Annotated in this window: 55 protein-coding genes (2 of these 55 only partly in view); 30 read left to right on the top strand and 25 right to left on the bottom strand. The window is 64.0% G+C overall.

Annotation, left to right across the window (positions count from 1 at the left end; genetic code table 11):
* The 5 genes from BLS13_RS09600 to BLS13_RS09580 all read right to left on the bottom strand — a co-directional run.
* Positions 1–1,571, bottom strand: the 5' portion of a protein-coding gene (locus BLS13_RS09600) for a TPM domain-containing protein (RefSeq protein WP_093451647.1). The gene continues 34 nt to the left of window position 1, outside the view; 1,571 of the gene's 1,605 nt are visible here — the first part of the coding sequence; its start codon is at positions 1,569–1,571; its stop codon lies beyond the left edge, outside the window.
* 9 nt (positions 1,572–1,580) lie between these two features.
* A complete protein-coding gene (locus tag BLS13_RS09595) occupies positions 1,581–2,423 on the bottom strand; it encodes a DUF3667 domain-containing protein (protein ID WP_093451646.1) in 843 nt (280 codons plus the stop codon).
* A gap of 108 nt (positions 2,424–2,531) precedes the next feature.
* A complete protein-coding gene (gene parE, locus BLS13_RS09590; protein ID WP_093451644.1) occupies positions 2,532–4,514 on the bottom strand; it encodes a DNA topoisomerase IV subunit B in 1,983 nt (660 codons plus the stop codon).
* Between the two features lie 184 nt (positions 4,515–4,698).
* Positions 4,699–5,001, bottom strand: a complete 303-nt coding sequence (locus tag BLS13_RS09585) for an I78 family peptidase inhibitor (RefSeq protein ID WP_093451643.1) — start codon at positions 4,999–5,001, stop codon at positions 4,699–4,701.
* A 5-nt stretch (positions 5,002–5,006) separates the two neighbouring features.
* Positions 5,007–5,684 carry a GcrA family cell cycle regulator gene (locus BLS13_RS09580; protein WP_093451729.1) on the bottom strand — a complete coding sequence of 226 codons (678 nt, stop codon included), beginning with the start codon at positions 5,682–5,684 and terminating at the stop codon, positions 5,007–5,009.
* 63 nt (positions 5,685–5,747) lie between these two features.
* Between BLS13_RS09580 and BLS13_RS09575 the strand changes: the two genes are divergently transcribed.
* Positions 5,748–6,575 carry an ABC transporter permease gene (locus tag BLS13_RS09575; protein WP_093451642.1) on the top strand — a complete coding sequence of 276 codons (828 nt, stop codon included), beginning with the start codon at positions 5,748–5,750 and terminating at the stop codon, positions 6,573–6,575.
* A 3-nt stretch (positions 6,576–6,578) separates the two neighbouring features.
* Here the strand turns inward: BLS13_RS09575 and BLS13_RS09570 are convergent, their stop codons facing one another.
* The gene (locus tag BLS13_RS09570) at positions 6,579–7,337 is read right to left on the bottom strand and encodes a class I SAM-dependent methyltransferase (protein WP_093451640.1); all 759 of its coding nucleotides are present in this window, start codon (positions 7,335–7,337) and stop codon (positions 6,579–6,581) included.
* A 165-nt stretch (positions 7,338–7,502) separates the two neighbouring features.
* Between BLS13_RS09570 and BLS13_RS09565 the strand changes: the two genes are divergently transcribed.
* Positions 7,503–8,405: a LysR substrate-binding domain-containing protein gene (locus BLS13_RS09565; RefSeq protein WP_093451639.1), complete on the top strand. Its 903-nt coding sequence runs from the start codon at positions 7,503–7,505 to the stop codon at positions 8,403–8,405.
* A 112-nt stretch (positions 8,406–8,517) separates the two neighbouring features.
* Here the strand turns inward: BLS13_RS09565 and BLS13_RS09560 are convergent, their stop codons facing one another.
* Positions 8,518–9,510, bottom strand: coding sequence for a hypothetical protein (locus tag BLS13_RS09560; RefSeq protein WP_093451638.1), 993 nt, complete (start codon positions 9,508–9,510; stop codon positions 8,518–8,520).
* Between the two features lie 201 nt (positions 9,511–9,711).
* Here BLS13_RS09560 and BLS13_RS09555 point away from each other — a divergent pair, with 201 nt between their 5' ends.
* From BLS13_RS09555 to BLS13_RS09540, 4 genes are all read left to right on the top strand, one after another.
* Entirely contained in the window at positions 9,712–10,902 is a 1,191-nt protein-coding gene (locus tag BLS13_RS09555) for an aspartate aminotransferase family protein (protein ID WP_093451636.1), read from the top strand.
* The gene (argF, locus tag BLS13_RS09550; protein WP_093451635.1) at positions 10,899–11,828 is read left to right on the top strand and encodes an ornithine carbamoyltransferase; all 930 of its coding nucleotides are present in this window, start codon (positions 10,899–10,901) and stop codon (positions 11,826–11,828) included. The genes BLS13_RS09555 and argF overlap by 4 nt, the downstream gene beginning before the upstream one ends.
* A gap of 199 nt (positions 11,829–12,027) precedes the next feature.
* On the top strand, positions 12,028–12,939 hold the full coding sequence (locus BLS13_RS09545) for an Hsp33 family molecular chaperone HslO (protein ID WP_176943519.1): 912 nt from the start codon (positions 12,028–12,030) through the stop codon (positions 12,937–12,939).
* A gap of 68 nt (positions 12,940–13,007) precedes the next feature.
* Positions 13,008–14,549 (top strand): helix-hairpin-helix domain-containing protein, encoded by a 1,542-nt coding sequence (locus tag BLS13_RS09540; RefSeq protein ID WP_143011921.1) that lies wholly within the window; start codon positions 13,008–13,010, stop codon positions 14,547–14,549.
* Between the two features lie 391 nt (positions 14,550–14,940).
* On the opposite strand, the gene BLS13_RS09535 is transcribed toward BLS13_RS09540, so the two are convergent.
* On the bottom strand, positions 14,941–15,771 hold the full coding sequence (locus BLS13_RS09535) for a 23S rRNA (adenine(2030)-N(6))-methyltransferase RlmJ (protein ID WP_093451631.1): 831 nt from the start codon (positions 15,769–15,771) through the stop codon (positions 14,941–14,943).
* 350 nt (positions 15,772–16,121) lie between these two features.
* Here BLS13_RS09535 and BLS13_RS09530 point away from each other — a divergent pair, with 350 nt between their 5' ends.
* Positions 16,122–17,651 carry an ArnT family glycosyltransferase gene (locus BLS13_RS09530; protein WP_093451630.1) on the top strand — a complete coding sequence of 510 codons (1,530 nt, stop codon included), beginning with the start codon at positions 16,122–16,124 and terminating at the stop codon, positions 17,649–17,651.
* A gap of 300 nt (positions 17,652–17,951) precedes the next feature.
* Here BLS13_RS09530 and ubiG read toward each other — a convergent pair whose 3' ends face one another.
* Positions 17,952–18,686: a bifunctional 2-polyprenyl-6-hydroxyphenol methylase/3-demethylubiquinol 3-O-methyltransferase UbiG gene (gene ubiG, locus BLS13_RS09525; protein ID WP_093451628.1), complete on the bottom strand. Its 735-nt coding sequence runs from the start codon at positions 18,684–18,686 to the stop codon at positions 17,952–17,954.
* 82 nt (positions 18,687–18,768) lie between these two features.
* On the opposite strand from ubiG, the gene BLS13_RS09520 reads away from it, so the two are divergent.
* Positions 18,769–20,025 carry an aspartate kinase gene (locus tag BLS13_RS09520; protein WP_093451627.1) on the top strand — a complete coding sequence of 419 codons (1,257 nt, stop codon included), beginning with the start codon at positions 18,769–18,771 and terminating at the stop codon, positions 20,023–20,025.
* Positions 20,026–20,054: 29 nt separating this feature from the next.
* Positions 20,055–21,035, top strand: a complete 981-nt coding sequence (locus tag BLS13_RS09515) for an NAD(P)H-dependent flavin oxidoreductase (protein WP_093451725.1) — start codon at positions 20,055–20,057, stop codon at positions 21,033–21,035.
* Here BLS13_RS09515 and BLS13_RS09510 read toward each other — a convergent pair.
* Both BLS13_RS09510 and BLS13_RS09505 read right to left on the bottom strand, forming a co-directional pair.
* On the bottom strand, positions 20,986–21,411 hold the full coding sequence (locus BLS13_RS09510; protein ID WP_371128197.1) for an endonuclease domain-containing protein: 426 nt from the start codon (positions 21,409–21,411) through the stop codon (positions 20,986–20,988). The two genes, BLS13_RS09515 and BLS13_RS09510, sit on opposite strands and share 50 nt — an antisense overlap.
* 103 nt (positions 21,412–21,514) lie before the next feature.
* Positions 21,515–22,798, bottom strand: coding sequence for a Xaa-Pro dipeptidase (locus BLS13_RS09505; RefSeq protein WP_093451624.1), 1,284 nt, complete (start codon positions 22,796–22,798; stop codon positions 21,515–21,517).
* Positions 22,799–22,906: 108 nt separating this feature from the next.
* Between BLS13_RS09505 and ptsP the strand changes: the two genes are divergently transcribed.
* From ptsP to ftsH, 5 genes are all read left to right on the top strand, one after another.
* Positions 22,907–25,186: a phosphoenolpyruvate--protein phosphotransferase gene (ptsP, locus tag BLS13_RS09500; RefSeq protein ID WP_093451623.1), complete on the top strand. Its 2,280-nt coding sequence runs from the start codon at positions 22,907–22,909 to the stop codon at positions 25,184–25,186.
* A gap of 124 nt (positions 25,187–25,310) precedes the next feature.
* Positions 25,311–26,294: a helix-turn-helix domain-containing protein gene (locus BLS13_RS09495; protein ID WP_093451622.1), complete on the top strand. Its 984-nt coding sequence runs from the start codon at positions 25,311–25,313 to the stop codon at positions 26,292–26,294.
* A 68-nt stretch (positions 26,295–26,362) separates the two neighbouring features.
* On the top strand, positions 26,363–27,331 hold the full coding sequence (locus BLS13_RS09490; RefSeq protein ID WP_176943518.1) for a tol-pal system YbgF family protein: 969 nt from the start codon (positions 26,363–26,365) through the stop codon (positions 27,329–27,331).
* A 239-nt stretch (positions 27,332–27,570) separates the two neighbouring features.
* A complete protein-coding gene (tilS, locus tag BLS13_RS09485; RefSeq protein WP_218123257.1) occupies positions 27,571–28,533 on the top strand; it encodes a tRNA lysidine(34) synthetase TilS in 963 nt (320 codons plus the stop codon).
* A gap of 79 nt (positions 28,534–28,612) precedes the next feature.
* Positions 28,613–30,556 carry an ATP-dependent zinc metalloprotease FtsH gene (gene ftsH / locus BLS13_RS09480; RefSeq protein WP_093451618.1) on the top strand — a complete coding sequence of 648 codons (1,944 nt, stop codon included), beginning with the start codon at positions 28,613–28,615 and terminating at the stop codon, positions 30,554–30,556.
* A gap of 245 nt (positions 30,557–30,801) precedes the next feature.
* Here the strand turns inward: ftsH and BLS13_RS09475 are convergent, their stop codons facing one another.
* The 4 genes from BLS13_RS09475 to glmU form a co-directional block, all read right to left on the bottom strand.
* Positions 30,802–31,179: a DUF1244 domain-containing protein gene (locus BLS13_RS09475; RefSeq protein ID WP_093451616.1), complete on the bottom strand. Its 378-nt coding sequence runs from the start codon at positions 31,177–31,179 to the stop codon at positions 30,802–30,804.
* Positions 31,176–32,999, bottom strand: coding sequence for a glutamine--fructose-6-phosphate transaminase (isomerizing) (gene glmS, locus BLS13_RS09470; RefSeq protein WP_093451614.1), 1,824 nt, complete (start codon positions 32,997–32,999; stop codon positions 31,176–31,178). Before glmS ends, BLS13_RS09475 begins: the two co-directional genes overlap by 4 nt.
* A 94-nt stretch (positions 33,000–33,093) precedes the next feature.
* Positions 33,094–33,528, bottom strand: a complete 435-nt coding sequence (locus BLS13_RS09465) for a hemerythrin domain-containing protein (RefSeq protein ID WP_093451612.1) — start codon at positions 33,526–33,528, stop codon at positions 33,094–33,096.
* A 97-nt stretch (positions 33,529–33,625) separates the two neighbouring features.
* Positions 33,626–34,984: a bifunctional UDP-N-acetylglucosamine diphosphorylase/glucosamine-1-phosphate N-acetyltransferase GlmU gene (gene glmU, locus BLS13_RS09460; RefSeq protein ID WP_093451611.1), complete on the bottom strand. Its 1,359-nt coding sequence runs from the start codon at positions 34,982–34,984 to the stop codon at positions 33,626–33,628.
* Positions 34,985–35,044: 60 nt separating this feature from the next.
* Between glmU and gph the strand changes: the two genes are divergently transcribed.
* Positions 35,045–35,719 carry a phosphoglycolate phosphatase gene (gene gph, locus BLS13_RS09455; protein WP_093451609.1) on the top strand — a complete coding sequence of 225 codons (675 nt, stop codon included), beginning with the start codon at positions 35,045–35,047 and terminating at the stop codon, positions 35,717–35,719.
* A gap of 196 nt (positions 35,720–35,915) precedes the next feature.
* On the opposite strand, the gene BLS13_RS09450 is transcribed toward gph, so the two are convergent.
* The 7 genes from BLS13_RS09450 to BLS13_RS09420 are packed head-to-tail and all read right to left on the bottom strand — an operon-like array spanning position 35,916 to position 39,816.
* Positions 35,916–36,386: an SRPBCC family protein gene (locus tag BLS13_RS09450; protein WP_093451608.1), complete on the bottom strand. Its 471-nt coding sequence runs from the start codon at positions 36,384–36,386 to the stop codon at positions 35,916–35,918.
* Complete coding sequence (locus BLS13_RS09445; protein WP_176943517.1) at positions 36,383–36,838, bottom strand: SRPBCC domain-containing protein; 456 nt, start codon at positions 36,836–36,838, stop codon at positions 36,383–36,385. The genes BLS13_RS09450 and BLS13_RS09445 overlap by 4 nt, the downstream gene beginning before the upstream one ends.
* Positions 36,822–37,151 (bottom strand): ArsR/SmtB family transcription factor, encoded by a 330-nt coding sequence (locus BLS13_RS09440; protein ID WP_093451605.1) that lies wholly within the window; start codon positions 37,149–37,151, stop codon positions 36,822–36,824. The genes BLS13_RS09445 and BLS13_RS09440 overlap by 17 nt, the downstream gene beginning before the upstream one ends.
* 34 nt (positions 37,152–37,185) lie before the next feature.
* A complete protein-coding gene (locus BLS13_RS09435) occupies positions 37,186–38,205 on the bottom strand; it encodes a nucleotidyltransferase domain-containing protein (protein ID WP_093451603.1) in 1,020 nt (339 codons plus the stop codon).
* Positions 38,205–39,071: an HprK-related kinase A gene (locus BLS13_RS09430; protein ID WP_093451601.1), complete on the bottom strand. Its 867-nt coding sequence runs from the start codon at positions 39,069–39,071 to the stop codon at positions 38,205–38,207. Before BLS13_RS09430 ends, BLS13_RS09435 begins: the two co-directional genes overlap by 1 nt.
* Positions 39,068–39,373, bottom strand: a complete 306-nt coding sequence (locus tag BLS13_RS09425; RefSeq protein ID WP_256325790.1) for an HPr-rel-A system PqqD family peptide chaperone — start codon at positions 39,371–39,373, stop codon at positions 39,068–39,070. The genes BLS13_RS09430 and BLS13_RS09425 overlap by 4 nt, the downstream gene beginning before the upstream one ends.
* Before the next feature lie 5 nt (positions 39,374–39,378).
* Complete coding sequence (locus BLS13_RS09420) at positions 39,379–39,816, bottom strand: hypothetical protein (protein WP_093451598.1); 438 nt, start codon at positions 39,814–39,816, stop codon at positions 39,379–39,381.
* A gap of 179 nt (positions 39,817–39,995) precedes the next feature.
* On the opposite strand from BLS13_RS09420, the gene BLS13_RS09415 reads away from it, so the two are divergent.
* The 8 genes from BLS13_RS09415 (at position 39,996) to BLS13_RS09380 (ending at position 48,514) form a co-directional block, all read left to right on the top strand.
* Entirely contained in the window at positions 39,996–41,204 is a 1,209-nt protein-coding gene (locus BLS13_RS09415; protein ID WP_256325789.1) for an ATP-binding protein, read from the top strand.
* Positions 41,205–41,279: 75 nt separating this feature from the next.
* Positions 41,280–42,338, top strand: coding sequence for a substrate-binding domain-containing protein (locus BLS13_RS09410; protein ID WP_093451596.1), 1,059 nt, complete (start codon positions 41,280–41,282; stop codon positions 42,336–42,338).
* A 147-nt stretch (positions 42,339–42,485) separates the two neighbouring features.
* Positions 42,486–43,874 (top strand): phosphate ABC transporter permease subunit PstC, encoded by a 1,389-nt coding sequence (gene pstC / locus BLS13_RS09405; protein WP_093451595.1) that lies wholly within the window; start codon positions 42,486–42,488, stop codon positions 43,872–43,874.
* The gene (gene pstA, locus BLS13_RS09400; RefSeq protein ID WP_093451593.1) at positions 43,867–45,144 is read left to right on the top strand and encodes a phosphate ABC transporter permease PstA; all 1,278 of its coding nucleotides are present in this window, start codon (positions 43,867–43,869) and stop codon (positions 45,142–45,144) included. Before pstC ends, pstA begins: the two co-directional genes overlap by 8 nt.
* A 14-nt stretch (positions 45,145–45,158) precedes the next feature.
* Positions 45,159–45,956: a phosphate ABC transporter ATP-binding protein PstB gene (gene pstB, locus BLS13_RS09395; RefSeq protein ID WP_093451722.1), complete on the top strand. Its 798-nt coding sequence runs from the start codon at positions 45,159–45,161 to the stop codon at positions 45,954–45,956.
* Between the two features lie 11 nt (positions 45,957–45,967).
* Positions 45,968–46,669 carry a phosphate signaling complex protein PhoU gene (phoU, locus tag BLS13_RS09390; RefSeq protein WP_037524136.1) on the top strand — a complete coding sequence of 234 codons (702 nt, stop codon included), beginning with the start codon at positions 45,968–45,970 and terminating at the stop codon, positions 46,667–46,669.
* A complete protein-coding gene (gene phoB, locus BLS13_RS09385; RefSeq protein WP_037524135.1) occupies positions 46,669–47,367 on the top strand; it encodes a phosphate regulon transcriptional regulator PhoB in 699 nt (232 codons plus the stop codon). Before phoU ends, phoB begins: the two co-directional genes overlap by 1 nt.
* Before the next feature lie 82 nt (positions 47,368–47,449).
* Complete coding sequence (locus BLS13_RS09380; RefSeq protein ID WP_093451592.1) at positions 47,450–48,514, top strand: hypothetical protein; 1,065 nt, start codon at positions 47,450–47,452, stop codon at positions 48,512–48,514.
* A 54-nt stretch (positions 48,515–48,568) separates the two neighbouring features.
* Here BLS13_RS09380 and BLS13_RS09375 read toward each other — a convergent pair whose 3' ends face one another.
* From BLS13_RS09375 to BLS13_RS09365, 3 genes are all read right to left on the bottom strand, one after another.
* Positions 48,569–49,339 (bottom strand): class I SAM-dependent methyltransferase, encoded by a 771-nt coding sequence (locus BLS13_RS09375; protein WP_093451590.1) that lies wholly within the window; start codon positions 49,337–49,339, stop codon positions 48,569–48,571.
* Positions 49,340–49,400: 61 nt separating this feature from the next.
* A complete protein-coding gene (locus BLS13_RS09370; RefSeq protein WP_093451720.1) occupies positions 49,401–50,699 on the bottom strand; it encodes an NRAMP family divalent metal transporter in 1,299 nt (432 codons plus the stop codon).
* A 107-nt stretch (positions 50,700–50,806) separates the two neighbouring features.
* Positions 50,807–52,072 (bottom strand): MFS transporter, encoded by a 1,266-nt coding sequence (locus BLS13_RS09365; RefSeq protein ID WP_093451588.1) that lies wholly within the window; start codon positions 52,070–52,072, stop codon positions 50,807–50,809.
* 173 nt (positions 52,073–52,245) lie between these two features.
* Here BLS13_RS09365 and pgsA point away from each other — a divergent pair, with 173 nt between their 5' ends.
* From pgsA to mazF, 7 genes are all read left to right on the top strand, one after another.
* The gene (pgsA, locus tag BLS13_RS09360) at positions 52,246–52,794 is read left to right on the top strand and encodes a CDP-diacylglycerol--glycerol-3-phosphate 3-phosphatidyltransferase (RefSeq protein ID WP_093451587.1); all 549 of its coding nucleotides are present in this window, start codon (positions 52,246–52,248) and stop codon (positions 52,792–52,794) included.
* A 12-nt stretch (positions 52,795–52,806) separates the two neighbouring features.
* Entirely contained in the window at positions 52,807–53,064 is a 258-nt protein-coding gene (gene moaD / locus BLS13_RS09355; RefSeq protein ID WP_093451719.1) for a molybdopterin converting factor subunit 1, read from the top strand.
* Positions 53,061–53,522 (top strand): molybdenum cofactor biosynthesis protein MoaE, encoded by a 462-nt coding sequence (locus BLS13_RS09350; protein WP_093451585.1) that lies wholly within the window; start codon positions 53,061–53,063, stop codon positions 53,520–53,522. Before moaD ends, BLS13_RS09350 begins: the two co-directional genes overlap by 4 nt.
* Positions 53,519–54,055, top strand: a complete 537-nt coding sequence (locus BLS13_RS09345) for a sigma-70 family RNA polymerase sigma factor (protein WP_093451584.1) — start codon at positions 53,519–53,521, stop codon at positions 54,053–54,055. The genes BLS13_RS09350 and BLS13_RS09345 overlap by 4 nt, the downstream gene beginning before the upstream one ends.
* Positions 54,048–54,743, top strand: a complete 696-nt coding sequence (locus BLS13_RS09340) for an anti-sigma factor (protein WP_093451582.1) — start codon at positions 54,048–54,050, stop codon at positions 54,741–54,743. The genes BLS13_RS09345 and BLS13_RS09340 overlap by 8 nt, the downstream gene beginning before the upstream one ends.
* A gap of 552 nt (positions 54,744–55,295) precedes the next feature.
* Positions 55,296–55,538 carry an AbrB/MazE/SpoVT family DNA-binding domain-containing protein gene (locus BLS13_RS09335; protein WP_256325787.1) on the top strand — a complete coding sequence of 81 codons (243 nt, stop codon included), beginning with the start codon at positions 55,296–55,298 and terminating at the stop codon, positions 55,536–55,538.
* Positions 55,532–55,769, top strand: partial view of an endoribonuclease MazF gene (gene mazF, locus BLS13_RS09330; protein WP_093451579.1) — the 5' portion only. The gene runs 104 nt beyond the window's last position; only the first 238 of its 342 coding nucleotides appear in the window; it begins with the start codon at positions 55,532–55,534; its stop codon lies beyond the right edge, outside the window. The genes BLS13_RS09335 and mazF overlap by 7 nt, the downstream gene beginning before the upstream one ends.

Raw genomic sequence — 55,769 nt, 5'->3', positions numbered from 1 at the left:
GATGCTTGCCGGTTGCGGTCGCCGGTTTGCTGGAGGCGCCCCACCACCGTATAATGTTGGCCTGCCCTGAGCTTGCCGGAAGGCATCAATCCCGCAATCCGCGGCGATACATAGAGGATCACCGGATAGCCATCGTCCGTCTTCATGCTGACGGCAGTATAGCCGAGTTCGCCGCCGAGGATACGGCTGTTGGCCGAGCCGATCCCGGTGGGCGGACCGAGGCTGGTGATGCGTCCGCTGACCCGCAGCAGGCTGCCCAGCGGCTGATCGGTTTCGGGATTGAACGGCCTTTTGGTCCGTAGCCGATCGGCCTCTACCTGGTGATAATGGTCGAGCAGCTGCCCCAGCGTTGGATATTGGATCGTCCATCGGGTGTGGCTGGCGTTCGACAGGGTGAAGGAGAAGATGTTGAAGAGGTTGTCGGTCCAGCCCTGGCACCCGTCGCCGTCATCGCAATAGTGCCAGGCGGTATCGATCCAGTTGAGCAGCTGGGTATCGGGCTTGGAAAATTCCGCCTCCTTGGCGAGACCGGGGCCGAAGGCGACAGCGGCTTGCCTCTGGCGGGGAGCAACGACCACGACTGCGCCGTTGCCGACGTCGAGCTTGCCGACACGCAATTGCCGCATCATCGCCCAGGCATATTCGCTGGCCGACATGCCGTGCAGATCGTTCACGACGAGAATTGAGAATTCGACGCCAACATCCTTGGCCAATGCATAGAGTTTCGCCTCCATCGCCCTGGTTCGCACGGGATCGAGCTTGCCGGTTTCATCGACCACGAAATGGCCATATTTGAAGGGGATCGACCCCGGTGCGGGCAATGCCCTGATCGCGCCGGAAGCCATATCCATGCCCGGGATTGCCGATGATGGGGTGACCGGTACTGCGCCGGCATCGCCGCAGTGGCTACCGCCCGACTGCTGGCAGGATTCGATCCAGCCCTGCCGGATCGCATCTGCGCGGTGCTGCTTGTCGGGGTGGGTAGGCGTGCCGTGATCGGCCCCAACGGTCAGGATCATCTGCGTCGCGGAACTGAGCGGCGCCCCCATCTTCTGGAGAATGAAGCCGCTGAACTTGTCAGCCTCCAGTTCAATTTCCGGGCGGCTTCCGCCGGGCGTAATTGTGTGACCGGACAGATGGTGGGCGATCTCATGCGCCATGATGCTGATCGGCCCCCACGGATTGCCGCCGACCTCGGCTTCGGCCGTCGACATGAATTTCGGGTTGAATGCTATGACCCGCCGGGGGACCCGATTCTGATCGAGAAGAATAACCGCCGCCGCATTGTCGACCGGCCCAGAGACGACGATGAAATTGGCAGGAAGGCCGGTAAAACCCATGATTCGATGCACGGCTGCCGAACATTCGTCAGGCGCGTTGCCTGCCAGCGAGGTGGCGTCGGCAGTGACAGGCTTGCCATCGTACGAGCAGGCCTGCAGTGTCGAGGCGATGGCTTCGACTTTGTCCGACCCCGATAAGGCGGTCGCGGCCTGATCGCTCTTCGAGTGGCAGCCCGGCAGCAGCAATAGCGCCAATGCCGTTGCGGCCGGAGCCATGGATGTCCATTGCATATCGCCTCCTCACCCTGACCGACTGACCAGCCACAGGATGGCCGACGCATAGATACGCAAGAGTATCCATGCCGATCCCGCATAGATAAGACAGGCCGAGGCCAGCCTGGGCCAATCCGACTTCAACGCCAGCAGAAAGAATTGTTTGTACGCAATGCCGACGATCAGGATTTTTATGGCAGGGACATAATATTGCGATGCCATCTTATGCCAACCGATGAATTCCGGATCGTTCCAGATCAATGTCGGCAGGAGATTGATTATGATCAGCCCGAGGATGATATTCTGGCAATAGAGCGCCAAGACTATGTGCTCGATGAAATTATAGCCGAGCCGTTGCCGGAATATGATCCACGATCCCAGGAAAATAGAGAAAATGCCGAGCGAGAAGCTCCAGTTCGCATAAGCGATCACCCGTTCGGCCATGCGATCGACGTCGCCATTGCGCCCGGAGAAGCCATATTGGATGAAATAGCGGTTGGCGGCGAGCATGAGCACCAGCACGGCCACAAGGGCGACCAGCAGCTTCAGCGGGTGCATATGCGAACGGCGCCGGCCGAGCACATATTCGCGGGCAATGCGGCCCGGCGAGACGATCAGACGGGCAAGCGTTCCAACCGACCGGAATTCGAACAGTCGAAGCCGATCCCAGCTTTCCCTGCCGATGTCGCGCCAGGCGAGCCGCTTCGCTGCCTTCTGGCCGCAGGCCCCGCAATAGGGAGTGGTGAGCGAATCGCCGCAATTGCGGCAGACCTGGCTGGCGAACCAGCGTTCGTCGACGGCCCCGTCCGGGATGACTGGTCCGGCTCTGGCGCCGAAGGCGACGTCGACCGCCCGACGGAAAATCAGCATTGGATCCCTCAGCTGGCTCTGGCGAACATTCCCTGAACGAAACACGGAACACGCGGCGGAGTTGCAATGCGGGGCCAGCTTTCTCGTTGAAGGGGTCGAAAGCCTTCGTCAGGCGTCGATCGCCTCATCATCGACCATCGCCGCATTGGCCTGGATGAACGCAAAGCGATGCTCGGGATTTTTGCCCATCAGCCGCTCGACCAGATCGCGCACGCTGGCACGCTCCTCATATTCCTGCGGCAAGGTGACGCGCAGCAGGGTGCGGGTCTTGGGGTCCATCGTGGTTTCGCGCAACTGCATCGGATTCATCTCGCCGAGGCCCTTGAAGCGCGCGACTTCGACCTTCTTGCCTTTGAACTCCTTGGCCTCGATTTCGGCGCGATGTTCGTCATCCATCGCATAGACGCTTTTGGTGCCGGCGGTCAGCCGGTAGAGCGGCGGGCGGGCGAGGTGGAGGTGGCCGCGGCGGACGATGTCTGGCATCTCCTGAAAGAAGAAGGTCATCAGCAGGGTCGCGATATGCGCGCCATCGACATCGGCGTCGGTCATGATCACGACCCGCTCGTAGCGCAGCAGATCCGCGTTGCATTTGTCGCGGGAGCCGCAGCCGAGCGCCTGGATCAGATCGGCGATCTCCAGATTGGCCGAAATCTTGGCGCTGTTCGCCGAGGCCACGTTGAGGATCTTGCCGCGGATCGGCAGGATTGCCTGCGTCTTGCGGTCGCGCGCCTGCTTGGCCGACCCGCCGGCGCTATCGCCTTCGACGATGAAGATCTCGGTGCCGGTCGGATCATCGTTCGAACAGTCGGTGAGCTTGCCGGGCAGGCGCAGCTTGCGGCCTGATGTGGCGGTCTTGCGCTTGATGTCGCGTTCGGCCTTGCGGCGCAGCCGTTCGTCCATGCGATCGAGCACGAAAGCGAGCAAAGCCTTGCCACGCTCGACATTGTCGCCAAGGAAATGATCGAAATGATCGCGCACCGCATTTTCGACGAGGCGCGCCGCGTCGGGCGAGGTCAACCGGTCCTTGGTCTGGCTCTGGAATTGCGGATCGCGGATGAACACCGACAGCATCTGTTCGGAACCAACGACGATATCGTCGGCGCTGACATCCTTCGCCTTCTTCTGCCCGACCAGTTCGGCGAAGGCGCGGATGCCCTTCACCAAAGCGGTGCGCAGGCCCTGCTCGTGGGTGCCGCCGTCCGGGGTCGGGATCGTGTTGCAATAATAGCTATACGATCCTTCCGACCATAAGGGCCATGCGACGGCCCATTCGACCGAGCCCTGCGCATCGGGAAAATCATGCTTGCCCATGAAGAAGCCGGTGGTCGCGCATTCGCGGGTGCCGATCTGTTCGGCAAGATGATCGGCGAGGCCGCCGGGAAACTGGAATACCGCATCGGCGGGCGTGTCGTCGGTGATGACGCTCGGATCGCAGCGCCAGCGTATCTCGACGCCGGCATAGAGATAGGCCTTTGATCGGGCGAGCCGCATCAGCCGGGAGGGCCGGAACTTCGCAGCCTCGCCGAAAATCTCGGTGTCGGGGGTGAAGGTGACGCTGGTGCCGCGCCGGTTGGGGGCCGCGCCCAGCTTTTCGAGCCCGGTGACAGCGAGGCCGCGCGAGAAGCGCTGGCGATACAGTTCCTTGTTGCGCGCGACCTCGATCACCGTGTCGCTGGACAAGGCATTGACCACCGAGACGCCGACGCCATGCAGGCCGCCGCTGGTGGTATAGGCCTTGTCGCTGAACTTGCCGCCCGAATGGAGCATGGTCATGATCACTTCGAGCGCCGACTTGCCCGGAAATTTGGGATGCGGGTCGACCGGCATGCCGCGGCCATTGTCGATGATGGTCAGCCGATTGCCGGCGGCGAGCGATACCTCGATCCGGGTGGCATGGCCGGCGACCGCTTCGTCCATCGCATTGTCGAGCACTTCGGCGGCAAGATGGTGGAACGCGCGCTCGTCGGTGCCGCCGATATACATGCCGGGGCGGCGGCGCACCGGTTCGAGCCCTTCGAGCACCTCGATGGATGAGGCGTCGTAATTTCCGGAACTGGTGGAAGGTGCGGAAGCGAAAAGGTCATCGGCCATGGGGAACGTATAGGGGGTGATGGGGCACGATGACAACATAATCACCCCTCCCTTTTAGGAGGGGATTGAGGGACGGGTCGCGAGTGAAGCGAGCGTCTGCGCTGGAGCCAAGTGCGCCTTCGGTGGCATCGAGCCACGTCGGTCGCTACCCACCCCGGTCCCCTCCCTTGGCAGGGCGGGGGAGCTAGCCGCAGGTCACCGCCACGATCTTGCCAGTGTCGTCCAGCTTCAAATTCAGCCGGTCGCCGCGAAAGTCCATCGTCACGGCCATGCCTGGCCTGATCACGCGCACCAGATCGGCATCGGCGGCCTTGCGCGCAGCCTCGATGACTTCATCGCCGACCTTCCCGACGAACGATTGCGCCGAGGCCGCGCTGCAGCTCGGTGCCAGATCGGCGGGTGGTGCCAAAGCGGTGCCGGGTTTGCCGAGCGGTTTCGCGCAGGCACTGCTGGCGAGCAGCAGGCCGATCAACGCGAGCCGACGCATGGCGGTCAGCGGACCCGCGGGCCGCCGAAGGGCAGAGGCGGCGGCGGACGGCGATCGCGGCGCGGGAGCTGCGCCTGGTACGCCACCGAGCAATGGTTGAGGCAATAGGGAAAGCCCGGATTGATCGGCTGGCCGCAGAAATGGAAATCGGGCTCGCCCGGATGGCCGAGCGGCCATTTGCAGATGCGATCGTTGAGATCGAGGAGGCTCGTCTTGTCGGCCATGTCCGCCGAGGGCTTGGCGGGCACCAGCCGGCGCGGCGGAGCCGGCGTGATCGGAGCGGACTGCTCGCCCGGGGTCTGGCGCTGGAAGCCGCCGGGTCCGATCGAGCGGATCATCGGCTGGGGCGGCGGTGGCGGTGCCGCGACGACGGGGGCGGGCGGTGGCGGGGTCGGCTCGACAGGAGCCGCCGTAACGACAGGTTTTGGCGGAACCGGCGCGGCCACGGGTACGGGGCGTTCGGCAACGGGCGCAGGGGCAGGGGGCGCGGCGGGCGCTGCGCTGGCTACCGCATGTTCGCCACCCTTGACCGGCGACGGGCGCGCTTCAAGCCCGAGGCGGTGCGCCTTGCCGATCACGGCATTGCGGCTGACGCCGCCCAGTTCGTCGGCGATCTGGCTCGCCGTCATGCCCTGACCCCAGAGCTGCTTGAGCTGATCGATCCGTTCGTCCGTCCAAGACATATTCATTCCTCGGCTTCGCCCGCATCTTGCGAGCGGGCCGGTGAGCCGATAGGCGAAGAGCCCATGAGCGACCAGCCCAAAAATATCATATACTCCGCCCCCGGCGTGCCGGTGATCCCGTTCATCAACTGGGGGGGAATGCGCGCCCTCTATGTGAAGGAGGTCAGGCGTTTCTTCAAGGTGCAACTGCAAACGATCTGGGCACCGGCGATCACGACCCTCCTTTATCTGGTGATTTTCACGGTCGCGATGGATCGTGGCAGCCATCTGGTGCTTGGCGTTCCGTTCGCGACCTTCGTGGCACCCGGCCTGATCATGATGGGCATGATGCAGAATGCTTTCGCCAATGGAAGCTTCTCGCTGCTGTCCGGCAAGATGCAGGGAACGATCATCGACTATCTGATGCCGCCGCTGTCGGCCGGCGAAGTCATTGGCGCGCTGATCGGTGCGGCGGTGACGCGCGCCGTGTGCGTCGGCTTTGCCGTCTGGCTGGTGATGCTGTTCTGGCCGGGCGTCGAGGTGATGCCCGTTCATCTGTGGGCGATCGTCTGGTTCGGGATCACGGGGTCGATGATGCTGGCCTTTCTGGGACTGCTGACCTCGATCTGGGCGGACAAGTTCGATCATGCCGCCGCGATCACCAATTTCGTGGTGGCGCCGCTTTCGCTGTTGTCGGGTACCTTCTATTCGGTGGAGAAGCTGCATGCCGGCTTCCGCGCGTTCAGCCATGCCAATCCGTTCTTCTACGTGATCTCGGGCTTCCGCTACGGCTTCCTGGGATCGGCGGATTCGCCGATCCTGATCGGATCGATCGTGCTGCTGGTGGTCAACGTCGTGCTTGCGGCGGTCAGCTACAAATTGTTCGCCGCCGGGTGGAAGATCAAGAGCTGAGGATCATGCCCGCGCCTCGAACAAGGCGACGTCGACCATGAAGCTGCCATCGTCCGCAATCTCGAAGCCGCGTTTCACGCCCTCCGATGCCGCGCGCTGAAGCGCCCGGATCGCGATAATATGGGGTTCCGGCGTGTGCATCCGGGCAACCCAGGACGCGAATTCCATCGCAAGCCGATGCGTTGCGACGGCGTCGATCGTGAAGCCCGCGCGGCCCAATGCCGCCTGCCATTCGTCGATCCGGTAATCGCGGACGTGACTGGTATCGCGCAACAGTTCGACGGCCTGCAAATGGGTGTCGAGCAGGGGATGCGCGGGCGCCACCACATCGCTGAAGACCGCGCGACCGCCGGGCTTCAGCACGCGCCGGGCCTCGCGCAGCCCGGCGTCGAGATCGTGCCAATGATGGGCGGTGAAGCGGCACAGCAGCAGATCGAAGCTGGCATGCGCAAAGGGCAGTGCTTCGGCGGCGGCCTGCCGGGTCGTCAGGTTGCCGATTCCGCGCCGCGTGGCCTCCGCTTCGACAGCATTGAGCATTTGCGGAGAGAGGTCGCAGGCGATCACTTCCGCCACATGCGGCGCGGCGCGATAAGCGACATGGCCGCCGCCGCAGCCCAGATCGAGCACTTTGGCATGGGGAAAAGCCCGAGCGATCGTCTCGATCCTGTCGAGATCCGGACCGCCCGCATGTGTGGGGCTCGCAACATAGGCGTTCGCGCGGGGACCGAACTGGCGGTCGACGACGTCATCATGGGTCTGCATGGCGGGGGCCTTCAGGAAAAGCTGCGGTAGAAGACGCTGGCGGTGATGGCGGCAGCGCCCGCGAGGCGGATCGGCATGTTCATGCGGTGGCGATTGCCTTGGTGGTGATTTCGGGACAATGTGGATTATCTATCCTGTGGTATCGGATAATCCGAAGGAACGCCGATGCGCTTCGATCTTGCCGACCTTCGCCTGTTCGTCGCGATCGTCGAGGCGGGCAGCATTTCGGCGGGGGCCGAGGCGGCGCATCTCGCGCTTGCGTCGGCGAGCGCACGGGTGAGCGGGATGGAGGCGATGCTGGGCACGGCCCTGCTCTCGCGCGGACGCCGCGGCGTGACGCCGACGCCGGCCGGCACGACCCTGCTCCATCATGCGCGGATCATGACGGCGCAGGCCGAGCGGATGCGCGGTGACTTGCGCGCTTATGCGAGCGGATTGAAGGGCGGGATTCGCCTGCTGTCGAACACCGCGGCGCTGGTCGAACTGCTGCCGGCGGCCTTGAGCCGGTTCCTGGCGGCCTACCCCGATATCGACATCGACATGGAGGAAAAGACGAGCGCGGACATCGTGCTCGCGGTGGCCGAGGAACGCGCCGAATTCGGCGTGGTGGCGGACAGCGCCGACATGGGGCGGCTGGAGACGATCCCGTTATGCGCCGATCGGCTGACTTTGATCGCCGCTGCCGACCACCCGCTGGCGGCGCGGACGGCGGTGGCGTTTGCCGATGTGGTGGAGGAGCCGTTCGTGGGGCTGAGCGCCGGCGCGCTTCACGGGCATCTCGCCGATCAGGCGGCGCGGCTCGGCCGGCGGATCACTTATCGGGTGCGGCTGCGTAGCTTCGACATGGTCGCGCGGATGGTCGAGGCGGGCATCGGCATCGGCATATTGCCGCTCGCCGCCGCCGAGCGCTGCCGCAGCGACGGGCTTGCCATCATTCCTCTATCCGATCCGTGGACCCAGCGGCGACTGACGATCTGCGCGCGACGGTTCGGCGATCTGAGCCGGCATGCGCGGGCGCTGGTCGAGGAGATCGAGCGGCAGGCGGAAGCGATCGGGCCGGCCGGTTGATCGGCCCATATGTGCCAGAATAAGTTTTGATTATGCGGCGCCCTCGGACGCTTTTCGATCCTCCCCCTGGCGGGGGAGGATGGATAAAATATATAAATCAATATCTTATCGTCTAAAAGGTGACGCCCATCGATAGCCGCAGATCCTGCGCCGGCAGTTCGGCATCGATCGGCCGGAAATTGCTGAACCGTGCGCCGAGCGTTACCCGGCCGCGGGTCGCGCTGGTGGCGAGGCTCAGTTCGTCGCCGTTGCGCAGGGCGATGCCGTTGGCGGCGAAGCGGCGGTAGCTGGTCTGGGTCGAGGAGAGTTCGGTCAGATCGAACGCGCTGCCGATTTGCCAGAAGGTCGGTGCGCCGGCGGCCGGCGTTGTCAGCGAGCCACTTTGTCGGATGTAGCCAAGGCTATAGTGTAGCTTCACATCCTCGCCGATCTGTCGGTTGCCGCTGAAGCGCGCACCATAGACCTGGTTGACGAAGCGGAAGTCGCTGCTGGCGGCACGGCGCTGATCGATCTGATAGGCATAGCCGGAGAAGGTGCCGATCGGATTCTTCCAGTCGAGCTTGGCGAACAGATTCGCGCCGCTGACCGTTTCGGGGAGTACGCCATTGTCCGCGCGTGCCCACAGGCTCCGGCTTGCCCAGGCATAAGCCAGGTCGGCCGTGAGGTTTGGCAAGCCTTTCCATTCGATGCGGGCCGCGTCGAATGTCTGCTCGCCGTCGCGATCTCCGGTCAGGCTGGCATCGGCGAGGCCGAGCTGCTGGCGGCCGACGGCGACGACGGTGGCCGGCAGGCCTTGATATTGGAGGCGAAACTGGTTGAGCTGGAGGGCTTCCGGCGTTCCCGGACGTGCGCCGGTCGCCGCCGCCTGATTGGCACGGCGCACCGTCAGAGCCGCATCGCTTTCGGCCAGTAACGACCAGGGGCCGGTCGACAGGGCAACGCCCGGCCGCATGCGGAACAGCATGGCATCGCCGCCAGCCAGCAATTTATCGGCGGCGAATTGCTCATAGCGAAGCTGCGTCCCGAAGATCGGGTTCAGCTGGATATCCTGCGCCATGGCCGGGCTGGCCAGGACGATCAGGGCAAAGGGCAAAAGACGACGCATAAGCGACCTGTGATCGACACGATTCCGGGGATTGCCGTCGCTTTTAGCAGATGCCGGCCGGTGCGGACAGCCGCGGTGCGACGAACCGTTGACGAGGGCGGGGTGGCTTCACTATATGCGCGCTCCGACAGGCGGCCGGGATGGCCGCCTTTTTGCATTTCCGGAGCTTTTTACAGCGTTCACGACGAAGGAGCAGTACCGATGACGATCACCCCACTGATGCCGGTTTATCCGCGGTGTGGCGTGCGTCCGGTGCGAGGCGAGGGCTGCTACCTGATCGGCGAACGCGGCGAACGCTATCTGGATTTCGCGAGCGGCATCGCGGTCAACATATTGGGCCATGGCCACCCTGCTGTGGTGAAGGCGATCGCCGATCAGGCGGCGACGCTGATGCACGTCTCCAACCTCTATGGCAGCCCGCAGGGCGAGCATTTTGCCGCGCGGCTGGTCGAGAAGACCTTCGCCGACACGGTGTTCTTCACCAATTCGGGGGCGGAAGCCGTCGAATGCGCGATCAAGACCGCGCGCCGCTACCATTATGTCAACGGCAGCCCCGAGCGCACCAAGATCATCAGCTTCTCGAGCGCGTTCCACGGCCGGACGCTGGGCACGATCAGCGCGACAAACCAGCCCAAGATGCGGGACGGATTCGAGCCGCTGCTGTCGGGCTTCGAGGTGGTGCCGTTCAACGATCTCGCCGCCGCGACCGCGGCGGTCGACGAGACGACCGCGGGTTTCCTGGTCGAGCCGATCCAGGGCGAGGGCGGAATGACGCCATCGAGCCATGAATTCCTGACCGGTCTGCGCAAGCTGTGCGACAATCATGGCATGTTGCTGATCCTCGACGAGGTCCAGTGCGGCTATGCCCGCACCGGCCTGTTCTTCGCGCATGAACATTATGGGATCACGCCCGATATCATGGCGGTCGCCAAGGGGATCGGCGGCGGTTTCCCGATGGGCGCCTGCCTTGCCACCGAGGAAGCGGCCAAGGGCATGATCGCGGGCACTCATGGTTCGACCTATGGTGGCAATCCGCTGGCGATGGCGGTGGGTGAGGCGGTGATGGACGTCGCGATCAACGACGAATTCCTCGCCAATGTCCGCGCGAAGGGCGAACGGTTGCGCGCCAGCCTGGAGCAGCTGATTCCCAATCATGACCATCTGTTCGAAAGCGTGCGCGGCGTGGGGCTGATGCTGGGCCTGAAGCTCAAGGAGAGCGCCGAGAGCCGTGCTTTCGTGGCGCATCTGCGCGACAATCACGGATTGCTGACGGTATCGGCGGGCGAGAATGTCGTGCGCATCCTGCCGCCGCTGATCATCGAGGACAGCCACATCGCCGAATGCATCGAGAAATTGTCGGCGGGCGCGCGGGATTTCGAGGCAGCGGCATGACCCGGAATTTCATCGATCTTGCCGATGCCGGCACCGACGCATTGATCGCGATGCTGGAGGCCGCGCGCGCGCGCAAGCTTGCGCGAATCGGCTGGCCGAAGGGCACGCCGGATGCGGACGCACCGCTGGCCGGCCACACGCTGGCGATGATCTTCGAGAAGAACAGCACGCGTACCCGCGTGTCGTTCGACATGGCGATGCGCCAGCTTGGCGGCACCACGATCGTGATGGATTCGGGATCGATGCAGCTCGGCCGCGGCGAGACGATCGCCGATACCGCGCGGGTGCTTAGCCGCTATGTCGACGCGATCATGATCCGTACCGACGATCATCAGAAGGCCGCGGATCTGGCGAAATATGCCACGGTTCCGGTGATCAACGGGCTGACCGATCAATCGCATCCGTGCCAGATCATGGCCGATCTGCTGACCGTGCTCGAATATAAGAGCCGGATCGGCGGGCTCGAATGGGCGTGGCTGGGGGATGGCAATAACGTCCTCCACTCGATCGTCGAGGCGGGCAGCTTGTTGAAATTCCCGGTCCGTTACGGTTGCCCGGATGGCTATGATCCGGCGGACGACGTGATCGCGGCGGCGCGGGCGCGCGGCGGCGTGGTGCGTTGCGAACGCGAGGCGGAGGCGGCGATCGCCAATGCCGATGTTGTCGTCACCGATACGTGGATCTCGATGGGGCAGGCGCATGCCGAGGAAAAGCTCGCCGCGATGATGCCCTATCAGGTGACCGCCAGCCTGATGGTCAAGGCGAAGCCAGACGCGATCTTCCTCCACTGCCTGCCCGCGCATCGCGGCGAGGAAGTGACCGACGAGGTGATCGACGGCGTCCAGTCGGTGATCTGGGACGAAGCCGAGAACCGCCTGCACGCGCAGAAGGCAGTGCTGCTGTGGTGTCTGGGGAAGCTCGATTAGCAGAAGGCCCGCTGACCCGGCACTTTACCGTCATTCCCGCGAAAGCGGGAACCCACGGTTACGGCACACTCGAATCTGCAGGTGCCGCTGTCCATGGGTCCCCGCGTTCGCGGGGATGACGATGAGGGGGATGGAGGCGTGCAACTGGAATTTCACGAAGCCGATCCAATATAGCTGCGGACGATGAGGTGACCTCCTGATGACCGACATTTCCGCCACCCGGCTCGATATCGCGCTGGGCTTCACGATTCCTGCCCGCCATGCGCGCGGGCGGCTGGTGCGGATCGGGCCGTTGCTCGATACGATTCTCGCCGGCCATGGCTATCCGCCGGTGATCGAGCGCGTGCTGGCCGAGGCGCTGATGCTGGCGGCTTTGCTCGGCTCGACGCTGAAGGATGAAGCCGGGCAGCTCACCCTGCAGGCGCAGGCCGAGGGCGGCGTGATCGATCTGCTGGTGGCCGATTACAAGGCCGGCGAAATGCGCGGCTATGTGCGCTTCGATGCCGATCGGCTGGCCGAGGCGCCGGTCGATCCGTCGCTGTTCGCCCTGTTCGGCAAGGGCTATCTGGCGATCACCTTCGATCAGATGGTGAGCGGCGAACGCTATCAGGGGATCGTTCCGCTGGAAGGCGCGTCGCTGGCCGAGGCGGCGGAGAGCTATTTCGGCCAGTCCGAACAATTGCCGAGCCTGGTCAAGCTGTCGATGCGGCGGCTGCCCGATGGGCGGCACATCGGCGGCGGCATGCTGATCCAGCATCTGCCGGAAGGCGAGGAGGGGCGCGATCGTATCCATACCCGGCTCGATCATCCCGAATGGGATCATGTCCGCGCGCTGGCGCAGACGCTGACCCTCGATGAACTGACCGACATTTCGCTCGAAATGGACCGCGTATTATGGCGGCTGTTCAACGAGGAGGATGAGGTGCGCACGCTGGCGGCAGTGCCGTTGTCGCGCGGATGCCGGTGCAATGCCGAGCATATCCGATCGGTGATCGCCCGCTTCCCGACCGATGAGCGCGCGGAGATGGCCGACGAGGCCGGCGAGATCCATGTCGATTGCGCGTTCTGCGCGATCCGATTCTCGCTGGCGCTGGAGTCGTTCGCCGCCTGATCGATTGCGTGAGGGCGCCGCCGCCGCTTATGATAAGGTGGTCCTTCGGCAAGGGGGCGGCGGCGGACATGATAGCCTTTCGCATCGTCATCGGCATGATCGGGCTTGTCCTTGCGCCATCCGCGCTGGAGGCCGCGCGCCATGCCCGCCCGCCTGTGGCCAGCGAAACCTATATCCTGATCGAGCCGGTTCGTGACGGCGGCGGCCATGCACGAACGATGCAGACGCCGGACGGGCGGGTGGTGCCGCTGGCGCGCCGGATCGTCGGCGGAAGCCTGAGCGAGGCGATCCATGCCGCTCTGCGGATCGCCATCGGCCCGTTGCTGCCGGCGCTCGATGCGGATGCACGCGCGCGCAGCCGCTATCCGAACCATTGCCCCGATCTGGGTGCCGGCATCTTCATCTATCTGTCCGACGAGGACGGCGGCTTTGCCCGCAAGGATCTGTATCTGCAGGAGGGCGCAAGCGCGCCGCGGCTCTGCGAGGATCATTATATCGATATCACCGCCGACGCCGGCTCGATTGCGAGCGGCGAGTTCGAGGAGGTGCTGGCGCATGAATATGGCCATGTGCTGTTGCGCCGGCTGCTCGGGCCGATCCCCGCGACGCCATCGCGCACACCCCATTCGGTGCTGGCCGTCACCGATCCGGTGACCGCGTTCGATGAAGGCTTCGGCATATCGATGCAACCGCTCGCGGCGCGGCTGACCGCGACGCCGGGCTTTCGCGCGCGGATCGAGCGGCGCGATCCGCCGTCGCCGCGCGATTTCTGGTTCAGCCGCCACGAGACCTGGCTGCGCGAGACGGCGGTGCCGAATGACGACTTCGTGTTCGAAAAGCCCGAGCCGGCGGCTGGCGCCGATCCGCGGGAGGCATGGACGGCTTCATTGGTGTCGGCACAGATCGATCCCTGCCGGCTGAAAAACGGCAACCGGATGCTGGCGTCGGAAGGCGTGGCGGCGACCTTCTTTTATCGGCTGGTCAATGACGGTCCCGAGCCGCCGACCGAGCGGCTGCACAAGCTGGCGGCGGCGCTCGCGCATATCGGGCGGTGGACCGACGCGCCGATGATCGCCTTCATCCGTGGCTGGGGCGAAGCCTTTCCGCCCGAGCGGATGCCGGCGACGCGCCTGTTCGTACAGACTACCTATGGTGCAACGGCCTCGGACGCCGCGATGCAGGCGGCGGCGACGCTCTCGTGCAAGGGGGCTGGCGCCGCGCTCGACGATTTCGTGGACGGACTCAAATCCGTGCGCGCAGGGCAGGAGCGGCTGGTGGGCGATATCGTCGGCGGTCGCCTGGCGATCGATGCGGCGATTGGACCCGGCCTGTGGATCGCTGATCGGGCGGTGCGGATACCGGCGCAGTTCTGGAGCACGACACCGGGCCTGCCGCTGGTGCTCGATCTGAACAGCGCATCGGCCGCAGACCTTCGGCTGATGCTCGATGCGGGGCCGCTGGCGGATCGGATCGTTTCGGCGCGCGCCGAGGGGCGGTTCCGGTCGTTCGACGATCTGTTCGATCGGGCGCGGCTGCTGTCGATGGAGCGTCGGCGGATCGAAGGGCTGGCGGCCGCCTATCAGGCCTTGCCGCGTTTCGTGCGAGAATAAGGCGGCACGAAATTGGCGCCATCTGGCAGTGCGTGGAAGGCTACTATGGCGGGGTGGGGACTTATATCAGCGGCCCTTAAGCCTCACCCGTCATCCCAGCGAAAGCTGGGATCTCTTTTCCTTCTTTTCCAGGATCATAAAGAAGCGTGAGATCCCAGCTTTCGCTGGGATGACGAGTCAATGGTTTCGGCCGTTGGTATTAGCTGCCGTTCCCTGTGCCTTGGGTATCGACTGCTCGGACCTGCCAGCGTTCACCGGTGAACGTGGAGCACAAGCAGCGATGGTCACCAGCGAACCGCCGACAGCGAGCGAATCTCGCGAGATATGCTTTGTGTGCAAACCGCAGTGCGGCAATTCCTCCTTTGGGAGAAAAGGGGCGATCAGGTTTATCTTAATCGCCCAACCAATCGGTCGCGATCTCGCCCCTATGCCCCTCGGGCGCCAGCGCGGCGCGCAGGGCTTCCAGCAGAGGCGGCAGCGCCTGCGTGAAGGCGTAGGGCGGGTTGACGATATAAAGGCCCGCGCCGTTGTAGATGCCGGACTGATCACCATCGTACAACCAATGCTCCAGCCACAGCAATTTCGGGATGCCGAGCTTGCGCAACTGCTCCTTCCACCGCCAATGCGTGGCGCGGTCTTTCAGCGGATACCAGATCACCGTCACGCCATGCGCCCATTTGCGGTAAGCCGCGGCGAGGGTGGCTGTGATACGAGCGCGTTCGTCCGGCTGCTCGTAAGGCGGATCGACCACCACCACGCCGCGCGCGGTGCGGGGCGGCAGCATCGCCAGCCAAAGCTCGTAGGCGTCGCGCTCATGGACGGCAGAGGATGTGCCGCGCATCACGCCGCGCAGGGTATAGACTTCCTCGGGATGCTTTTCGTTCAAAATCAGCAAATCCTGCGGGCGCAGAAGCTGCGCCAGAATCTGCGGCGAGCCGGGGTAGAGGTGCGGCTCGGGCCCGACATTCACCGCCTGCACGGCGACGCGGTAGTCGTCCAGCAAGGGGTTCGGGTCGGCAAAGGCCCGCAGAACGCCGTGCGTGGACTCGCCGGTGCGTTGGGCATCCTCGCCTTCAAGGTCGTACAGCCCGCAGCCGGCATGGGTGTCGATCAGAGTCAGCGCGCTCTGCTTTTGCTGCAAGGCCCGCACCAGGGCAATCAGCAGGCTGTGCTTCACGACATCGGCGCTATTGCCAGCATGGAAGGAATGGCGATAATTCATTGTGACTAAAAATCCTGTCGATCTGCCTTTTTATGAGCTGCTGGGCGCGAAAGCCCGAGCGCTGGGCGGTTGAAGTACCATTTCGGTGCTCGTATAGAGTCGGGCGGAAGCCTTCAAAGCACTTTTGCGCGATGCCTCAAGCCCGCGTTAGCGAGCGGCACTGGAGACGGAGACATAAGGCTCTGAACCGCGCCGTGTTCGCGAACGGCAACAGTTGATCGTCAAACGGCCCTGGAGCACTGGCTATATGATGCGGGTGAACTTTACCGCGCATCAGGGGGTGTCTGCAAAACATATAAACGCCAAAAATATGGTTCCGGCCGACCCGCCCCGCCGGTAGGGGATGACGGGTGGCGGCGCATATTCCGCGCCGGCAGCGGGGGCAGATGAGCGCGACGACCGAAACCGATCGAAGACGGCAATGGGCGCTGGCCGCGCTGTTGATCCTGGCGACGGCTTTTGCCGCGCGGGTGAGCGAGTTCGGCAATCCGTTCAGCGACGTGGACGAGAATTTCTACCTGCTGGTCGGCGACCGGATGTGGCACGGGGCCTTGCCCTATGTCGACATATGGGATCGCAAGCCGATCGGGCTGTTCCTGATCTATGCCGCGATCAGGCTGCTCGGCGGTGCGGGTTTCTATCAGTATCAGATCGTCGCCGCATTGTTTGCCGCGGGAACCGGCTTCATCGTCGCGCGCATCGCCGCGCCGATGGCCGGGATCGTGGCGGCGACATGGGCCGGGATGCTCTATGTCCTGCTGATCGGGCTGGTGAGTGGCGGCTGGGGCGGGCAGGCGCCAATCTTCTATAACCTGCCGGTCGCCGGCGCGGCGCTGATGGTCCAGCAGCTCGTTCTCCGCAAGGAGACGGACCCGTCGCGGGTCCGGCGGGCAGGGTGCGCCGCGATGCTGCTGCTCGGGCTGGCGATGCAGATCAAATATACGGTGATCTTCGAAGGGATCTTCTTCGGGCTGGTGCTGCTCTGGCGATCGTGGCGGACGTCGGGCGCGACAGGCCGGCCGATCGTCGATGCGCTGTTATGGATGGCGATCGCGCTGCTGCCGACGGCGCTGGCGCTCGGTTTCTACGCGCTGCACGGCGAAGCGGGGGCCTTCCTCTATGCCAATTTCCTGTCGATCGGGCAGCGGGCGAGCGAGCCTGGCGCCGAATTGCTCTATCGGCTCGGCAAGGCCGGGCAAATTTCAGGCATCCCGTTATGCGTGGTGGCGCTGTCGGCCTGGCTGAAACCGTGGCGACGGTTTGAAGACGGGCCGGCGGCGTTCGGCTTCGTCATGGCCTGGCTCGGCGCGGCGCTTGCGGGCTATTTCGCGTTCGGGACGTGGTTCGATCATTATGCGCTGCCGGTTTTCGTGCCGATGGCGGCGGCCTGCGCACCGGCCTTTGCCCTTCGCCGGCGCCATGCCGGGGCGATCATCGCGCTGATCCTGCTGCTCGCGGCGGGCACCGCGGATATGCTGATCCTGCGGAACAATCGGAACAAGCATGGCGATGCCGCGCTGGCCGCAGCGATGGTGGCGGCAATCAGGCCGCGCCTCACCAATTGCATGTTCGTCTGGGGCGGGGATGCGATCCTCTATCATCTGACCGGATCGTGCATCCCCAGCCGTTTTGCCTTTCCCAGCCACCTGTTTCTGAAACGCGAAGCCGGGGCGATCGGCGTCGATCCCATCGCCGAGATCCGCCGCATCCTCGCGACCCGCCCGAGCGTGATCGTCGACGAGACGCCGCGCGACGCCGAGGATGTGCCGGCGGCGCTGGCGGTGGTGGCGGCCGAGATCGCGCGTTCCTATCGGCAGGTGGCGGCGTTTCCGATGAAGAAGTCGACGATCGTCGTTTATGAACGGGTCGACAGGCGCTGAGCCTGTCGTGGGGGAGGCATGTGGCCACCTTATACCGGCAGGCCTTATACCAAGAGCCATTGAGGACGACTCTTCACCCCTCCCCTTCAGGGGAGGGGCCGGGGGTGGGGCCTCTCCCCCCCGCTGCGCCAAGCTGATAGGCCCCACCCCAACCCCTCCCCTGAAGGGGAGGGGCTCATGGGTTCTGATCGATGCACTTTGGTATTACGTGGGAGAGGGCTTTTTAACGTTAGCGCACAGGGGCCTGCGCTGGGATGACGATGATTATCCGTCGGTTGCCGCCATGAACGGCGCCGCGATTTACCGCGTGATGGTCAGGAAATAATCGAGCGCGAGACTGTCGCTGAGCACGAAGCCGTGGCCGACCGAGAAGCTCAGCCCCTTGCGGTCGATGACCCTGAGGCCGGCGGCCTCGATATGCGCGGTCAGTTCGTCGGGCGTGAGGAATTTCTGCCAGTCGTGCGTGCCGCGCGGCACCAGGCCCAGCCCCTCGCCGACGCTGATCATCGCGAGGCGGGAGAGCGGCGTGCGGTTGGGCGTCGACAGGATCATCAGCCCGTCCGGCGCGAGCAAGGCCGCCAGCGCCGCGACGAACGCCGCCGGAGTGCTGACATGCTCGATCACTTCCATCGAGGTGACCAGATCGAACGGCTCGGCGGCGAGTTGCTCGGTCCCGCCGGCGCGATAATCGATGTTCAGGCCTTGCCGCTCGGCATGGGCCCGGGCGGCGGCGATATTTTCGGGGGCGGCATCGATGCCCGTCACCGATGCGCCCATCCGCGCCAGCGGCTCGGTCAGCAGGCCGGCGCCGCAGCCGACGTCGATCGCGCGCCGGCCCCTGAGCGGTTTCAGAGTGGTGTCGTTGCCGTGCCAATGCGCATCGATCCGCTCGCGGATATAGCGCAGCCGCGGCGGGTTCATCCTGTGGAGCATCGCCGACGATCCGGCGGGATCCCACCAGTCGGCGGCCAATGCCCCGAAATGCGCGGCTTCCGCCGGGTCGATGCTGTTGCTGTGCTGTGTGCTTGCGTTCATGATCCCCCCTCTTTATCAGGGCCGCGCCCTTGACCCCAAGGGCTTTTCCCGGCGCATTGCCTTTATTGGACGTGATTGCTTCATGGCTCGTATCGTTATGAAATTCGGTGGCACCTCGATGGCGGGGATCGACAGGATTCGCAACGTGGCGGCGCGCGTGAAACATGAGGTCGGGCTCGGCAACGAGGTGGCGGTCGTCGTCTCGGCCATGTCGGGCGAGACCGATCGGCTGGTCAACTTCTGCCGTGAGGCGTCACCGCTCTACGATCCGCGCGAATATGACGTCGTCGTCGCCAGCGGCGAGCAGGTGACCAGCGGCCTGCTGGCGATCACCCTGCAGGCGATGGGCGTGCGCGCGCGCAGCTGGCTCGGCTGGCAATTGCCGATCCGGACGTCGGATGCGCATGCCAGCGCGCGCATCGAGGATATCGATACGACGGCGATCGCGGCGGCAATGGCTGCCGGCGAGGTGGCCGTGATCCCCGGTTTCCAGGGCCTGACCGAGGATGAGCGCATCACCACGCTGGGCCGCGGTGGATCGGATACGTCGGCGGTGGCGGTGGCGGCGGCGATGAAGGCCGATCGCTGCGACATCTATACCGATGTCGACGGCGTCTATACCACCGATCCGCGCATCGTCCCCAAGGCGCGCAAGCTCGCCAAGGTGACCTATGAGGAAATGCTGGAGCTGGCGTCGGTCGGCGCGAAGGTGCTCCAGACGCGGTCGGTCGGACTGGCCATGAAGGAAAAGGTCCGCGTGCAGGTGCTGTCCTCGTTCGACGCGCCCACCGACAACCCCACCCCCGGAACCATGATCGTCGGCGAAGACGAGATCGAAGGAAGTGCAATGGAACGGCAACTGATCACGGGCATCGCCTATGACAAGAACGAGACCAAGGTCACGCTGACGGCGGTGCCCGACCGCCCCGGTGCGGTCGCATCGATCTTCTCGCCGCTGGCCGATGCCAATATCAATGTCGACATGATCGTGCAGAACGTTGCGCACGATACCGGATCGACCGACGTGACCTTCACCGTGCCGTCGGCCGAACTGGCTCGCACGCTCGACGTGCTCGAAAATGCGCGCGAAAAGATCGGCTATCAGAAGCTGGTGCATGACGCGAATGTCGCCAAGATCTCGGTAGTCGGCGTGGGCATGCGCAGTCATGCCGGTGTCGCCGCCAAGATGTTCGAGGCACTGGCGGCGCGGGGCATCAATGTGCTGGCGATCACCACGTCGGAGATCAAGGTGTCGGTGCTGATCCACGAGGATTATACCGAGCTGGCGGTGCGCGTGCTGCACACCGCCTACGGCCTCGATGCCGAAGACGCTGCGTGAGCGTTGGCACGGACCGTCTGACGCGCCTGATGGCGCGCGGCGCCGAATTCTTCGGCAGCGACTATGCGATCCTTGCCGGCGCGATGAGCTGGGTGTCCGAACGGCATCTGGTATCGGCGATGTCGAACGCGGGCGGCTTCGGCGTGATCGCGTGCGGCGCGATGACGCCGGCTCTGCTGGACGCCGAGATTGCGGGTACGAAGGCGCTGGCCACGAAGCCGTTCGGGGTCAATCTGATCACGATGCACCCCGATCTGATGGCTTTGATCGATATTTGTGCGCAGCATCAGGTGAGCCATGTCGTGCTCGCGGGCGGCCTGCCCCCGGGTGGCGCGATCGACAAGATCAAGGCGAGCGGGGCGAGGGTCGTCTGTTTCGCGCCCGCGCTGGCGCTGGCGAAAAAGCTGATCCGCTCGGGTGTCGATGCGCTGGTGATCGAGGGCATGGAGGCCGGCGGCCATATCGGCCCGGTCTCGACCTCGGTGCTCGCGCAGGAAATGCTGCCGACGATCGCCGAGCAGGTTCCGGTGTTCGTGGCCGGCGGCATCGGCCGCGGCGAGGCGATCGCCGCTTATCTTGAGATGGGGGCGGCCGGCGTCCAGCTCGGCACGCGCTTCGCGATCGCTCGCGAATCGATCGCGCATCCGAATTTCAAGAAGGCCTTCATCCGCGCTTCGGCGCGCGATGCGATCGCCAGCGTTCAGATCGATCCGCGTTTGCCGGTGATTCCGGTGCGGGCGCTCAAAAATGCTGCAAGCGAATTGTTTGCAGCAAAGCAGCGCGAAGTGGCGCAGGCGCTCGACGAGGGCAGGATCGAGATGGGCGAGGCCCAGCTCCAGATCGAACATTATTGGGCAGGCGCGCTGCGCCGCGCGGTGATCGATGGCGACGTCGAGCATGGTTCGGTGATGGCCGGCCAGTCGGTCGGCATGGTGACCAAGGAAGAGCCGGTCGCCGATATCATCGCGACGCTGTTGGCGGAAGCGGCCGAGGCGCTGGAGCGGCGGTAGGTCGTTTTCTACGCCCCTCCCTGCTTGCAGGGAGGGGTAGGGGGTGGGTGCCGCCGAGGCACTCGGCGGCGTGCGAGAGTATGTCTTCCGCGACGCCGTCCGGATTGTCGATGACGGTCGAATTCCAATAGCGGACGACTTTCCAACCCAAGCCTGTCAAGTAACGAGTGCGCTTCTCGTCTTGCTCGGATCGCGCCAGATGCTGGCTCCCGTCGAATTCGATCGCGAGCTTCGCTTGCCGACAGGCAATATCCACGATGTATGGACCGATCACGAATTGCCGCGTGAATCGTGGGCGGTAGCAGGAAAGTCGGTGCCAGATCGCGCGCTCAACGTCGGTCGCACTATTCCGTAGTGCGCGGGCGTTGGCAGTCATGTGATCCGGGACTCTTTTCATAGTCCTCAAACGTAGCAGGCTCGCTGGCGCTCGCCACCCACCCCCAGCCCCTCCCTGCAAGCAGGGAGGGGAGTAGAAGAGATTATCGCACTACCTCGCCGCCCTTCATCACATGGTCGACATGCTCCAGAGCGCTCACGTCGGCTAGCGGATCGATCTTCACCGCGACCATGTCGGCATAATAGCCGGGCGCGATTGCACCGACCTGCTTCGACCAGCCCAGCAGATCCGCCGATACCGTCGTCGCGGCCTGGATCGCCTGCATCGGCGTCATGCCGTAGCGGACCATATATTTGAACTGCCGGGCATTCGCCCCGTGCGGATAGACGCCGGCATCGGTGCCGAAAGCGAGCTTGATGCCGGCCTTCACCGCCTTGCGGAAAGCTTCGCGCTGGGCGTCGGTCGTCTCGCGGTTCTTGCGGAGGTAACCGGCGGGCCAGCCCTCCTTGGTGCCGACCGCCTCGATATAGTCGCCATCATAGATGTCCATGTCGAGGAACACGCCCTTCGCCTTGGCCAGCGCGAGGCCCTCGTCGTCGATCAGCGAGGCATGCTCGATCGATCGCACGCCGGCATTGATCGCCGCCTTGATCCCCTGCGCGCCATGGGCATGGGCGGTGACCCAGCCGCCATTGGCCTTCGCAGCGATCACGGCCGCGCGCATCTCGTCGTCGGTGAGTTCCTGGGTGCCGGGTTCGGTGCCCTCGGCGAGGACTGCGCCGGTCGCGATCAGCTTGATCGAGTCGACGCCGTGCTGGAACAGGTAATTGACCTTGAGCCGCGTGTCGTTGGCGTCGGTCACCACGCCGACCCGCATATCATCGGGCACCTTCACGCCGGGCGCGAAGCCGGTCACTTCGCCGCCGCCGCCGGGAATCGTGATATAGGCGCCGACCACGCTCATTCGCGGACCCTCGATATCGCCGCGGTTGATCGCTTCGCGCAGCGCGACGTCGGTGAAGGCGCGGAAACAGCCGACGTCGTGAACGGTGGTAAAGCCGGCCCGCAAGGTTATCCGCGCGTTGCGCAGCGCGACATAGGCCATTTCCTGCGGGCTGTGCAGCAAAGGTTCGGCGACGTTGTTCGTCTGGCCCCAGTCGGCGAGGTGGGTGTGCATGTCGATCAGGCCGGGCAGAACCGTATAGCCGGACCAGTCGAGGATCGCCGCGCCGGGCGGAGGCGGCGCATAGGCTGTTACCGAGGCCACGCGGTCGTCGTCGATGCGGATCAAGCGATCGACGAGGACCATCCCCTTTTGCGTATCGATCAGCTTTCCGGCCCGAACATAAAGGGTTTCGGCGTGCGCAGGGGCGGTGCCGATTATCGTCAGCATCGCCGCGACGCACAAAGTGAGACGAGGTGCCATCGTTCCTCCAGCCATGATTGCCCGACTATGAACCGGAATCCCGCATATTCAACCATTGCCGATGGGACAGCATTGGAATCCGTCCGCGCTTTCTGATAGCGCCACGCCATGGCACCAGCGACCGCAACATCCGCAGCACGGGAAATATTGACGCGCCTTCACGACGTGATGGCATCGCGGTCGGCTGCGCAGTCGAAGCTGAACCAGGTCGTGCAGATCATCGGCGAGGCGCTGCACACCGAAGTCTGCTCGATCTATTTGCTGCGCGATGGTGTATTAGAGCTGTTCGCGACACGCGGGCTCAAGCAGGACGCCGTCCACGTCACCAAGATGGCGCTGGGCGAAGGGTTGGTCGGGACGATCGCCGAAAATGTCGAGACGCTCAATCTTGACGAGGCCACCAGCCACCCCGATTTCGCCTATAAGCCAGAGACCGGCGAGGAGCTGTTTCACAGCTTCGCCGGGGTTCCGATCGTGCGCCGCGAACGGGCCGTCGGCGTTCTCGCTGTGCAGCATAGCGATCAGCGGCGCTATGACGATGTCGAGATCGAAGCGCTGCAGACCGTGGCGATGGTGCTGGCGGAGCTGATCGCGGGTGCCGGCCTGATCGATGAGGGTGGCCCCGGCTCTGGCAGTCAGCGCGATACCGGGCCGGTGCGCCTGGAAGGCCTCAAGCTGGTCGAAGGCATGGCGCGCGGCCGCGCCGTCTATCATCAGCCGCGCATCGAGATCGAACATACCGTCGCCGAAGATACCGACGTCGAACGACACCGGCTGATCTCCGCCTTCGCCAAGATGCGCGACCAGATCGAGCGGATGACGAAGGAAACCGACTTCGGCGTCGCCGGCGAACATCAGGACGTCCTCGCGATGTACAAGATGTTCGCCTATGACGAGGGCTGGATCCGGCGCATCAACGAGGCGATCGACAGCGGCCTGACGGCCGAGGCGGCGATCGAGCGAGTTCAGCAGCGCACGCGGATGCGGATGCGCGAGATCGCCGATCCGCTGCTGGCCGATCGGATGCACGATCTGGAGGATCTCTCCAACCGGCTGTTGCGGATCGTCTCAGGCCAGCTGGGGACGGCGGCACAGCTGGGGCTGCGGCAGGATTCGATCCTGATCGCGCGCAATCTCGGCCCTGCCGAATTGCTCGAATATGATCGACGGCGGCTGAAGGGTGTCGTGCTTGAGGAAGGGTCGCTCACCGCCCATGTGACGATCGTCGCGCGGGCGATGGGGATCGCTGTGCTCGGCCGGGTCAAGGACGTGCGGCGGACGATCGGCGAGGGCGACTGGCTGCTGCTTGACGGCACGCAAGGATCGCTGATCGTGCGGCCGACGACGACGATGGACGAGGCGTTCGACGCGCGCATGATCGTTGGCCAGAAGCGGCGCGCCGAATTCGCGGCGATGCGCGACCTGCCGGCGGTGACGAAGGACGGGCAGCGGATCGAGTTGATGATCAACGCCGGCCTGCGCGACGATATGGCGGCGCTCGACGTCACGGGCGCCGACGGCATCGGCCTGTTCCGCACCGAATTCCAGTTTCTGGTGTCGGCGACCTTTCCGCAGCGCGAGAGGCAGCAACGCCTGTATCGCGAAGTGCTGGAGGCCGCGGGCGATCGACCGGTGATTTTCCGCACGGTCGATATCGGCGGCGACAAGGCGCTGCCTTATATGAACCAGGCCGACGGCGCGACCGAGGAAAATCCGGCGCTGGGCTGGCGTGCGATCCGGCTGGCGCTGGAGCGGGCCGCGCTGATGAAGGTGCAAGCCCGCGCTTTGATCGAGGCGGCATCGGGGCGAACGCTCAACGTGATGTTCCCGATGGTGTCGGAGCCGTGGGAGTTCGATGAGGCGCACGCCTTGTTCGAGGAGCAACGCAAATGGGTGCACGGCCGCAATCGGGTGCCGCCGGCGGCCGTGCGGTACGGGACGATGCTCGAGGTGCCGGCGCTGGCCGAAAGCCTCGACATGATCCTGCCGAAACTCGATTTCCTGTCGATCGGCACCAATGATCTCACCCAATTCCTGTTTGCGGCGGACCGGGCCAATCCCAAGCTGGCCGAACGCTATGACTGGTTGAGCCCGGCGATCCTGCGTTTCATAGCGCGGGTGACGCGGGAATCGCACGCAGCCAGCGTGCCCGTCGGCGTATGCGGCGAAATGGGCGGACGCACATTGGAGGCGATGGCGCTGATCGGCCTCGGCATCGGCCGCTTGTCGATTACGCCGGCGGCGGTCGGGCCGGTGAAGGCGATGATCCGATCGCTCGACGCGGGCGTCCTGCGGGCGCAGATCGGCGCCTTGCTCGCACGTCCCGTACGGTCGCTGCGATCGGATTTGGCGGCCTGGGCGACCGAAAACGAAGTGGTGATCGCCTAAGCTTCGCGGCCCGTCCATCCCGCCAGAAAATTAACCCAGGCTGCGGGTTTGACATTTGTGCGTGTCAATTCGACAAAGCCGACGTGACATGGCAGCGGCGACTACGCCGTGAAGGAGATCTCGAATGATCGACGGCGGAAGGGACGATCAGGGCCTGTTCCCACGCAGCGTGGGAGAGGAACTGGCGGCCGTGCGCCTGGAGCAGAAGCTCGAGACGGTCGATATTGCCGCGCGCACGCGCATTCCCGTGCGCCATATCGAGGCGATCGAGCGCGGTGACCATGAGTCCCTGCCGGCACTGCCTTATGCGGCCGGTTTCATAAAAGCCTATGGTAACATGCTGGGGCTCGACGGGCAGGCGCTTTCGAACCGCTTTCGGGGCGAAGTCGGGGAGCAGCAGCAGAGCCTGTTCGATCCGGAAGCCTATGAGCCGGCCGATCCGGCGCGCGTGCCTTCGCGCATGCTTGCGATGGTGGCGCTCGGCGTGGCCGTGCTGCTGACGATGGGCTATTTGCTGCTGCGCTTCGAGGGCGATAATAGCGATATGGCCAAATTGGCCGCCGATACGCCGGCCGAGATCGCCCAGCCTGTCAAACGCAAGCCCGTGCTGCCTCCCGCCGCCGCGCTGCCGCAGTCGACGGCGCCCAGCGGCCCGATCGCGGTTACCGCTGTAGAGGATGCCTGGGTTCGGATTTCGGAGCGCGACGGCCCCAATCTGTTCATGGGCGTGATGAAGGCGGGCGACAGCTTTCCCGTGCCGGACACGGCCGGCGATCCGGTGCTGCGGACCGGGCGGCCGCAATCGATCAAGGTGATGATCGGGACGACGGCTTTGCCGCCGATCGGCGCGCCCGATCATCTGGTCAAGAATTTCAGCCTGAAGCGCGACGCGCTGACCGCAATCGCTACCGCGCCGGTGGGCTCCGTTGCGCCGGTGCCGACCAGTGACGGAATGGCGGCGATATCCCCGGCGGCAGGCGCCGCGGTTGCCGCCGAGCCGGTCTCCACCGCACCGTCGCGCCCGCACCGGGGCGTGCGGCGCTCCCGCGCTGCCGACGATACCGCCGCCGATGCGCCCGTCACTAGCCCGGACACTCCGACAACCTAGCCGTCTTGATCTTCGGCCGGTAGCAGCGGATTACCGTTCCAGCGTCATAATTTTCGAGGAATGCCAGCATGAAGAAGGCGATCATCGCCATCCTGTTCCTATCCAGCGTTGCCGGCGGCCCGTTGCTGGCCGCGGATCCGGTGCTGCCGATCGAGGGGCGAGTGGGCAAGTTGGAAAAGGAAATGCGCGCGGTGCAGCGCAAGGTGTTCCCTGGCGGTGCCCAACAATATTTCGAACCCGAAATCCAGCCGCAGGCGGCGCCACCGGCGCCGGTGGGTATGCCGGCTTCGTCACCGGTCGCCGATCTCTCTCGCCGGGTCGATGCGCTGGAACGGTCGCTCGCGCAACTCACCGGCCAGGTCGAACAGAGCAGCTATAATCTTCGCAAGCTCGAGGATCAGTTCGCAAAGATGAAGGGGGACGCGGAGTTCCGGCTCAACGCGCTGGAAGGCAAGCCGGCCCCCGGAGCGGCCCCCGAAGCCAGCCTGCCTTATGTCGTGCCGGCGGCGCCGAAGGGGACAACGGGCGGCGCGAGCGTGCCGGTTCCGCCGAAGTCGGCACCGCCCAAGGCCGCGCCCGGCAAACCGGCGCCCGTCGCCGCGGCGCCCGCGCCGACCGATGCCGCCGCTACGCCGGCGTCGGCTGATCCGGGCAAGGACGCCTATATGGTTGGCTATGACCTGTGGACGCAGAAGAAATATCCCGAGGCGATTGCAGCGCTGCACGCGATGGCCGCCAAATATCCGAAGCACAAATATGTGAGCTATGCTCGCAACCTGGCCGGACGCGCCTATCTGGACAATGGCCAGTATAAGGAGGCGATCCGCGAACTGTTCGACAATACCAAGGACGAGGCCGGCGAGCGGGCACCGCAGAGCTATGTCTACATGGCGCAGGCGTTGATGAAACTGAAGCCGCCGCTCCCTGAAAAGGCATGCCAGGCCTATGAGGTGCTGCAGGCCAAATATCCGGACAAGGTGACGGGGCCACTCGCCGCCTTGGTGTCGCAGGGCAAGGCGGAAGCCAAGTGCCAGTAGGGAGGGCGCCTGAAGGGGCATGGCGCTAAGATCGGCCGCAGGACTTTGATTCTTTGGTATCTTCCGACACTTTCCGATCCTCCCCCGCCAGGGGGAGGTGTCAGCCGCAGGCTGACGGAGGGGGCGGGCGGCGATCCGCAGAGCATGGGCAAGCGCCGGCGGGCGCCGATTATCCGCCCCCTCCGTCGCCTTCGGCGCCACCTCCCCCTGGCGGGGGAGGATCAGACTGGGGACGGATGATGCCCTCTTATCTTGGCGTGCCTGATACAGACTCCAAGCTGATCGCGCGGTTCCGTGCCGATCTTGACGGGATCCTCAGCGCCGATGGTGAGACACGGTTCGGGCTGGCGGTTTCCGGCGGGCCCGACAGCATGGCGATGCTGCTGCTGGCAAGCGCGGCGTTGCCGGGACGAGTCGTTGCGGCAACGGTCGATCACGGACTTCGCGCCGAAGCTGCCGACGAGGCGGCCACGGTTGCCCGCCTGTGCGGTGAGATTGGCGTGCCGCACGCCACTATAAAGGTCAGGGTTTCCAAGCAAGGCAGCGTGCAGGCGGCGGCGCGGGCGGCGCGCTATGCGGCGCTTGCGCAGTGGGCGCGGGAACAAGGGCTGGCCGCCGTGCTCACCGCGCACCATGCCGACGATCAGGCCGAGACCTTGATGATGCGGTTGGCGCGCGGTGCGGGGCTTTCGGGCCTCAGGGGGATCGGTCGACGCAGCGATATCGCCGGGGTGATGGTAGTCCGCCCGTTGCTCGGCTGGCGCAGAATGGAACTGGCTGGCATCGTCGCGGGGATCGCGACCGCCGATGATCCATCCAACGACGATCCGCATTATGACCGGACCCACGCGCGGGCCCTTATCCGCGACGCGCCCTGGATCGATCCGTTGCGGCTCGCTGCTTCGGCGAGCCATCTTGCCGACGCGGAGGAGGCCATCGAATGGGTGGTGGGAGAGGCGATGCGTTCGCGCTGCGATCATCGTCCCGATGGATCGATCCGGGTCGATCTGACCGGGCTTCCCTATGAAATCCGTCGGCGAATGATTGCTTTGCTTGTAGCCGAAGCCGAGTCGCCGGCGGATGGCCCGACGATCGAACGCGCGTTGGCATTGCTCGATTCGGGGCGATCGGCCAGCATAGGCCGACGCAAATTGTCCCCCGGGCGATATATCACCATCGCGCGAGCGCCGGATCGTCGCTGAAAAAGGCACGGCTTGAGCGTTGGTCCATTGTTATTAACCTCCGAATGCCTATTTTGGCCGCAGAAAGGCGGACCCGTGCATGAGTGATCAAAAAGAGCCCCAGCCAAACCCCTGGATGAAGAGCCTCGCCATTTGGATGGGTATTCTGCTGGCGCTCGTCGTGTTCGTATCGATGTTCGAATCGTCGGCCCGGCCCGGTGCGGGGGATTCGATCGCTTATTCCGAATTCCTCGCCCGCGTGAACGAGGGCACGGTGCGTGACGTCGATATCGGCGAGGGCGTGGTCAGCGGCAAGTTCACCAACGGCACCAGCTTCACCGCCAATGCGCCCGCGGACCCGACGTTGATCCAGCGGCTGGCCGACAAGAATGTCGTATTTCGCGCGAAGCCGGCCGAGCAGACCAGCTTCTGGATGATCATGCTCTATCAGTCGCTGCCGTTCCTGCTGATCCTCGGCATCGCCTTCTTCGTGATGCGCCAGATGCAAAAGAATGCCGGATCGGGCGCGATGGGTTTCGGGAAGTCGCGCGCACGCATGCTCACCGAAAAGCACGGCAAGGTGACGTTTGACGATGTCGCCGGCATTGATGAGGCGCGCGAGGAGCTTGAGGAGATTGTCGATTTCCTCAAGGATCCGACCAAATTCGCCCGCCTCGGCGGCAAGATTCCGAAGGGCGCGCTGCTCGTCGGTAGCCCCGGTACCGGCAAGACCCTGCTCGCCCGTGCAATCGCGGGTGAGGCAAACGTGCCGTTCTTCACGATTTCGGGTTCGGACTTCGTCGAAATGTTCGTCGGTGTCGGTGCTTCTCGCGTGCGCGACATGTTCGAGCAGGCGAAGAAGAATGCGCCGTGCATCGTGTTCATCGACGAAATCGACGCGGTCGGCCGCCATCGCGGCGCCGGCCTCGGCAATGGCAATGACGAGCGTGAGCAGACGCTGAACCAGTTGCTCGTCGAGATGGACGGCTTCGAGGCGAACGAGGGCATCATCATCGTCGCGGCCACGAACCGCCCGGATGTGCTCGATCCCGCCTTGCTGCGTCCCGGTCGCTTCGATCGCCAGGTCGTCGTGCCGCGCCCCGATATCGAGGGCCGCGAGAAGATCCTCGCCGTGCACATGAAGAAGGTGCCGCTGGCGCCCGACGTCAATGCCCGCACGATCGCGCGCGGCACGCCGGGCTTCTCGGGTGCCGATCTCGCCAACCTCGTCAACGAAGCCGCTTTGCTGGGCGCCCGCAAGGGCAAGCGCCTGGTCGCGATGAAGGAGTTCGAGGAAGCCAAGGACAAGGTCATGATGGGCGCCGAGCGCAAATCGATGGTCATGACCGAGGACGAGAAGAAGGCCACCGCATACCATGAGGCAGGCCACGCGCTCGTTTCGCTCCATGTTCCCGGCTGCGATCCGCTTCACAAGGTGACGATCATCCCGCGCGGCCGCGCGCTGGGCGTGACCTGGAACCTGCCCGAGCGCGATCGTTATTCGATGACGATGAAGCAGATGAAGGCGCGGCTCGCGCTCTGCTTCGGCGGCCGCATCGCCGAACAGATCATCTACGGGTCGGACGAGCTCAACACCGGTGCCTCCAACGACATCCAGCAGGCCACCGACATGGCCCGTTCGATGGTGATGGAATATGGGATGTCCGAAAAACTCGGCTGGCTGCGCTACCGCGACAATCAGGACGAAGTTTTCCTCGGCCATAGCGTCTCGCGCAACCAGAGCGTGTCTGAAGCGACTGCGCAGCTGATCGATCAGGAAGTCCGCCGCATTGTCGAGGAGGCCGAGAAGGTCGCACGGGTCGTTCTGACCGAGAATCTCGATGAGCTCCATCGTCTCGGCACAGCCTTGCTCGAATTCGAGACGTTGAGCGGCGAAGAAGCGAAGCGCATCATCAAGGGCGAGGATATCGGCCGCGACGAAGGCAATTCGCGCGGGCCGGTCGCGCTGGGCATCGGCGGATCGTCGATCCCGAAGAGCCACCGTCCCGGCGGCGGCTGGGGCGCGGCACCCGCAGGGGCCTGACGTTTTCCGCCACACAATGGTTCATGACAAAACCGCGCTGAGTGATCGGCGCGGTTTTTTCGTGAAGAGGCGGTTTTCGCACATTTATGAGGTTATGAAGGAGCCTTCCTCAATCGTCACGCTGAACCTGTTTCAGCATCCACCTGACAACGAGAGGGGCTCTACTTGTGGCGCGGTGGATGCTGAAACACGTTCAGCATGACGGGGGTGTTATAGTGTCGCGGATTTCCACCCCGTCGCGAAGATCAGTCCTTCGAACCCGGCTCGGTCATCGACGGCGGATCGCTCGCCGGGAAGCTCTCATCGAGCGCTTCGTCGAGAAGCTCTTCCCGGTGGCGGTTCTTCGCCACGCTGGCATCCATGCGGGCGAGTTGCTCAGCGGTCGCCGGCTGCTGGTATCGCGCCTTAAACTCCGCATAAGGCATGCCATAGACGGCATGCCGCGCCGCTTCGCGATCGAGTGTGCCGCTCGACGCCTCGCTCACCCAGTCGCCGAGACAGTTGCGGCAGAAGCCGGCCAGTCCCATCAGGTCGACATTCTGCGCGTCGGTGCGATGCTGCAGATGTTTGATCAGCCGCCGGAATGCGGCCGCGGCGGTCTTGTCGTCGATTTCGGGGGTCATTCTACAGTCACCGATTTTGCGAGGTTGCGGGGTTGGTCGACGTCGGTGCCCTTGGCGACGGCGACATGATAGGCCAGTAATTGCACCGGCACCGCATAAACGAGCGGCGCGATCAGCGGGTGGACTTTGGGCATGGTGATCGTCGCGATGCAATCCTCACCGGCCTGCTGGATGCCGTCATAATCGGAAATCAGCACCACCTTGCCGCCGCGCGCCTGCACCTCCTGCATGTTCGACACCGTCTTTTCGAACAAAGGCCCTGAGGGCGCGAGCACGATCACGGGTACCTTATCGTCGATCAGGGCAATCGGGCCGTGCTTCATCTCGCCAGCGGCGTAGCCTTCGGCGTGGATATAGCTGATTTCCTTGAGCTTCAGCGCGCCTTCGAGCGCGAGCGGATAATCCGGGCCACGGCCCAGATAGAGCACGTCACGCGCGTTCGCGATGATGCCGGCCATCCCCTGGATCGCCTCGTCATAGGCCAGCGCCGCATTGATCTGCGCGGGCGCCTCGGCGAGATGGCGGACGATTTGCTTTTCTTCAGCCGGGCTCAAACGGCCTTTGGCACGGGCCAGATTGGCAGCAAGTGCCGCGAGCACCGCAAGCTGGCAGGTGAATGCCTTGGTGGAGGCGACGCCGATCTCGGGGCCGGCATGGGTGGGCAGCAGCAGATCGGCCTCGCGCGCCATCGTGCTGGTGGGGACATTGACGACGACGGCGATCTTCTGCCCGGCGGCGCGGGCATGGCGGAGTGCCGCCAGCGTATCGGCGGTCTCGCCCGACTGGCTGATGAACAGGGCCAGCCCGCCATCCTCCATCACCGGGTTGCGATAGCGGAACTCGGAGGCGACATCGATGTCGACGGGCACGCGCGCGAATTGCTCGAACCAATATTTGGCGACCATTCCGGCATAGTAACTGGTGCCGCAGGCGACGATCGTCACGCGGCGGATCGCTGCCAGATCGAAGTCGGGAATCGGCAGGGAGACCTGATCGTCCAACCGGCGCAGATAGGATTTGAGCGTCTGGGCGACGACCACCGGCTGCTCGTAAATCTCCTTGAGCATGAAGTGGCGGTGATTGCCCTTATCGATCGTCGCGCCCGATGCGCCCGACAGGACGATCGCGCGTTCGACCGGCTGATCATTCTTGTCGTAGATCTGCGTGCCATCGCGAGTGATGACGACCCAATCGCCTTCGTCGAGATAGGAGATGCGCTGGGTAAGTGGCGCCAGCGCCAATGCATCCGATCCGAGATAGGTCTCGCCATCGCCATAGCCGACCACCAGCGGCGATCCGAGCCGCGCACCGATCAGCAGATCGGGATGCTGGCGGAACAATATGGCCAGCGCGAAGGCGCCATGCAGGCGCTTGAGAGCTTTCGATACGGCATCGGCCGGGGCCATGCCGCCCTCGACATAAGACGAGACCAGATGGGCGACGACTTCGGTGTCGGTCTGGCTCTCGAACTTTCGCCCCTGCGCGATCAGCTCGTCGCGGAGCGGCTTGAAATTCTCGATGATGCCGTTGTGAACCAGTGCGACTTCACCGGTGGCGTGTGGATGAGCATTGTCGGTGGTCGGTGCACCATGTGTCGCCCAGCGTGTGTGGGCGATGCCGATGACGCCCGGCAGCGGATCGGCGGCCAGTATTTTCGCAAGATTGTCGAGTTTGCCCTCGGCGCGGCGGCGATCGAGGATGCCATCGTGGATCGTGCAGACCCCCGCTGAATCATAACCGCGATATTCCAGGCGGCGCAGCCCTTCGACCAACCGGTCCGAAACATTGGCCTGCCCGAGGATTCCGATAATGCCACACATCGATAGTTTCCCCACTGCGCCGATTTGCGCGCGCGGGTTATGGCAAAGCACGATTAATCGAAGCTGACAATCCGCCGTTGTGGCCGCGCGACGTTCACGCGGCCTGGCGTAGCCGGATCCGTCCGGTCTGCAGTGCAAGCGGATAGAGCAGGGCGTTTTCATCCGCGATGCGCTGGCGTAGCCAGCCCATCATGATCGTCGTTTCCCTGCAAAACTCCGTCCAGTCGGAGGCAATTGCACTGGGATCCCACAGCTTGAGATAGTCCTGCCACGCCGAAGCAAGTTCCGCGAAATCGGCATGGAATTTCGAAACGGCGCCCGGGAATCGATCCGGCTGGGTGCCGATCAGTTTCTCGTAGAGAAAGGCATCTTCGCGGCTGAGATGATCGTCGAGGGCGATCGAAAGATTGGCGCGCGCGAACAGGGCGCCGACAACATCCGATACGGGATCTTCGGCGATGCCTGCCAACTCTACAGAAAGCCGGTCGAGCAGATCATGCTCGGCGATCAGTGTCTGAAAATTTTCCATGGATATCTTCCCCCGCCAGAAGGGAAGACTAGGCCGCTCCCGGTTAACCTACGGTAACCGAAATAAGATCAGAAATACGCGGCAGCGCGGTAATATGCTATTTTCCCGCTTTTGCTTTCCTGGCCTTCATCGTCTCGCGGAAGGTTGCCGCCCAACCTTCGCGCGCTTCCTGCCGGCCGCGCGCGAGGGCCAGCGCGTCGGGCGCCACGTCGCGGGTCATCACCGATCCCGCGGCGACGATCGCGCCATCGCCGATGGTGACGGGTGCTACCAGCGCGCTGTTCGATCCGATGAACGCGCCCGCGCCGATTACCGTGCGATATTTGAGGAAGCCGTCATAATTGCAGGTGATCGTGCCCGCGCCGATATTGGCATTCGCGCCGACATCGGCATCGCCGATATAGCTCAGATGGTTGGCCTTGGCGCCCTTGCCGAAGCGGCCATTCTTGACCTCGACGAAATTGCCGATCTTGGCATCGTTGCCGATATCGGCACCGGGCCGCAGCCGCGCATAAGGCCCGACTTCGGCGCCCGAACGGACGATGGCGCCTTCGATATGGCTGAAGCCGTGGATTATGACCTTGTCCTCGATCACCGCCTTCGGGCCGAAGAAGACATTGGGTTCGATCACGACGTCGCGGCCGACCTGGGTATCGTACGCGAACCAGACGGTATCGGGTGCGATCAGCGTGGCGCCGTCGGCCATGGCGGCGAGGCGGCGGCGCGCCTGCCATTCGCCTTCGACCGCTGCCAGTTCGGCGCGGCTGTTGACGCCGGCGACTTCCCACGCATCGGCTTCGATCACCGCCGAACGACGGCCGTCTGCGGCGGCGATCATCACGATATCCGGCAGATAATATTCCTGTGCGGCATTGTCGTTGCCGACGCGGGCGAGCAAGGGCCAAAGATCGGCGGCGCGCACCGCCATCAGGCCCGAATTGCACAGGGTGACGGCGCGTTCGGCGGCTCTCGCATCCTTATATTCCACCATGCGCTCGATCGTGCCGTCGGTGGCGATGATCCGGCCATAAGCCAGCGGGTCGGCGGGGCGGAAGCCCAGGACAACGGCCGCCGGCGCGTCACCGGCGTTGAGGCGATCGAGCATGCGGGCCAGCGTTTCGGGACGCACGAGCGGCACGTCGCCATAGAGGATTAGCACATCGCCATCGAAGCCGGCGAGCGCCTGCTCACCCTGCTGGACGGCATGCGCCGTGCCAAGCTGCGGCTCCTGCGTGACGACATCGACGCCGAGCGGGGCAACGAACGCCTCGACCTGTTCCCGGGCGGCGCCGGTCACTACGACGCTTTTGGCGGCGCCGAGCTGATCGACCGCGGCGAGCAGATGGCCGAGCATCGGCCGGCCGGCGATCGGGTGCAGCACCTTGTGCAGATCCGATTTCATGCGGGTGCCCTTGCCGGCGGCAAGGATCAGGGCGGCGAAGGGGCGTGTCGTCATGGCCGATCATCTGCCACGAAGCGCTTGCCAATGCCATATCGTCCGCGTCATGGGGTGCCCATGAAAGCCGATTTTCCCTTCGACGTCGTCGCCTTCGATCTTGACGGCACCCTGGCCGATACCGCGCCCGATCTCACCGGCGCGCTCAACCACGCGCTCGGCGTTCTTGGGCGGCGGCCGGTGCCCGCCGAAGATGTGCGCCACATGGTCGGCCATGGTGCGCGCGCGCTGCTGCAGAAGGGGCTGGCGGCAACCGGCGAGATGACCGAGGCGCTGGTCGAGCAGGGCTTTCCGATCTTCATCGACCATTATCTGGCGCATATCGCCGATGGCACGACGATCTTCCCTGGCCTGAACGCGTCGCTCGATGCGCTGGCGGCGCGGGGCGTGCGGCTCGCGGTGTGCACCAACAAGGCCGAGGGGCTGGCGCGCGAACTGATCGACGCTTTGGGCTGGGCCGATCGTTTCCACGCGCTGATCGGCGGCGACACGCTACCGGTGCGCAAGCCCGATCCGGCGCCATTGTTCGAGGCGATCGCGCGCGCCGGGGGCGGGCGGGGCGCCTATGTCGGCGATTCGATCACCGACACCGATACCGGGCGCAATGCCGGCATCCCGACCGTAGCGGTGACGTTCGGCTTTTCCGATCGTCCGCACGATCAACTCGGCGCGAGCGCGCTGATCGATCATTTCGATGAATTGATCCCGACCTTGGAGCGATTGGGGCGCGGGTAGGCTGGTCTCTTCTTGGTTCCTCCCCGAGCTTGCTCGGGGAGGGGGACCACCCGCAGGGTGGTGGAGGGGGCAGCGCACCGGCCAAACAATCAAAAACGTAGAGGATGGGAGTTCGGGATTACCCCACCACCGCCTTCGGCGGTCCCCCTCCCCGAGCTTGCTCGGGGAGGATTTTGTTCCGCCCGTAACTTCGCGCTTACGCCGTCTGGCTGCCCTCGTCCGCCGGGGTCCACGATGCAAACCCCTCGCCGGTCTCGAGCAAACTCTTGAGACCGGACGCGATCCGCGGCCAGCCACCGGCGACGCCGGGGCGGATGATGCTGCCGTTGATGAATCCCGAATGGATGATTGTCAGCCGCACGACGTCGATCGAGGGCTCGATCCTGTAGGTGACTTCGGTCGGCCCCTCGTCATGCATCGGGCCGGGGCCTCCGATGTGAAAGGTGAAGCGCAGCAGGTTCGGCGGATCGCTTTCGAGCACCTTCCCTTCGAAGTCCACGCTGCCATCCGGCGCGCGGAAGACCAAAGGGGCGCCGGTTTGCCATGTCGATTCATTGGTTCGGCCGGCCCAGAAATGGGTGGTGCTGCTGCCGTCGGTCAGTGCGTCCCAGATCTTCCGCGGCGTGCTGCGGATATAGACGACATGGATGAAATCAGGGGCGCTCATTGCGGTCGCTCCATCTTGACGGGGGGGAGGGGCTTGCCGGTCTCGAGGATCGTCTTGATGCCCGAGAGGATCAGCGACCAGCCTTCGCGGCCGGCCTTGATATAGGCTTCGGGGACGGTTGCATGGTGATATTCATGCACCGTCAGTTTCGATATGCTGTTGCCGACATCGTCGATCAGAAACTCGATCTCGACCGGTTCGATGCCTTCGACGAGGACGTCCCAGCTCACCATCAGCCGGCGCGGCGGATCAATGGCGAGGATCTTGCCCTTCACCTGCGGAATGCCGTCGGGGGCAACGACGGCGAACGGATCGTCGATCGTGTTGCCGACCTCCATCCGCTGCCCGAAAAACCATGACGGGCTGTTGGGAACATCGGTAAGCAGGGCCCAGATCTTCTCCGGTGAGGCCGCGATGTAGATCAACAGGATGTGATCAGGTGGCTTGTCCAATGTCATCCTCCAACCGTTGCTTGAGCGCTACGAGTGCCGCGACCCGCCCGGCCTCGAATTTGCCGATCCAGCGCACGGCGATTTCCTGGATCGGGACGGCATTCAGATAATGCAGCTTTTCCCGGCCCCGCCGCACGGTCGCGACGAGATTGGCCTCCTCCAGCATCATCACATGTTTGGACGCCGCCTGCCGCGACATCGGCAGTTCGTCGATCAGCTCGTTCAGCGTCTGGCCCGGCCGGGCAAACAGCCGATCGAGCAGCAGCCGGCGGCTGGGATCCGCAAGCGCGCGGAACAGCAGGTCCTCGTCCAACACGACTCCTTATATGCAACTAAATAGTTGCATGTCAAGCGTGCGAACCGGTCGCCTTGATCCAGAGGTGGCGGGCGAGCATCAGCGGCGGCATCCGCATCCAGTGCGAGCGGATATAGAAAGCGAGGCGCGTGACTGGCCTGACCTCGCGGCCCCATCCATCGCGCGCGAGCAGGCGCCGCACGAAAAGACGGTCACCCGGGCGGGGCCCACCGGCGATTCGCGGATCGACCGGCGTTTCATATAGCATGTGCGTGAGGCGCAGCGCCCGCGCGACCGGTTCGGCCATCTGATGCAAGTTTGCCCGTGCCCGCAACGCTTCCCAGAAATCCGGCCGCTCCCCGAACGATCGGAGCAGGCGATCGATATCCCACAAGTTGCGCAGACCGCCCGCGAGATCACCATCGGCGATCAGATGGGTGACGGCGTGAACGACGATATCGGCGGGGGAGAGGGTGTGGATGCCTGGAGCGACCTCGATACTGTGGGCGATCAGGGCGGCGGCATCGGGCGTGCGGCGGGCGGTGCGCGGCAGGATCGTGTGGTGGACATCGATCATGCTGCCACGGTCGCGATGCACGAGCGGCGGGAGTTCGTGCATCCAGCGCCGATAATAGAGGTCGGTATAGGCATCGGGCTTGAGCCAGTCCCAGCCCGCTGCCAGCAAGGCGGCTTCCGCGCGGGCAAGATCGGCCTGCGGAACGATGATGTCGAGATCGCCGACGAAGCGGCCCGCCGCCGCGGGAAGGTCGCTATAGGCAAAGGCGCTGCCCTTGAGCAGGATCAGTTTGATACCGTCGGGGGCGAGCGCGCGGCGGGCCATTTCAACTTCCCACAGCGCCTGCATGCGGCTGAACTGCGCCTGGACGCTGGCCTGATACAGCGCGTCGGCGACGGACGTCGGCACTGGCAGACCGGAGAGGCGATCGGCCAGCGTGCCGATCAGCCGTTCGCCATGCGCGAGCGACAGCAGGCTGGTCCACGCCTCGCCGGTCAGGTTGCGGACGGACGACGGATCGACAAGCGCGCGAACGAGCAGGGCCGCGGTCTTCACTACCCTGCTTCCGCCCAGAACTGATTTACAATCCCAATGCCTTCCGCGCTGTCCCGATATGCGAACATGGCCGACGGGACCGTCGTTGCGAGCCGGATCAGCGCCGTATAGCCGCGCTCCCCGAGCGCGATATAATTGGCGGATCCCTGGGTCAGGCGCATGAACAGTTCGGCCTTGCCGATGCCGGTAACCGCCGGGTCATATCCGAACTGCGGGAACAGGATCAGCGCGGCGCGTGCCGTCTCATCCATGCGCGCAATCGCGTCTGCATTGGGGCGCAAATGGCGCAGGTCGCCTTTGGGTGTGGCCTTGAGCATCGGCCCGAAACGGGCGCTGTCGGCAATGACATCCTCCATCGCGGCAATCGCGCTGTTCTTCAGGCTGATAGCGCGCGGGAAGGGATGGATCAGGCCGGTGTCGGGATCGACGAGGACGAATTCGTCGGCCAGCAGCCGCCAGCCCTGCTCGCCGAGCAAGGCGGCCAGAGTCGACTTGCCCGATCCGGATTCTCCGGTCAGGATCAGCGCCTTGCCGTCCCGCTCGACGGCGGCGGCGTGGAGCAGAAGATAGCGGCGTTCGCCGAGTACCATTTGCAGGTTCATCGCCATTTCGGCGGCCAGCAAGCCGTGGCGCAGCGCCATCGGCACGGTATCGGGAAGAACATGATCGCCGCCGATCGCGACTTGCGGCCGGATCCAGCGGCGCCAGGGACGGGTCGGTTCGATCCGGGCGGTGAGCGTGGTGATGTTATCGGCCGGCGCGGGATAGTCCGCGTACAGCGCGCGCAAGTTCGCCATCGGCGCGGCCCAGGTCGAGCCGACGCGAAAAGTGGCGGGTCCGATGCGGACGGACAACCGGTGCATCAATGGGCGCTGACCAGCCCGATTTCGGCGAGTTCACCAAGTCGGGCGGATACGACCATAAGCGCATCCTCGTCCTCGGATGCGCCGAGCGTTTCGCAGAGGCGGCGGGTCAAGGTTGCCGCGTCGCAGGGCTCAGCGGCGAGCAGATCGAGGATTTCCGGTGCGGGGCTGTTGAGCAAATGGGTCGCGCCGGATGGCCGATGATAGAGCAGGACCAGACCTTCGACGCGTGTGACGACACAAGCGTCCAGAGAATCGGTGCGATAGATCAGTGACGTCGACCGTTCAATATTGCGTTGGCCCAACCCGTTTAACGCGGCGTTTGAATCGAGGCGTAGCATGTAAAGCCTGCCGTGCCCTGCGTCAGCTTCTTGATATACGCGGTATAGGCGCTGCTGGCGTTCGCACTGTAGCCGGGATAGCTTGTATTGTAATTGATCGCATTCTGGATATCGACCGCATTCAGCGGCGAAGTGGGGCCGGGATAGCTGTTTGCCGTATTCTTGCTAACCAGCGTACCATCCGATTTGACCCATTTGGTCGAGCGCGCCGGATCTGGCACGGGGATCGTGCATTTGAGTGTCGAAGCGGCGGCCTGCGCCATGCCGGGCCGAACGGTGACGACGGCAACGCCGCCGAGCGCGCCGAGGCGAAGCAGGTTGCGGCGGGAATGCCCGTGTTCTTCGGCCGTCTCCGGCAAAGACACTTCCGCTGGAGCACCGTCCGCCTGTTCATCCTCGATCCGCATCGCGACCCCTCACGCAAACTCTTGGCAGGTTCAATATCGCCAAAAGGTACCGAAAGCGAGCACAGACAAGCATGTGACAAACTCGCGCTTTCATCGTTGATGCGTATGTCCGATAGATTTCACAATTCGTCCATAGACCGGCCGGATGCCCAGCTCGGGCGATTTTAGGGAGGGATGGCTTGATCGAACGCCGGATGATGTTGGCGATCTGGGCCTTTGGGGCCGTGGCAGTGACATCCTTGTTATTTTCGGCGCCGTGGGTGGCGAGCGGGGCGGCCGGGCTCGCGGCCGCTCTGTTCGCCTGGGGGGCCGCGGCGGCCGATCCCGCAGTCGTCAGCATCGCGACCGAACCCGAACCCACAGCTCCGGATGTCACCGCCGATCTGATCGACGCGATCGATGATCCGCTGCTGATCGTCGAACGGCAGCGAATCAGCCATGCCAATGCCGCGGCTGTTCGGCTGTTCGGCGCGGACAAGCTGGATGGTGACTTCCGGCTCGCTCTGCGCCACCCCCTCGCTGCCGAACTGTTGACGAGCGATGAGCCGAGCACGGTATCGACGCCGATCGAACTGGTGGGTATCGGCCAGAAGGACCGGCGCTGGGCGATGACCGTGCATCTGCTGGGCGATGGCGTGCGGCTTGTGCGGCTGCGCGATCGGACCGAAAGCTGGGTGGCCGAACGCATGCGGGTCGATTTCGTGGCCAATGCGAGCCACGAATTGCGAACCCCGCTGGCGACCTTGCTCGGCTTCATCGAAACCCTCGCCGACAGCAGCGCCGGTGGTGACGAGGCTACCCGTCAGCGCTTCCTGTCGATCATGATGCGCGAGGCGCGGCGGATGCAGCAGCTTGTCGACGATCTCATGTCGCTGTCGCGGGTCGAGGCCGATCGCTTCTCGACGCCGCAGACGCCCGTCGATCTGACGGCGGTGGTCGAGGAGGCTGTGGCCGTGATCCGTTCGGGTCTGGGTGAGGGCGCCGATCGCATATCGCTCGACCTTGATCTCTCCTGCCCGAAGGTGCGGGCCGATCGCGTTCAGATCACGCAACTGGTGCACAATCTGGTCGGCAACGCGATCAAATATGGTCGACCCGATACGCCGATTCAGGTGTTGGTCCGCCCGGTTGGCGGCAAGGTTCGTTTGCAGGTCGTCGATCAGGGCGACGGTATTGCACCCGAGCATCTGCCGCGCCTGACCGAGCGATTCTATCGCGTCGACGCCGGCCGCAGCCGTGCGGTCGGCGGGACCGGGCTCGGGCTTGCGATCGTCAAACATATCGCCGAACGGCATCGTGCGAACCTGAATATCGCCAGCGTCGTTGGACGCGGCACGACCGTGAGCATTACGTTCCCCGGCATCGAGCCAGAGGCGTTGTCATCATAATGTCACACATTTGAAACATAGCGTCCATCGAACGGTCATGGCGATGACGCCGGGCCCCACTAGCGAATTCATGCGATGGAGATTTCGATGCGTATCAGCTTTGGCGCACTGGCGCTGACGCTCGGCCTGACTTTGGCTGCGTGTAACGGCAATGGCCCGACCGGCGGCGGTTCGCGCGATCAAATTCGCGTGGTCGGATCGTCGACCGTTTATCCGTTCACGACGACGGTCGCCGAAACCTTCGCGCGCAAGAATGCCGGGTTCAAGCCCGCGATCGTCGAATCGACGGGCACAGGCGCCGGCATGAAATTGTTCTGCGCGGGGGTCGGGTCGCAGCATCCCGACATTGAGGATGCATCGCGGCGGATCAAGAAATCCGAGATGGAAACCTGCCAGAAGAATGGCGTGAAGGACATTGTCGAGATCCAGATCGGTATCGACGGCATCATCATGGCCGAAAGCAAGGCCGGCCCGGCGATGTCCCTGACGCCCGAACAGGTTTACAAGGCGCTCGCCGCCACTCCTTATGGCAAGCCGCAGACCGCCAAGACCTGGAAGGATGTCGATCCGTCGCTGCCGGCGGTAAAGATCCAGGTCTATGGTCCGCCGCCTACCAGCGGCACGCGCGATGCTTTCGCCGAACTGATCCTCGACAAGGGCTGTTCCGCCGATGCCGCCACCAAGGCGCTCAAGAAGAGCGACGAGGATCAATATAAGGCGATCTGCACGAAGATTCGCGAAGATGGCGCCTATGTCGAATCGGGTGAGAACGACAATCTGATCGTCCAGAAGCTTGGTTCCAATCCCGATGCGGTTGGCGTTTTCGGCTACAGCTTCCTCGAGGAAAATGCGGCGACGTTGCGGGGCATCCCGTTGAACGGCGTGACGCCGACCTACGACACGATCGCCGGCTACACCTATCCGGGTGCCCGGCCATTGTTCATCTATGTGAAGGCGGCGCATCTCAAGGTGATTCCAGGCTTGCCGCAATTCGTGGCCGAATATGCCAGTGCATGGGGCAAGGATGGCTATCTCGCCCGCCGCGGCCTGATCGCTGCGCCTGCCGACGTCCAGGCGAAGAATGCCGCGATCGCCAAGGATCTGACCCTGTTCGATCCGGCGAAGGCCGAATGATTTTGGATTTCGCCAACCTTGACCGTCATCCCAGCGAAGGCTGGGATCCCTCCAGTCTCTCCGCACGAGGTGAGCTCGGAGCGACTCCAGCCTTCGCTGGAGTGACGGTTGTGGGTGTGCCTTTGAAAACGGGGGTTTGATTTTCTGATGTCTTCATCGGCGATTCTGGTGCTGGTGCTGGGGCTGGGCGTGATCGCCTGGTTCACGGCGCGCGCGCGCGCCATGGCGTTCGCGGTGCCCGCCAGCGGGGCGCGGCCGCATAGCCGGCCCAATTATCATGGCTGGTATGTCGCCTTGTGGGTGCTCGTCCCCGCCTGCCTGTTCCTGGCGATCTGGTCGTTCGCGGCACCGGGGCTTGTCCTGCATGACGTGCTGCAGGCGCCTGCCGCCGCCGGATTGCCGGCCGAGCCGATGGAGCGGGCGTCGGTGCTCGCCGAGGTGCGCGGGCTTGCCGACGGCAGCGTCGCGGCCGGGTTCAATCCCGCATCCGAACAGCTTGCACCGGTCTACAAGGCGGCATCGCAGCGTTATATGTGGATCGGTCTCGGTCTGGCGGTCCTGCTGGCCGTGGCTGGCGGTGCCTTCGCTTTCTTCCGGCTGAAGCCCGATTTTCGGGCGCGGACGCGGGTCGAACGGGTGGTAATGATCTGCCTGCTCGGCGCGTCGTTGATCGCCATCTTCACGACGATCGGTATCGTCGCGTCGCTGCTGCTCGAATCGCTGCGTTTCTTCCAGAAGATTTCGCCTGTCGATTTCGTGTTCGGGCTGGTCTGGAGCCCGCAGACCGCGATCCGCGCCGATCAGGTGGGATCGTCGGGCGCGTTCGGCGCGGTGCCCCTGTTCTGGGGCACCGTCTTCATCGGCGCGATCATCGCAATGATCGTCGCGATCCCGCTGGGATTGATGAGCGCAATCTACCTCACCCAATATGCCAGGCCGCAGGTGCGGACATGGATGAAACCGATCCTCGAAATCCTCGCGGGCGTGCCCACCGTCGTTTACGGCTATTTCGCCGCGCTGACGGTGGCTCCGGCGCTGCGTAATTTCGCAGCCTGGGCCGGCATCCCGGGGGCGTCGTCGGAAAGCGCGCTGGCGGCCGGCCTCGTCATGGGGATCATGATCATCCCGTTCGTTTCCTCCATGGCCGACGATTCGATCGCCGCCGTGCCGCAATCGATGCGCGACGGATCACTGGCGATGGGTGCGACCACATCCGAGACGATCAAGCGGGTGCTGGTGCCGGCGGCGTTGCCCGGCGTGGTGGGTGGTGTGCTGCTCGCCGTCAGCCGCGCGATCGGCGAGACGATGATCGTGGTGATGGCAGCGGGGCTGGCCGCGAACCTGACGCTCAATCCGTTCGCCAGCGTGACCACGGTGACCACCCAGATCGTCCAGTTGCTGACCGGTGACCAGGAGTTCGACAGCGCCAAGACGCTTGCCGCCTTCGCGTTGGGCCTCGTGCTGTTCCTCGTCACCCTGCTACTCAACATCATCGCGCTCGCCGTGGTGAAGAAATATCGGGAATCCTATGAGTGATACGGTCGTGAACGAGCCGGTCCGGCGCACGCCGACCGATTGGAAATCGAAAGCGATGCGATCGCGCATCGCCAGCCGCTACCGATCCGAGCGGATGTTTCGCGGCATCGGGCTGGGTGCGGTCCTGCTCTCGGCGAGCTTCCTGGCCTTTCTGCTGTTCACGATGATCGGCGACGGGGCGGGCGGTTTCCGGCAGACCGAGGTCAAGCTGCCGATCAATTTTGCAACGTCGAGCATCATTCTCGATCCGGCGTTGCTCAAGGGACCGGACAAGGACGCGGCTCTGGCCAGCGCCGATATCGAAGGCACGACCGGCAAGGCGGCCGATCAGGCGTTCGGTGAGGACGGAGCGCGGTTGCTCTCCGACGGCGCCTGGCTGATCGTGCAGGACGCGATCCTTGCCAATCCCGAGATCTTGAAGGGCAAGGTCGATATCTGGGTGCCGGCGGCGACCGCGATCGACTCGGCGGCCAAGGGCCGTGGCGATGCCGCGAGTGAGGGCGCGGTGGCCAAGCTGCGGAAAAGCGGATCGCTGCAGACGGTGTTCAACATGCCGTTCCTGACAAGGGCGGACTCGACCGATCCGACGATGGTCGGCATCTGGGGTGCGTTCAAGGGATCGCTGCTGACGATGTTCGTCACGATCGTACTGGCCTTCCCGGTCGGCGTGCTATCGGCGCTGTACCTTGAAGAATATGCGCCGCGGAACCGCTGGACCGATCTGATCGAGGTTTCGATCAACAATCTGGCGGCGGTGCCATCGATCATCTTCGGTCTGCTCGGCCTCGCTGTATTCCTCAATGTGATGCACCTTCCGCGGTCGGCGCCTCTGGTCGGCGGGTTGACGCTCGCGCTGATGACGATGCCGGTGATCGTGATTGCCGGGCGCAACGCGATCAAGTCGGTCCCGCCGTCGATCCGCGACGCCGCGCTGGGGATCGGCGCGAGCCGGGTGCAGGTGGTGTTCCACCATGTGCTGCCGCTTGCTCTGCCCGGCATTCTGACCGGCACGATCATCGGCATGGCCCGCGCGCTGGGCGAGACCGCGCCGCTCCTCATGATAGGGATGCGCGCCTTCATCTCGGCGCCACCGACGGGGCTCGTCGATCCGGCCACGGTTCTGCCGGTGCAGATCTTCCTGTGGTCGGACGAGGTCTCCAAGGGCTTCGTTGAAAAGACTTCGGCGGCGATCATCGTATTGCTGGCCTTCCTGATGACGATGAACGCGATCGCCATCTATCTCCGCAACCGTTTTGAAAGACGCTGGTGATGAATACGCAAACCATGAACGAGATCGCGGCGCATCAGGCCGCGGTGATCGGCAGCCCGCTGAAGATGCAGGCGCGCAACGTGAACGTCTATTATGGCGCGAAGCAGGCGATCCGCGACGTATCGATCGATGTGACGATGGAAAATGTCACCGCGTTTATCGGCCCGTCTGGCTGCGGCAAATCGACCTTTCTGCGCACGCTCAACCGCATGAACGATACCGTCGCCAGCGCGCGCGTCGAGGGCGAGATCACGCTGGACGGCGAGAATATCTACGATCCGTCGATGGACGTCGTGCAGTTGCGTGCACGGGTCGGCATGGTTTTCCAGAAGCCAAATCCGTTCCCGAAGTCGATCTATGAAAATGTCGCTTATGGGCCGCGCATCCACGGGCTCGCGGCCGGCAAGACCGACATGGACCAGATCGTCGAGCAGTCGCTGCGACGCGCGGGTCTGTGGGAAGAGGTCAAGGACCGGCTCGTTGAAAGCGGCACTGCTCTGTCGGGCGGCCAGCAGCAGCGGCTTTGCATTGCCCGCGCGATCGCGGTCGATCCCGAGGTGATCCTGATGGATGAGCCCTGTTCGGCGCTCGATCCGATCGCCACCGCCAAGATCGAGGAATTGATCCACGAGCTTCGCGGCCGGTACGCGATTGTGATTGTAACACATAACATGCAGCAGGCTGCTCGTGTGTCGCAGCGTACGGCGTTTTTCCATCTCGGGCATCTCGTCGAATATGGCGACACCTCGGACATTTTTACCAATCCCCGCGAGACGCGGACCAAGGATTACATAACCGGCCGCTACGGCTGAGGAGTATCAAGATGGCCACGACAGGACATACGGTTAAGGCATTCGACGACGATCTCGGCCAGTTGCGCGGGCTCGTATCCGAAATGGGCGGACGCGCGGAAGCCGCCATCACCAACGCGATCGAGGCGCTCGTCAATCGCGACCTCGATCTCGCCGCGCGGATCATCGAGGGCGATCGCAAGATCGATCTGCTTCAGACCGACATCGAAAAACACGTTGTACGGCTGATCGCGCTGCGTGCGCCAATGGCGGACGATCTGCGCGAAGTGCTGGCGGCGCTCAAGATCGCCGGTGTTGTCGAGCGGATGGGCGATTATGCCAAGAATATCGCCAAGCGCATCCCCACCCTGCAGGATGCACGCGGGCTCGATGCGATCGCGGTGCTGCCGTCGATGGGCGCGATCGTCACCGAAATGGTGCGCAACGTGCTCGACGCCTTCGTCGCGCGCGATGCCGAGGCGGCGGTTGCGGTTGCGGCCAGGGACAGCGCGGTCGACGATTTCTACAACAGCATCTTCCGTACCTTGCTCACCTATATGATGGAAAATCCGCATAACATCACCGCGTCGACGCACCTGCTGTTCATTGCAAAGAATCTGGAGCGGATCGGCGATCATGCGACGAACGTCGCCGAGATGGTCTATTTCGCGGCGACCGGCACGCAGATGATCGAGCGTGCGCGCGGCGGCGATCCGTTGGCGGGAGACCTCTGATGGCGCGCGCGCGCGTGTTGCTGGTCGAGGATGACGCCGCGCTGGCCGAACTCGTCAGCTGGCATCTCGAGCGCGAGGAATTCGAAGTCGAGCGCACCGCCGATGGCGAGGAGGCGCTGTTGCTCGCGCGCGAGTCGCCGCCGGATCTGGTGCTGCTCGACTGGATGATCGAGGGCATTTCGGGGATCGAAGTATGCCGCCGGCTGCGCAGGGTGGCCGATACCGCCAATGTGCCGATCATCATGCTGACGGCGCGCGGCGAGGAGGAGGACCGGGTTCGCGGACTGGAAACGGGTGCCGACGATTATATCACCAAGCCGTTCTCGCCGCGCGAACTGATCGCGCGCGTGGGGGCCGTCCTGCGTCGGGTGCGCCCGGCGCTGGCGGGTGAACGCCTGTCCTATGCCGACATCGAAATGGACACGGCCAGCCACCGCGTAAAACGGGGCGGCAGCCCGATCATGCTCGGGCCGACCGAGTTTCGCCTGCTCAAACATTTCCTCGAACATCCCGGCCGCGTCTTTTCGCGCGAGCGGCTGCTCGATTCGGTGTGGGGCCGAGATTCGGACATCGAGCCGCGCACCGTGGACGTCCACATCCGGCGGTTGCGTAAGGCGATCAACGTCGAAACCTGCCCCGACATCATCCGCACGGTGCGATCGGCGGGCTATGCGCTCGACAGCGAGGGCACGGCCTGATCGCTCGCTGTCGGGTGGCAACTGTATTGCTGTATTAATACGCATATGGTAATCGCGCTCGCAGGCTATGGAGAGCGACGCCATGTACAGCGAGTCGGATATTGATAGCGCGGTGGAGGCCGGAGCGCTCAGCGCACGGGAAGCTGCGGCATTCCGCGATTTTGTCGCGCGATCGCGTTCGACCGAAATCGTTGATGAAGAGCATTTCCGGCTGCTGACCGGCTTCAACGACATATTCGTATCGATCGCCGCCGTGCTGATGCTGGTGGCGGTGGGCTGGATCGGCAATGCGCTGCGGATCGGCGCGCCCGAAGGCGGGCCATCGCCGGCGGCCGGGTTGCTCGTGGCGGCGACCGCCTGGGGGCTCGCCGAATATTTTACCAGGGAACGGCGCATGGCGCTGCCCAGCATCCTGTTGCTGCTGGCCTTTGCGGGCGGAACGTTCGTGGGACTGGGCACATTGCTCGTCGGCAGAATCGATCCGGAACATAGCCGGAGCGGCGCATTGCTGCTCAGCGGCGTGGCCGCGGTGACCGGCGGGGCGGTATGGCTGCACTGGCGGCGCTTCCATGTGCCGATCACGATTGCGGCCGGTGCCGCCACAGTCGCGGGATTGGCGCTGCTGCTGGCGCTGGCGGCCTTCCCGGCGATCGGTGACAGGATTACCATCGTCATCCTGCTGTGCGGCATTGGTGTGTTCGGCCTGGCGATGAAGTGGGACATCAGCGATCCGGCGCGGCAGACCCGCCGTTCCGATGTCGCCTTCTGGCTTCATCTGCTGGCCGCGCCGATGATCGTGCATCCGATCTTCTCGCTGCTCGGCCTGCTGCACGGTTCGGCGGACCCGACCAGGGCAGGGCTGGTGATCCTGCTTTACCTGATCATCGGCCTCATCGCGCTGGCGATCGATCGCCGCGCGCTGATGGTGTCGGCGCTTGCCTATGTCCTCTATGCGATCAGCAGCCTGATCGAACAGGCGGGTGCGGTTGATCTTGCCTTTGGGATCACCGCCCTGATCATCGGATCGGCATTGCTGCTGCTGTCTGCCTTCTGGCATGTGGCGCGGCGATTCGTGGTCGCCCAGTTGCCGGATCTGATGCGGGGTTGGCTGCCACAGGTGGATCGCTCGCTTCCAACGCGCGCCTGATGCCGGTGCTGTCAGGATCGCGGAACATTCCCGATCCCGACAGTACCGCACCGATCATTTGGGCTTGCGGAAACGCAGGACGAATTGATCGGTCTTTCCGCGAATGGCGGGATCGAACACGTTGAGTGTGTGGGGGTCGGCCGGGTTGGCGATCGCGCTGGTTTCGCCATCGGCCACGAAGCCTGCGGCGAGTACTTCCTTCCTCACCGTTGCCGCGTCGATGCGATGGAGGGCCTTTATGCCGGCCTCGTCTATGCCGGGCGCCGCCGAATGATCGGCGATGATATAGAGTCCGCCGGGCTTCAGCGCGGCGTACACCGCCTTGTTGAGCGCCGCGACGCCATCCGCCCCGGCATAAATGTGGACGTCGTGATAATTTTCCGACGTCCAGACCAGATCGGCCGGTGCTGGTGTCGCCAGCGAGGTTGCGGTGCCGTCAACCTCATGAACATTCCCACGGCCGGGCTCGGACGAGACCGGCGGCGGCAGTGGCGGCGCCGTCGGCGGGCGCGCGGCGCGGCGATCGACGAAGGTCTTGGGCGTCACCGCGAACACCGTGCCCTTCGGCCCCACCGCGGTGCTGAACAGTCGTGTGAAGTATCCGCCGCCCGGCATCAAATCGATCACGGTCTCACCGGTTTTGACCTTCGCGAAGACCAGCATATCGCCGGGCTTGCGGGCCACATCGCGATCGCTGTCCTTGGCGGGGCGGGATGTGTCGGCTACTGCGCCGGCAATGTTGGGCGGCAGCGAAACGGCGAAAGCCGGCGCCGCGACAAGGATCGCGCCGCTCAGCATGGCAGCCAGGGTATGACGGGTCTTCATCGCTGCATCTCCTTCAAGCCGTGATTGTTGGCTATTCTTCGTCGCGCGTCCAGTGCTGCCGTCAGACGCCCGCGGTTGCAAACATGCCGATTGCCGCCGCTGCCATCACGATCGTCGCCAGCCAGCCGGTGACCTGCAATCCGCGCGAAATGGTGAAGGCGCCCATCGCATCGCTGCGGCTGGCGAGCCGCATCACCATCACCATGACGGGAACCGCGACCACGCCGTTCACCACCGCGCTCCAGAACAACGCCTTGATCGGATCGATCGGCGAGAAATTCAGAGCCGCTCCGATGAGTGTCGCCACCGCGATCACGGCATAGAAGGCCTTTGCGCGGTGTGGTTTGCGCGACAAGCCGACATGCCAGCCGAGCGCTTCGCCGGTGGCAAAAGCAGATGAACCGGCAAGTACAGGCAGCGCCAGCATGCCGGTGCCGATAATACCGAGCGCGAAGATCAGAAACGCGAAGTGGCCCGCAACCGGCAGCAGCGCCTGCGCTGCCTGCGCCGAGGTCTGAATATCGGTCACGCCTCTGGCATGCAGGGTCGTGGCGGTCGCCAGCAGGATGAACAAGGCGACGAGATTGGAAAAACCCATGCCGATATAGGTATCGATCCGAATGCGTTGGATTTCGGCCGGCGCCTGTTCGGGGGCCCGCTCAAGCGGCTTCGCACCATCACGCTCGCGTGTCTCCTCGGCTTCCTCCTCGGCCTGCCAGAAGAACAGATACGGGCTGATCGTGGTGCCCAGAATCGCCACAACCACCGTCAGATAGGATGCGGTGAAGCTGATGTGCGGAAGGATCAGGTGATGGGCGACGGTGGGCCAGGGCGTATGCACCACCAGCACGACGGCGACATAGGCAAATAGCGACAATGTCAGCCATTTGAGAACGGAAACATAGCGGGAATAGCGCAGGAAGATCTCGAGCAGCACCGACAGGACCGCAAACAGCGCGACATAAGCGAAGGCGGGCCCGCCGATCAGCAATTGGAGGGCCGCCGCCATCGCGCCGAGATCCGCGCCGATATTGATGACATTGGCAATCACCAGCAGGGGCACGATCACTGCCAGAATAGCGCGTGGATAATGCTGCTTGAGGTTGCCGGCGAGACCGCGGCCGGTGACCCGGCCGATCCGGGCGCTAATTTCCTGAATCGCACACATCAATGGCCAGCTCAGGAGCAGCGTCCAGCCAAGATCGAAGCCGAATTGCGCGCCGGCCTGGCTATAGGTTGCGATACCGCTGGGATCGTCGTCGGACGCCCCGGTGATCAGGCCAGGCCCCATGATCTGGAGCAATTTCGGGCGGGGTGGCTGTTTGACGATCTCGGGCAAGTCGGCGATGTCCGAGCTCATCATTTGGTTTCCGATGCCTTATGGTGGAATCATTCCACAGTCCACGTCGACGATCCAAACGCGCTCGACCCGCAGTGTATCCGCCGGGCGTATCGGGGGAGCAGATCCTAGTCGCAGGCCTTGTGCAGCTTCCAGGCGATGGTCGCGCCGCCTATGCTCGCCACCGCCACCATCAACAGTGTTTCGGCCACGGAAACACCGCACCATACGAAAATGGCGAGCAGGACGGTCGCCATCACCATCGCCCCGGAATTGACGATATTGTTGGCGGCCACGGTGCGTGCCGTCTGGGTCTTGTGGACTGTTGTCGTGAGGAACGCATAAAGCGGGACGACGAACATTCCGCCCGATATCGCAATACCGAGCAGATCGATCATCACGCGTTCCGCGCGAGGAAGCAGCAGAAACTGCGGCAGATCGATCAAGGGGCCCGCAACCGGGGGCCAATTGTGCGACGTCCACCACAGATCGCAGACGAACAGGCCCATGCCCAGCGAGGCCGCCGGTGCGAAGCGCGCCGAAACGGCACCCTTCAGCAGGCGGTTGATCGCGACCGATCCGATCGCGACGCCGATCGAGAAGATGGCGAGAATCAGGGTTGCGACCTGCTGGTTCGCGCCCAGCACATTCTTCACGAGCGGCGGGAATTGCGCGGCAAGGATTGCGCCCTGCGCCCAGAAGAAGCTGATCGCCATGATCGCCAGAAACAGTCGGGGAATATGCATCGTATCGGAAACGAGTTTGATCGAGGATCGGATGATGTGGAAATCCACGCCCGCATCCTGGGTCATCGGCGGGGCAGGGGGCACCTGGCGGCCGCTGAACCATCCGATCACCGCGACGATCAGGACGCCGGCCGCGGCATGGGTTGACGAGATGACGCCACCGACGATCGTGCCGCCCAATATGGCGATATAGGTGCCGGCTTCGACCAGGCCGGTTCCCGGCAGAACCTGATCCTCCTCGAGATGCTGCGGCAGGATTGCATATTTGATCGGGCCGAAGAACGTCGAATGGGCCCCCATCGAAAACAGGGCGATCAACATCATCGTGATGTTGTGCAGCAGCAATCCGCCCGCCCCGACCACCATGATCGCGATTTCGGCGGTCTTGATGATGCGGATGATCGTTGCCTTGTCATGGCAATCGGCAAGCTGGCCGGACAAGGCCGACAGCAGGAAGAACGGCAGGATGAACAATCCGCCGGCAATGGCGCTGAATGCGGCTTCCTGCGCGGGGTCGTTGTAGATGCCATAGATGACCAGCACGATCATCGCGGTGCGGAACAGGTTGTCGTTGAAGGCCCCCAGCATCTGGGTGGTAAACAACGGCAGGAACCGGCGTTTGGCGAGAAGCCGGAATGATGGGGTCATGCGGGGATACTGCGCCTTCTGTTGTTCTCGCCGGGCATCGTCTCGGCGTCGCCATAGCCGATTGAAACGCCAAGGTCCAAGTGGGAACGTGCGAGCGCGGCTGGCGATTTCCGCGATTGCGGCAAATCGCCCGCTTCCCCCCGAGGGTTTAACCGGGCTAAGGCAGGCATTGCATGTTGACCCTGCCCAACATTCTCACGCTCTCGCGTATCTTCGCAGTGCCCATTCTGGTGTTCCTGCTATGGTCGCCCACACGCTTCGAATATGCATTGGCCTTTGCTCTTTACGCCTTGATGGCAGTCACCGATTATTTTGACGGTTATCTGGCCCGCGCACAGGGCGCGGTCTCGAAGCTCGGGATCTTTCTCGATCCGATCGCCGACAAGATCATGGTTGCCGCCGTGATCGTCATGCTGATCTTCACGCGGGACGTGGCGGGATTGGATGCGATCGCAGCGCTCGTCATCCTGTTGCGCGAGCTTGCTGTGTCCGGCTTGCGGGAGTTTCTCGCGGGCTTGCGCGTATCGGTGCCGGTCAGCAAACTGGCGAAATGGAAGACGACGTTCCAGCTTGTCTCGCTCGGTGCGATCATCCTCGGCGGCGCCATACCGCACTGGGCGTGGGTTCGATCGGTGGGTCTGTTCAGCCTGTGGGCCGCCGCGGCGCTGACATTGATCACGGGTTGGGATTATCTGCGCGTCGGCGTAAAGCATATGGATTGACGGCAGGTGGGCGTGGCGATCGAAATCCTCTATTTTGCGCGTGTGCGTGAGGCGATCGGGCGCAGCCGCGAGACGGTATCGCCTCCGGCCGATATCGTGACGGTGGCCGATCTCGTCGATTGGCTGTCGGCCCGCGGCGGCGGCTATGCCGAGGCCTTCGGCGATCGCGCCCGGTTGCGAGCGGCGATCGACCAGGCGTTTGTCGGCGCGGATGCCGCGATTGCCGGCGCGCGTGAAATCGCGCTGTTTCCGCCGGTGACCGGCGGATGATCGCCGCCGATCCGATCAGGATATGGGTGACTGCCGACGATATCGACGTCGGCGGCGAACTTGCGCGGCTCGAGGCGCTGGGCGGCGGTGCGGTGGCCAGTTTCACGGGGATCGTGCGGGGCGGGAAGGGGCTGACGGCGATGGAACTGGAACATCATCCGGGCATGACGCACGACGCACTGGCCGCGATCGCACGCGATGCCGTCGATCGCTGGTCGCTGATCGGCGCCACGATCATCCACCGCCATGGCCGGCTGGTGCCCGGGGAGCGAATCGTGTTGGCCGCCGCCGCCTCCTCGCATCGCGCGTCGGCGCTGGAGGCCTGCGCATTCCTCATCGACTGGCTGAAGACCAGGGCGCCCTTCTGGAAGAAAGAGTATTTTGAAGACGGCCACAGCCAGTGGGTCGATGCGCGCGAGGCCGATGACATCGCCGCCGCGCGCTGGAGCAGGGCATGACAAGCGAGGCAAATCTGGCCGATCTGCTGCTGGCGGCAGGCGATGGCGACCGCGCGGCGTATGCCGACCTCTATACGAGAACGTCTGCGAAACTTTTCGGAATTATCCTGCGTATATTGCCTGAACGATCAATGGCTGAAGATGCGATGCAGGATGCATATGTGAAGATCTGGCGTAACGCCGCAGGGTATGACGCCTCGCGCGGCAGCCCGATCACGTGGATGGCGACGATCGCCCGCAACGTCGCGATCGACCTGCATCGCCGCGCGCATCCCGCCGGCCGCACCCGCGACGAAAGCGTCGAACTGGACATGATCGTCGACGGTGGCGCAGGCCCGTCGGCCGAAGCGCTGACCGCGCTCCAGATCTGCCTCGGGCGGCTCGATGCCGATCAGCGCAAGCTGGTCGTCGCGGCCTATCTCCATGGCGACAGCCGTGAGGAACTGGCTGAACGGCTCGGCCATCCGATGGGAACGATCAAATCCTGGCTGCATCGCAGCCTGGCGCGGCTCAAGGCGTGCCTTGATGGCTGATGACCTGTCGATGACCGCCGGCGAATATGTGCTCGGCACGCTCGATGTGGCCGAGCAGCGCGCCTTTGCCCGCCGGTTGATGACCGATCCCGGGGCGGTGGCGCTCGTCGCCGATTGGCAGCAGCGATTGGCGCCGCTCTTGCTGACCGCGCCCGACGCCGTCGTTCCGGCTGATATGTGGTCGCGGATCGACATGGCGACGCGGCCCGCAGCGAACGACAATCAGCCGGTATGGCGTTGGAAGATCGCGACGGTCGCCGCTGCCTTGCTCGCGGTCGTGACGAGCGGACTGGCGCTGCGCCCACGCCCTGCGCCGCCCGCGCCGATCATTGCCCAGGCCCCGCAAGGCTTTGCTCAGCAGATCGCGGCGCTGAGCAGCGAAGGCGGATCGCCGGCGCTGCTGGTCACTTATGATGCCGGCAGCGGTCGGATGCGGGTCGTGCCCGTCAATGTCAGCCCCCGGCCGGGCCATAGCCTGGAGCTGTGGGTGATCGCCGGCAAGGCCGCGCCGAAATCGATCGGGCTGATGCCGAAGGAAGGCGCTGCCGCGCTCAGCCATATGAAGGTCGATCCGGCGCTCGATACCACGATAGCGGTCTCGGTCGAGCCGATCGGCGGATCACCGACCGGGGCGCCGACCGGGCCGGTGGTCTATTCGGGCAAGATGATCGCGCTGTCGAAGAGCTGATCCGGGCGGGGGCGTGCGTCCCGAACGTCAGGACGGCTATCGACCCAAGTCGGACCCAAAAGGCGAGATGCTTTCTTCAAGCCGCCGTTGGGCGGCCTGTCTGCGTCAGCATTCCATGCTTGGCATCAGTTGCTATCATAACGTGTGAGAATCACTGGTCGACATATTGAGCGCTTTATCCGAATAGCTTGTGGCCTGCTGCTAACAGCGGTTTTCTTCGGGTTTTCGATAGTGTGTCTCACGGAATGGAGGCTGGCGGCTGTGCCACTTGGCATAATTGTTCTAGGACTTGCCGTCTGGTCCGCCAAAATGGTGTGGGATCGTTGGCGCGAAGCGTAACCGCCGCCCTCGTGCCGACAATGACGCAGCGGTCCGGCTATTTTCCACCCTCCGCAGCTGTCAATTGAAGGCGTTTAATGAGCCGCTGTTCCGGTGATGACATACCCATCACGCTGCATCATCGACTGAGCCGTTACGGCACGAACCCCAATTCGCTTTGCGTTGAAGGTTGAGGGGCGTATGTATCGTGAATGTCGATACATGGAGTCGCTCGTGCAGGTTCACGTCAAAAAGTGGGGTAACAGCGCTTCGGTGCGCATACCAGCGTCGGTGATGGCCGCGGCGGCTCTGCGGATCGATCAGGCGGTCGACGTGCGCGAGGAGGGTGGCCGGATTATCATCGAGCCACTCGCGGCACCTAGTTACGACCTTGAGCAGTTGCTCGCCGGCATGGTGCCGGACACCTTTCCCGATCTTGTCGATTTCGGGCCGGAGGTTGGCAACGAAGCATGGTGAGCGCTTATGTTCCCGAAGCCGGAGACATCGTCTGGTTGCAGTTCGATCCACAAGCAGGTCACGAGCAGGCTGGGCACCGTCCCGCGCTGGTGTTGTCGCCTGCTCGCTACAACAAGATCCGGGGCATGATGATCTGCTGTCCGATGACCTCGAAGATCAAGGGCTACCCATTCGAGGTCGTTGTCAGCCAGCAACCGCCGAGCGCTGTACTGTCTGACCAGATCAAGAGTT

The organism is Sphingomonas sp. YR710, assembly GCF_900101455.1.
GTDB lineage: Bacteria > Pseudomonadota > Alphaproteobacteria > Sphingomonadales > Sphingomonadaceae > Rhizorhabdus.
Note: the sequence above shows the minus strand (reverse complement) of the source record. Positions and strands in the feature narration are given on the sequence as shown.

Excerpts from the sequence above, each read along its gene's own strand:
- BLS13_RS09595 (WP_093451646.1), bottom strand. The coding sequence starts at position 2,423 with ATGCTGATTTTCCGTCGGGCGGTCGACGTCGCCTTCGGCGCCAGAGCC.
- parE (WP_093451644.1), bottom strand. The coding sequence starts at position 4,514 with ATGGCCGATGACCTTTTCGCTTCCGCACCTTCCACCAGTTCCGGAAAT.
- BLS13_RS09585 (WP_093451643.1), bottom strand. The coding sequence starts at position 5,001 with ATGCGTCGGCTCGCGTTGATCGGCCTGCTGCTCGCCAGCAGTGCCTGC.
- BLS13_RS09580 (WP_093451729.1), bottom strand. The coding sequence starts at position 5,684 with ATGTCTTGGACGGACGAACGGATCGATCAGCTCAAGCAGCTCTGGGGT.
- BLS13_RS09575 (WP_093451642.1), top strand. The coding sequence starts at position 5,748 with ATGAGCGACCAGCCCAAAAATATCATATACTCCGCCCCCGGCGTGCCG.
- BLS13_RS09570 (WP_093451640.1), bottom strand. The coding sequence starts at position 7,337 with ATGCAGACCCATGATGACGTCGTCGACCGCCAGTTCGGTCCCCGCGCG.
- BLS13_RS09565 (WP_093451639.1), top strand. The coding sequence starts at position 7,503 with ATGCGCTTCGATCTTGCCGACCTTCGCCTGTTCGTCGCGATCGTCGAG.
- BLS13_RS09560 (WP_093451638.1), bottom strand. The coding sequence starts at position 9,510 with ATGCGTCGTCTTTTGCCCTTTGCCCTGATCGTCCTGGCCAGCCCGGCC.
- BLS13_RS09555 (WP_093451636.1), top strand. The coding sequence starts at position 9,712 with ATGACGATCACCCCACTGATGCCGGTTTATCCGCGGTGTGGCGTGCGT.
- argF (WP_093451635.1), top strand. The coding sequence starts at position 10,899 with ATGACCCGGAATTTCATCGATCTTGCCGATGCCGGCACCGACGCATTG.
- BLS13_RS09545 (WP_176943519.1), top strand. The coding sequence starts at position 12,028 with ATGACCGACATTTCCGCCACCCGGCTCGATATCGCGCTGGGCTTCACG.
- BLS13_RS09540 (WP_143011921.1), top strand. The coding sequence starts at position 13,008 with ATGATAGCCTTTCGCATCGTCATCGGCATGATCGGGCTTGTCCTTGCG.
- BLS13_RS09535 (WP_093451631.1), bottom strand. The coding sequence starts at position 15,771 with ATGAATTATCGCCATTCCTTCCATGCTGGCAATAGCGCCGATGTCGTG.
- ubiG (WP_093451628.1), bottom strand. The coding sequence starts at position 18,686 with ATGAACGCAAGCACACAGCACAGCAACAGCATCGACCCGGCGGAAGCC.
- BLS13_RS09520 (WP_093451627.1), top strand. The coding sequence starts at position 18,769 with ATGGCTCGTATCGTTATGAAATTCGGTGGCACCTCGATGGCGGGGATC.
- BLS13_RS09515 (WP_093451725.1), top strand. The coding sequence starts at position 20,055 with ATGGCGCGCGGCGCCGAATTCTTCGGCAGCGACTATGCGATCCTTGCC.
- BLS13_RS09510 (WP_371128197.1), bottom strand. The coding sequence starts at position 21,411 with ATGACTGCCAACGCCCGCGCACTACGGAATAGTGCGACCGACGTTGAG.
- BLS13_RS09505 (WP_093451624.1), bottom strand. The coding sequence starts at position 22,798 with ATGGCACCTCGTCTCACTTTGTGCGTCGCGGCGATGCTGACGATAATC.
- ptsP (WP_093451623.1), top strand. The coding sequence starts at position 22,907 with ATGGCACCAGCGACCGCAACATCCGCAGCACGGGAAATATTGACGCGC.
- BLS13_RS09495 (WP_093451622.1), top strand. The coding sequence starts at position 25,311 with ATGATCGACGGCGGAAGGGACGATCAGGGCCTGTTCCCACGCAGCGTG.
- BLS13_RS09490 (WP_176943518.1), top strand. The coding sequence starts at position 26,363 with ATGAAGAAGGCGATCATCGCCATCCTGTTCCTATCCAGCGTTGCCGGC.
- tilS (WP_218123257.1), top strand. The coding sequence starts at position 27,571 with ATGCCCTCTTATCTTGGCGTGCCTGATACAGACTCCAAGCTGATCGCG.
- ftsH (WP_093451618.1), top strand. The coding sequence starts at position 28,613 with ATGAGTGATCAAAAAGAGCCCCAGCCAAACCCCTGGATGAAGAGCCTC.
- BLS13_RS09475 (WP_093451616.1), bottom strand. The coding sequence starts at position 31,179 with ATGACCCCCGAAATCGACGACAAGACCGCCGCGGCCGCATTCCGGCGG.
- glmS (WP_093451614.1), bottom strand. The coding sequence starts at position 32,999 with ATGTGTGGCATTATCGGAATCCTCGGGCAGGCCAATGTTTCGGACCGG.
- BLS13_RS09465 (WP_093451612.1), bottom strand. The coding sequence starts at position 33,528 with ATGGAAAATTTTCAGACACTGATCGCCGAGCATGATCTGCTCGACCGG.
- glmU (WP_093451611.1), bottom strand. The coding sequence starts at position 34,984 with ATGACGACACGCCCCTTCGCCGCCCTGATCCTTGCCGCCGGCAAGGGC.
- gph (WP_093451609.1), top strand. The coding sequence starts at position 35,045 with ATGAAAGCCGATTTTCCCTTCGACGTCGTCGCCTTCGATCTTGACGGC.
- BLS13_RS09450 (WP_093451608.1), bottom strand. The coding sequence starts at position 36,386 with ATGAGCGCCCCTGATTTCATCCATGTCGTCTATATCCGCAGCACGCCG.
- BLS13_RS09420 (WP_093451598.1), bottom strand. The coding sequence starts at position 39,816 with ATGCGGATCGAGGATGAACAGGCGGACGGTGCTCCAGCGGAAGTGTCT.
- BLS13_RS09410 (WP_093451596.1), top strand. The coding sequence starts at position 41,280 with ATGGAGATTTCGATGCGTATCAGCTTTGGCGCACTGGCGCTGACGCTC.
- pstC (WP_093451595.1), top strand. The coding sequence starts at position 42,486 with ATGTCTTCATCGGCGATTCTGGTGCTGGTGCTGGGGCTGGGCGTGATC.
- pstA (WP_093451593.1), top strand. The coding sequence starts at position 43,867 with ATGAGTGATACGGTCGTGAACGAGCCGGTCCGGCGCACGCCGACCGAT.
- pstB (WP_093451722.1), top strand. The coding sequence starts at position 45,159 with ATGAACGAGATCGCGGCGCATCAGGCCGCGGTGATCGGCAGCCCGCTG.
- phoU (WP_037524136.1), top strand. The coding sequence starts at position 45,968 with ATGGCCACGACAGGACATACGGTTAAGGCATTCGACGACGATCTCGGC.
- phoB (WP_037524135.1), top strand. The coding sequence starts at position 46,669 with ATGGCGCGCGCGCGCGTGTTGCTGGTCGAGGATGACGCCGCGCTGGCC.
- BLS13_RS09380 (WP_093451592.1), top strand. The coding sequence starts at position 47,450 with ATGTACAGCGAGTCGGATATTGATAGCGCGGTGGAGGCCGGAGCGCTC.
- BLS13_RS09375 (WP_093451590.1), bottom strand. The coding sequence starts at position 49,339 with ATGAAGACCCGTCATACCCTGGCTGCCATGCTGAGCGGCGCGATCCTT.
- BLS13_RS09370 (WP_093451720.1), bottom strand. The coding sequence starts at position 50,699 with ATGAGCTCGGACATCGCCGACTTGCCCGAGATCGTCAAACAGCCACCC.
- BLS13_RS09365 (WP_093451588.1), bottom strand. The coding sequence starts at position 52,072 with ATGACCCCATCATTCCGGCTTCTCGCCAAACGCCGGTTCCTGCCGTTG.
- pgsA (WP_093451587.1), top strand. The coding sequence starts at position 52,246 with ATGTTGACCCTGCCCAACATTCTCACGCTCTCGCGTATCTTCGCAGTG.
- BLS13_RS09350 (WP_093451585.1), top strand. The coding sequence starts at position 53,061 with ATGATCGCCGCCGATCCGATCAGGATATGGGTGACTGCCGACGATATC.
- BLS13_RS09345 (WP_093451584.1), top strand. The coding sequence starts at position 53,519 with ATGACAAGCGAGGCAAATCTGGCCGATCTGCTGCTGGCGGCAGGCGAT.
- BLS13_RS09340 (WP_093451582.1), top strand. The coding sequence starts at position 54,048 with ATGGCTGATGACCTGTCGATGACCGCCGGCGAATATGTGCTCGGCACG.